The 54,810-nt window shown below is 68.6% G+C and carries 57 protein-coding genes and 2 tRNA genes (2 of these 59 cut by a window edge); 23 read left to right on the top strand and 36 right to left on the bottom strand.

The window, feature by feature from the left end; genetic code table 11:
- The 7 genes from arcS to SM754_RS06245 all read right to left on the bottom strand — a co-directional run.
- Positions 1 to 239: the start of an archaeosine synthase subunit alpha gene (arcS, locus tag SM754_RS06275; protein ID WP_323675372.1), read on the bottom strand. 1,543 nt of this gene lie to the left of the window's left edge; the window shows 239 of its 1,782 coding nt (coding positions 1–239); it begins with the start codon at positions 237 to 239; the stop codon falls past the left edge of the window.
- A 485-nt stretch (positions 240 to 724) separates the two neighbouring features.
- The gene (gene tgtA / locus SM754_RS06270) at positions 725 to 2,197 is read right to left on the bottom strand and encodes a tRNA guanosine(15) transglycosylase TgtA (protein ID WP_323675371.1); all 1,473 of its coding nucleotides are present in this window, start codon (positions 2,195 to 2,197) and stop codon (positions 725 to 727) included.
- A gap of 89 nt (positions 2,198 to 2,286) precedes the next feature.
- Entirely contained in the window at positions 2,287 to 3,240 is a 954-nt protein-coding gene (locus SM754_RS06265) for a CPBP family glutamic-type intramembrane protease (protein ID WP_323675370.1), read from the bottom strand.
- Entirely contained in the window at positions 3,237 to 3,896 is a 660-nt protein-coding gene (locus tag SM754_RS06260) for an NUDIX hydrolase (protein WP_323675369.1), read from the bottom strand. The genes SM754_RS06265 and SM754_RS06260 overlap by 4 nt, the downstream gene beginning before the upstream one ends.
- A 435-nt stretch (positions 3,897 to 4,331) precedes the next feature.
- The gene (locus SM754_RS06255) at positions 4,332 to 5,243 is read right to left on the bottom strand and encodes an alpha/beta fold hydrolase (RefSeq protein ID WP_323675368.1); all 912 of its coding nucleotides are present in this window, start codon (positions 5,241 to 5,243) and stop codon (positions 4,332 to 4,334) included.
- Between the two features lie 30 nt (positions 5,244 to 5,273).
- Complete coding sequence (locus tag SM754_RS06250; RefSeq protein WP_323675367.1) at positions 5,274 to 6,083, bottom strand: ABC transporter permease; 810 nt, start codon at positions 6,081 to 6,083, stop codon at positions 5,274 to 5,276.
- Positions 6,080 to 7,093, bottom strand: a complete 1,014-nt coding sequence (locus SM754_RS06245) for an ABC transporter ATP-binding protein (protein WP_323675366.1) — start codon at positions 7,091 to 7,093, stop codon at positions 6,080 to 6,082. The genes SM754_RS06250 and SM754_RS06245 overlap by 4 nt, the downstream gene beginning before the upstream one ends.
- Positions 7,094 to 7,384: 291 nt before the next feature.
- Between SM754_RS06245 and SM754_RS06240 the strand changes: the two genes are divergently transcribed.
- Positions 7,385 to 9,322: a PAS domain-containing sensor histidine kinase gene (locus SM754_RS06240; RefSeq protein ID WP_323675365.1), complete on the top strand. Its 1,938-nt coding sequence runs from the start codon at positions 7,385 to 7,387 to the stop codon at positions 9,320 to 9,322.
- Positions 9,323 to 9,360: 38 nt separating this feature from the next.
- On the opposite strand, the gene SM754_RS06235 is transcribed toward SM754_RS06240, so the two are convergent.
- Positions 9,361 to 9,969 (bottom strand): LysE family translocator, encoded by a 609-nt coding sequence (locus SM754_RS06235; RefSeq protein ID WP_323675364.1) that lies wholly within the window; start codon positions 9,967 to 9,969, stop codon positions 9,361 to 9,363.
- A gap of 168 nt (positions 9,970 to 10,137) precedes the next feature.
- Between SM754_RS06235 and SM754_RS06230 the strand changes: the two genes are divergently transcribed.
- Positions 10,138 to 10,851 carry a class I SAM-dependent methyltransferase gene (locus SM754_RS06230; RefSeq protein WP_323675363.1) on the top strand — a complete coding sequence of 238 codons (714 nt, stop codon included), beginning with the start codon at positions 10,138 to 10,140 and terminating at the stop codon, positions 10,849 to 10,851.
- Positions 10,852 to 10,953: 102 nt separating this feature from the next.
- Positions 10,954 to 11,244, top strand: a complete 291-nt coding sequence (locus SM754_RS06225; RefSeq protein WP_323675362.1) for a hypothetical protein — start codon at positions 10,954 to 10,956, stop codon at positions 11,242 to 11,244.
- A gap of 9 nt (positions 11,245 to 11,253) precedes the next feature.
- Here the strand turns inward: SM754_RS06225 and SM754_RS06220 are convergent, their stop codons facing one another.
- Positions 11,254 to 11,517, bottom strand: coding sequence for a hypothetical protein (locus tag SM754_RS06220; RefSeq protein ID WP_323675361.1), 264 nt, complete (start codon positions 11,515 to 11,517; stop codon positions 11,254 to 11,256).
- Between the two features lie 221 nt (positions 11,518 to 11,738).
- Here SM754_RS06220 and SM754_RS06215 point away from each other — a divergent pair, with 221 nt between their 5' ends.
- A complete protein-coding gene (locus SM754_RS06215) occupies positions 11,739 to 13,364 on the top strand; it encodes a gamma-glutamyltransferase family protein (RefSeq protein ID WP_323675360.1) in 1,626 nt (541 codons plus the stop codon).
- 92 nt (positions 13,365 to 13,456) lie between these two features.
- On the opposite strand, the gene SM754_RS06210 is transcribed toward SM754_RS06215, so the two are convergent.
- The gene (locus SM754_RS06210) at positions 13,457 to 13,726 is read right to left on the bottom strand and encodes a DUF7513 family protein (RefSeq protein WP_323675359.1); all 270 of its coding nucleotides are present in this window, start codon (positions 13,724 to 13,726) and stop codon (positions 13,457 to 13,459) included.
- Positions 13,723 to 15,318 carry a Na+/H+ antiporter NhaC family protein gene (locus tag SM754_RS06205; RefSeq protein ID WP_323675358.1) on the bottom strand — a complete coding sequence of 532 codons (1,596 nt, stop codon included), beginning with the start codon at positions 15,316 to 15,318 and terminating at the stop codon, positions 13,723 to 13,725. Before SM754_RS06205 ends, SM754_RS06210 begins: the two co-directional genes overlap by 4 nt.
- A gap of 140 nt (positions 15,319 to 15,458) precedes the next feature.
- Between SM754_RS06205 and SM754_RS06200 the strand changes: the two genes are divergently transcribed.
- From SM754_RS06200 to SM754_RS06190, 3 genes are all read left to right on the top strand, one after another.
- A complete protein-coding gene (locus SM754_RS06200) occupies positions 15,459 to 16,481 on the top strand; it encodes a VOC family protein (RefSeq protein ID WP_323675357.1) in 1,023 nt (340 codons plus the stop codon).
- Positions 16,482 to 16,487: 6 nt separating this feature from the next.
- Entirely contained in the window at positions 16,488 to 17,198 is a 711-nt protein-coding gene (locus SM754_RS06195; RefSeq protein WP_323675356.1) for an alpha/beta hydrolase, read from the top strand.
- Positions 17,199 to 17,324: 126 nt separating this feature from the next.
- Positions 17,325 to 17,786 (top strand): hypothetical protein, encoded by a 462-nt coding sequence (locus tag SM754_RS06190; RefSeq protein WP_323675355.1) that lies wholly within the window; start codon positions 17,325 to 17,327, stop codon positions 17,784 to 17,786.
- A 232-nt stretch (positions 17,787 to 18,018) separates the two neighbouring features.
- Here SM754_RS06190 and SM754_RS06185 read toward each other — a convergent pair.
- The 5 genes from SM754_RS06185 to SM754_RS06165 form a co-directional block, all read right to left on the bottom strand.
- Positions 18,019 to 18,091, bottom strand: a tRNA-Pro gene (locus SM754_RS06185).
- 76 nt (positions 18,092 to 18,167) lie between these two features.
- Positions 18,168 to 18,509, bottom strand: coding sequence for a hypothetical protein (locus tag SM754_RS06180; RefSeq protein ID WP_323675354.1), 342 nt, complete (start codon positions 18,507 to 18,509; stop codon positions 18,168 to 18,170).
- A gap of 132 nt (positions 18,510 to 18,641) precedes the next feature.
- The gene (trmY, locus tag SM754_RS06175; RefSeq protein WP_323675353.1) at positions 18,642 to 19,238 is read right to left on the bottom strand and encodes a tRNA (pseudouridine(54)-N(1))-methyltransferase TrmY; all 597 of its coding nucleotides are present in this window, start codon (positions 19,236 to 19,238) and stop codon (positions 18,642 to 18,644) included.
- A gap of 288 nt (positions 19,239 to 19,526) precedes the next feature.
- Complete coding sequence (locus SM754_RS06170) at positions 19,527 to 20,327, bottom strand: ABC transporter permease subunit (protein ID WP_323675352.1); 801 nt, start codon at positions 20,325 to 20,327, stop codon at positions 19,527 to 19,529.
- 4 nt (positions 20,328 to 20,331) lie between these two features.
- On the bottom strand, positions 20,332 to 21,288 hold the full coding sequence (locus SM754_RS06165) for an ABC transporter ATP-binding protein (RefSeq protein ID WP_323675351.1): 957 nt from the start codon (positions 21,286 to 21,288) through the stop codon (positions 20,332 to 20,334).
- A 123-nt stretch (positions 21,289 to 21,411) separates the two neighbouring features.
- Between SM754_RS06165 and SM754_RS06160 the strand changes: the two genes are divergently transcribed.
- Together SM754_RS06160 and SM754_RS06155 are read left to right on the top strand one after the other, a co-directional pair.
- Positions 21,412 to 22,725, top strand: coding sequence for a tRNA pseudouridine(54/55) synthase Pus10 (locus SM754_RS06160; protein WP_323675350.1), 1,314 nt, complete (start codon positions 21,412 to 21,414; stop codon positions 22,723 to 22,725).
- Between the two features lie 93 nt (positions 22,726 to 22,818).
- Positions 22,819 to 23,583 carry a hypothetical protein gene (locus SM754_RS06155; protein ID WP_323675349.1) on the top strand — a complete coding sequence of 255 codons (765 nt, stop codon included), beginning with the start codon at positions 22,819 to 22,821 and terminating at the stop codon, positions 23,581 to 23,583.
- Between the two features lie 29 nt (positions 23,584 to 23,612).
- On the opposite strand, the gene SM754_RS06150 is transcribed toward SM754_RS06155, so the two are convergent.
- On the bottom strand, positions 23,613 to 24,392 hold the full coding sequence (locus SM754_RS06150) for a helix-turn-helix transcriptional regulator (RefSeq protein WP_323675348.1): 780 nt from the start codon (positions 24,390 to 24,392) through the stop codon (positions 23,613 to 23,615).
- 105 nt (positions 24,393 to 24,497) lie between these two features.
- On the opposite strand from SM754_RS06150, the gene rnhB reads away from it, so the two are divergent.
- Positions 24,498 to 25,151: a ribonuclease HII gene (gene rnhB / locus SM754_RS06145; RefSeq protein WP_323675347.1), complete on the top strand. Its 654-nt coding sequence runs from the start codon at positions 24,498 to 24,500 to the stop codon at positions 25,149 to 25,151.
- A gap of 60 nt (positions 25,152 to 25,211) precedes the next feature.
- Here rnhB and SM754_RS06140 read toward each other — a convergent pair whose 3' ends face one another.
- Both SM754_RS06140 and secF read right to left on the bottom strand, forming a co-directional pair.
- Positions 25,212 to 26,804: a preprotein translocase subunit SecD gene (locus SM754_RS06140; protein WP_323675346.1), complete on the bottom strand. Its 1,593-nt coding sequence runs from the start codon at positions 26,802 to 26,804 to the stop codon at positions 25,212 to 25,214.
- A complete protein-coding gene (gene secF / locus SM754_RS06135; RefSeq protein ID WP_323675345.1) occupies positions 26,804 to 27,709 on the bottom strand; it encodes a protein translocase subunit SecF in 906 nt (301 codons plus the stop codon). The genes SM754_RS06140 and secF overlap by 1 nt, the downstream gene beginning before the upstream one ends.
- A 153-nt stretch (positions 27,710 to 27,862) precedes the next feature.
- Here secF and SM754_RS06130 point away from each other — a divergent pair, with 153 nt between their 5' ends.
- Positions 27,863 to 28,189: a DUF7968 family protein gene (locus tag SM754_RS06130; RefSeq protein WP_323675344.1), complete on the top strand. Its 327-nt coding sequence runs from the start codon at positions 27,863 to 27,865 to the stop codon at positions 28,187 to 28,189.
- A 49-nt stretch (positions 28,190 to 28,238) separates the two neighbouring features.
- On the opposite strand, the gene SM754_RS06125 is transcribed toward SM754_RS06130, so the two are convergent.
- A complete protein-coding gene (locus tag SM754_RS06125) occupies positions 28,239 to 28,715 on the bottom strand; it encodes a DUF5812 family protein (protein ID WP_323675343.1) in 477 nt (158 codons plus the stop codon).
- 37 nt (positions 28,716 to 28,752) lie between these two features.
- On the bottom strand, positions 28,753 to 29,358 hold the full coding sequence (locus tag SM754_RS06120) for a DUF8056 family protein (RefSeq protein ID WP_323675342.1): 606 nt from the start codon (positions 29,356 to 29,358) through the stop codon (positions 28,753 to 28,755).
- 143 nt (positions 29,359 to 29,501) lie between these two features.
- On the opposite strand from SM754_RS06120, the gene SM754_RS06115 reads away from it, so the two are divergent.
- Together SM754_RS06115 and SM754_RS06110 are read left to right on the top strand one after the other, a co-directional pair.
- Positions 29,502 to 30,800, top strand: a complete 1,299-nt coding sequence (locus SM754_RS06115) for a phosphoglucose isomerase-related protein (RefSeq protein WP_323675341.1) — start codon at positions 29,502 to 29,504, stop codon at positions 30,798 to 30,800.
- A gap of 65 nt (positions 30,801 to 30,865) precedes the next feature.
- Positions 30,866 to 31,642, top strand: coding sequence for a CPBP family intramembrane glutamic endopeptidase (locus SM754_RS06110; protein ID WP_323675340.1), 777 nt, complete (start codon positions 30,866 to 30,868; stop codon positions 31,640 to 31,642).
- Positions 31,643 to 31,708: 66 nt separating this feature from the next.
- Here SM754_RS06110 and SM754_RS06105 read toward each other — a convergent pair whose 3' ends face one another.
- Positions 31,709 to 32,167 carry an NOB1 family endonuclease gene (locus SM754_RS06105; RefSeq protein ID WP_323675339.1) on the bottom strand — a complete coding sequence of 153 codons (459 nt, stop codon included), beginning with the start codon at positions 32,165 to 32,167 and terminating at the stop codon, positions 31,709 to 31,711.
- Between the two features lie 5 nt (positions 32,168 to 32,172).
- On the bottom strand, positions 32,173 to 32,418 hold the full coding sequence (locus tag SM754_RS06100) for a PRC-barrel domain-containing protein (RefSeq protein ID WP_323675338.1): 246 nt from the start codon (positions 32,416 to 32,418) through the stop codon (positions 32,173 to 32,175).
- A 214-nt stretch (positions 32,419 to 32,632) separates the two neighbouring features.
- Here SM754_RS06100 and infB point away from each other — a divergent pair, with 214 nt between their 5' ends.
- Positions 32,633 to 34,441: a translation initiation factor IF-2 gene (gene infB, locus SM754_RS06095; RefSeq protein ID WP_323675337.1), complete on the top strand. Its 1,809-nt coding sequence runs from the start codon at positions 32,633 to 32,635 to the stop codon at positions 34,439 to 34,441.
- A 69-nt stretch (positions 34,442 to 34,510) separates the two neighbouring features.
- On the opposite strand, the gene SM754_RS06090 is transcribed toward infB, so the two are convergent.
- The gene (locus tag SM754_RS06090) at positions 34,511 to 34,984 is read right to left on the bottom strand and encodes a GNAT family N-acetyltransferase (protein WP_323675336.1); all 474 of its coding nucleotides are present in this window, start codon (positions 34,982 to 34,984) and stop codon (positions 34,511 to 34,513) included.
- A 119-nt stretch (positions 34,985 to 35,103) separates the two neighbouring features.
- On the opposite strand from SM754_RS06090, the gene SM754_RS06085 reads away from it, so the two are divergent.
- Both SM754_RS06085 and SM754_RS06080 read left to right on the top strand, forming a co-directional pair.
- Positions 35,104 to 35,772 (top strand): alpha/beta fold hydrolase, encoded by a 669-nt coding sequence (locus SM754_RS06085; protein ID WP_323675335.1) that lies wholly within the window; start codon positions 35,104 to 35,106, stop codon positions 35,770 to 35,772.
- 107 nt (positions 35,773 to 35,879) lie between these two features.
- A complete protein-coding gene (locus SM754_RS06080) occupies positions 35,880 to 36,005 on the top strand; it encodes a hypothetical protein (protein ID WP_323675334.1) in 126 nt (41 codons plus the stop codon).
- A gap of 74 nt (positions 36,006 to 36,079) precedes the next feature.
- On the opposite strand, the gene SM754_RS06075 is transcribed toward SM754_RS06080, so the two are convergent.
- Both SM754_RS06075 and SM754_RS06070 read right to left on the bottom strand, forming a co-directional pair.
- A complete protein-coding gene (locus SM754_RS06075) occupies positions 36,080 to 36,478 on the bottom strand; it encodes a DUF5811 family protein (protein ID WP_323675333.1) in 399 nt (132 codons plus the stop codon).
- A gap of 90 nt (positions 36,479 to 36,568) precedes the next feature.
- Positions 36,569 to 37,045, bottom strand: coding sequence for a pyruvoyl-dependent arginine decarboxylase (locus tag SM754_RS06070; RefSeq protein WP_323675332.1), 477 nt, complete (start codon positions 37,043 to 37,045; stop codon positions 36,569 to 36,571).
- Between the two features lie 236 nt (positions 37,046 to 37,281).
- Here SM754_RS06070 and SM754_RS06065 point away from each other — a divergent pair, with 236 nt between their 5' ends.
- A complete protein-coding gene (locus tag SM754_RS06065) occupies positions 37,282 to 38,457 on the top strand; it encodes an HD domain-containing protein (RefSeq protein ID WP_323675331.1) in 1,176 nt (391 codons plus the stop codon).
- A gap of 102 nt (positions 38,458 to 38,559) precedes the next feature.
- Here SM754_RS06065 and SM754_RS06060 read toward each other — a convergent pair whose 3' ends face one another.
- Complete coding sequence (locus tag SM754_RS06060) at positions 38,560 to 40,746, bottom strand: elongation factor EF-2 (RefSeq protein ID WP_323675330.1); 2,187 nt, start codon at positions 40,744 to 40,746, stop codon at positions 38,560 to 38,562.
- Between the two features lie 310 nt (positions 40,747 to 41,056).
- Here SM754_RS06060 and SM754_RS06055 point away from each other — a divergent pair, with 310 nt between their 5' ends.
- From SM754_RS06055 to SM754_RS06040, 4 genes are all read left to right on the top strand, one after another.
- Complete coding sequence (locus tag SM754_RS06055; RefSeq protein WP_323675329.1) at positions 41,057 to 41,374, top strand: hypothetical protein; 318 nt, start codon at positions 41,057 to 41,059, stop codon at positions 41,372 to 41,374.
- 87 nt (positions 41,375 to 41,461) lie between these two features.
- Positions 41,462 to 42,214, top strand: a complete 753-nt coding sequence (locus SM754_RS06050; protein WP_323675328.1) for a DUF5781 family protein — start codon at positions 41,462 to 41,464, stop codon at positions 42,212 to 42,214.
- Between the two features lie 107 nt (positions 42,215 to 42,321).
- Positions 42,322 to 43,494 carry a DUF7537 family lipoprotein gene (locus SM754_RS06045; protein WP_323675327.1) on the top strand — a complete coding sequence of 391 codons (1,173 nt, stop codon included), beginning with the start codon at positions 42,322 to 42,324 and terminating at the stop codon, positions 43,492 to 43,494.
- 290 nt (positions 43,495 to 43,784) lie between these two features.
- Positions 43,785 to 44,237, top strand: coding sequence for a hypothetical protein (locus SM754_RS06040; RefSeq protein WP_323675326.1), 453 nt, complete (start codon positions 43,785 to 43,787; stop codon positions 44,235 to 44,237).
- Positions 44,238 to 44,309: 72 nt separating this feature from the next.
- On the opposite strand, the gene SM754_RS06035 is transcribed toward SM754_RS06040, so the two are convergent.
- The 9 genes from SM754_RS06035 to SM754_RS05995 form a co-directional block, all read right to left on the bottom strand.
- Entirely contained in the window at positions 44,310 to 44,924 is a 615-nt protein-coding gene (locus SM754_RS06035; protein WP_323675325.1) for a 30S ribosomal protein S7, read from the bottom strand.
- 2 nt (positions 44,925 to 44,926) lie between these two features.
- Positions 44,927 to 45,355: a 30S ribosomal protein S12 gene (locus tag SM754_RS06030; protein ID WP_166038610.1), complete on the bottom strand. Its 429-nt coding sequence runs from the start codon at positions 45,353 to 45,355 to the stop codon at positions 44,927 to 44,929.
- Between the two features lie 221 nt (positions 45,356 to 45,576).
- Positions 45,577 to 45,720, bottom strand: a complete 144-nt coding sequence (locus SM754_RS06025) for a hypothetical protein (protein ID WP_323675324.1) — start codon at positions 45,718 to 45,720, stop codon at positions 45,577 to 45,579.
- 35 nt (positions 45,721 to 45,755) lie between these two features.
- On the bottom strand, positions 45,756 to 46,175 hold the full coding sequence (locus SM754_RS06020) for a NusA-like transcription termination signal-binding factor (protein ID WP_323675323.1): 420 nt from the start codon (positions 46,173 to 46,175) through the stop codon (positions 45,756 to 45,758).
- On the bottom strand, positions 46,175 to 47,395 hold the full coding sequence (gene rpoA2, locus SM754_RS06015; RefSeq protein WP_323675322.1) for a DNA-directed RNA polymerase subunit A'': 1,221 nt from the start codon (positions 47,393 to 47,395) through the stop codon (positions 46,175 to 46,177). Before rpoA2 ends, SM754_RS06020 begins: the two co-directional genes overlap by 1 nt.
- Positions 47,388 to 50,321, bottom strand: coding sequence for a DNA-directed RNA polymerase subunit A' (locus tag SM754_RS06010; protein WP_323675321.1), 2,934 nt, complete (start codon positions 50,319 to 50,321; stop codon positions 47,388 to 47,390). Before SM754_RS06010 ends, rpoA2 begins: the two co-directional genes overlap by 8 nt.
- A gap of 3 nt (positions 50,322 to 50,324) precedes the next feature.
- Positions 50,325 to 52,154 carry a DNA-directed RNA polymerase subunit B gene (gene rpoB, locus SM754_RS06005; RefSeq protein WP_323675320.1) on the bottom strand — a complete coding sequence of 610 codons (1,830 nt, stop codon included), beginning with the start codon at positions 52,152 to 52,154 and terminating at the stop codon, positions 50,325 to 50,327.
- Position 52,155: 1 nt separating this feature from the next.
- Positions 52,156 to 53,721 (bottom strand): DNA-directed RNA polymerase subunit B'', encoded by a 1,566-nt coding sequence (locus SM754_RS06000; RefSeq protein WP_323675319.1) that lies wholly within the window; start codon positions 53,719 to 53,721, stop codon positions 52,156 to 52,158.
- A gap of 4 nt (positions 53,722 to 53,725) precedes the next feature.
- Positions 53,726 to 53,953: a DNA-directed RNA polymerase subunit H gene (locus tag SM754_RS05995; RefSeq protein WP_323675318.1), complete on the bottom strand. Its 228-nt coding sequence runs from the start codon at positions 53,951 to 53,953 to the stop codon at positions 53,726 to 53,728.
- Between the two features lie 264 nt (positions 53,954 to 54,217).
- Here SM754_RS05995 and SM754_RS05990 point away from each other — a divergent pair.
- Both SM754_RS05990 and SM754_RS05985 read left to right on the top strand, forming a co-directional pair.
- Positions 54,218 to 54,290 (top strand) — tRNA-Asp (locus SM754_RS05990).
- 266 nt (positions 54,291 to 54,556) lie between these two features.
- Positions 54,557 to 54,810: the 5' portion of a group I intron-associated PD-(D/E)XK endonuclease gene (locus tag SM754_RS05985; RefSeq protein ID WP_323675317.1), read on the top strand. The gene runs 160 nt beyond the window's last position; only the first 254 of its 414 coding nucleotides appear in the window; the start codon lies at positions 54,557 to 54,559; the stop codon falls past the right edge of the window.

Raw genomic sequence — 54,810 nt, 5'->3', positions numbered from 1 at the left:
GCGGAGACGGCGAAGGAATCGGCGACCTCGTCGGCGGTCCCGGCGGGGAGGCCGCGGTGCGGGAGGACGGTGAGCGCGCTGTCGTCGCCGTCGGGGACGTCCCGGTGCTCGGGCCACATGCCGCCGGCGTTCTCGACGACGTCGTCGACGAGCGCCGGCGTCGCCACGGGGTCGGCGAGGCGGAGTTCGGCGGCTCTCGCGGCGCCGTCGCGCGAGAGCACCTCGAAGTACTCGGTCATGACGCGTCGTCGGGGCCGGGCGCCCCTGTATCTTCCCTTCTGACCGCCGGGGCTACGAGCGAGCGGTCGGTCCTCGGCCCCGCGAGTCGACCACCAGCGAAGACTGCGAGGTTCTCGTAAGACAATCGTGGTATTCTTCGGCGAATCGTTTGAGAGGGGTCGTGGTCCCGTCCGCGGGTGCGTGCCGGACGTCCGCCGCCCAAAAATTAATTACCCGGTACTACGTCTTCCGAGTTGGATGCCGAGGTGGGCATCCGTGTCAGAGGCACTCCCTCTTTCACTTCCCCCATTCCCCCCCTTTCGACGCTTCCACCAGCGACAGGTCCGGCGATTCTCGCGCTCGACGACGGCGAGCGGCGACCACGACCCCGGTCAGCGAACGGGCTGGCGTCGTTGACGTGCGAGACGCGGCGAGCGCGCCCGCGAGGGTCGTGCGGCTCGCCGACGCGCGGACGGGATAGTTCCGAGGTTCGCGAGGTGTTCTCTCAGTGCTCTCGGCCGTGGAGGTTCACGAGCGAGACGGCGTCGGGGACGCGCTCGAGCGCCCGCTCGGGCCAGTCGCGGTGCGCGAGCGTGAACGCCGCGTCGCTGCCCTCGGCGACCGCGGCGACGCCGTCGGCCGCCGCTGCGTACGCGTCCTCGTCGAGTCGGTCGGGGACCTCGGCGGTCAGCGGGTACGTGTTCCGGAGCGCGCGCGGGAACGGCCCGAACGGCGGTTCCACGGTCCACGAGGCGTCGAAGTCGTCGTCGTTGTCGCCCTCCGTGAGGAGCACGTCGCCCTCGGGCGCGAGGCGGTCGAGGCGCTCGTGGTGGCGGACGACTTCCGGACGGCGCGCGCTCTCCGCGGAGAGGTAGAAGAACGTGTCCTTCGACGCCGAATCCGTGCGTTCGAGCTGTGCGGCGTGGTCGAGCGCCGCGCGATAGCCGTCGAGCATCGCGGGGTGCGCGCGCGCTCTCGCCTCGACGAGCTCCATGAGCGACCCGGTGCGGATCGCCTGCCGGACCCGACGCATCTCCGCGAACGACACGTGGAGGTTGTGCGCCGCGAGCTCGTCCCCGCGCTCGCGGTCGTCGAGCGCGCGGAGTTCGTCGGGCGTGTGCTCGCTACACACCGGGCACGGGCACGGGAGGTGTTCGAGGTCGTCGAGGTGCTTCGTGCCCCGCACCGTCAGGTAGCGGTCGTCGCGAGCGTACAGCGCGTACGCCGCGGAGTCGAAGAGGTCGCAGCCCATCGCGGCGGCGAGCGCGAACATCATCGGGTGGCCGGCACCGAACAGGTGCACGGGGCAGTCCGCGTCGAGGCCGCGTTTCGCGGCGGCGACGACGTCCACCATGTCGCCGTACCGGTAGTCGTTCATCAGCGGGACGACCGCGCCCACGGGGAACACGTCCAGGTCCGTGCTCGCGGCCTGGCGACCCGCTCGCTCGCGGAGGTCCGGATGCGTCGACCCCTGCACGGGCGCGTTCACGAGCATGTCGCCGACGTCGACGTCCTCGGCGACCGCGAGGCGCTCCTGGGTGGTCGCGAGCTCGTCGCTCGCCTGCTCGCAGCTCGCGTCCGGCGGCGTCGGGATGTCGACGGGCGTCCCGACGTCGCTCCCGATGTCGTGCTGGAACTGGAGGATCTCCTCGGTCGTCACGTCGATGTCGCCGTACTCCGCGAGCTGGAAGCTCCCGGAGTCCGTCATGATGGCGCCGTCGAAGTCGAGCAGGTCGTGCAGCCCGTGCTCCAGGGCGTCCTCGCGGAGGCCGTCGGAGGTCTTGATGATGTAGCTGTTCGTGATGAGTATCTGCGCGCCGAACTCCTCGGACATCCGCCGCGGTTCGAGCGTCTGGATGTTCGGGTTCACGACCGGGAGGAGCGCCGGCGTCTCCACCGTGACGTCCGCTCGCGGGACGTCGAGTCGGCCGACGCGACCCGCGCCGTCGAAGTCGCGGGCCTCGAAGTGGTCTCTCATTGCTCCGCGCTTGGCCGGGCGCGTCGGTAAGGGTGTCGTCTTCGCCGTCGACCCGCGGTCGCGGGACTCGCGTGGTGCTCGAAGCGGCGTCAGAGCGCTATCGCGAGTGCGTCGAGGACGGCCGCGGCGCCCTCGGGCTGGGCGCTCTCCGGGGCGAAGCGGATGGCGACGTACGAGAGCGCCAGCAGCACCGAGTTGTAGAGTCCGTGGACGAGCGCGTTCACGACGATGTTCTTGCCGTACTCGTAGAGCGCGCCGAAGACGAGCGACGGGAAGAACAGGATGCCGATGGTCGTCGCGATCGCGGAGAGGTCGCCGACGAGCGCGATGAAGTGGATGCTCGCGAACAGCGCGCCGCCGGCGACGATGGCGACCGGCGCGGACGCTCGTTCGCGGATGCGCCGCTGGACGACTCCGCGGAACAGGAGCTCCTCGCAGGGGCCGACGACGAGCAGCATGACGGGGATGAGGAGCAGGAGCGACGTCGGGTCGCTGGAGGCCTGCGACGTGGTCGCGTTCTGCGCCGGCTGGAGGTCGAGGAGCGTGACGGCGACGCTCGCCGTGATGGACAGGGCGAGCGTGCCGATGAGGCCGGCGGCAACGAGTGCGAGGCCTCTGAGGTCGGGGATGGCGACGCCGAGGTTCGACGCGGGTTCGTTCCGCCATCGCAGGTACGCGTAGACGGCGACGGCGAACCCCGTCTGGGTGCCGGTGAGCGAGACGATGAGCGTCGGCGTGGACGTGACCTCGAAGCCGGCGAGGAGCATCGCGAACCCGGTGCCGAGCGCGAGCGCGAACGCGACGACGAGCGCGAAGACGATGACGCCGACCGCCTCGCCGAACGCCCGACCGAACCCGCCCTTGCCGACGCCGGTCTCCCACGGCGCGAGCGAGCTGTCGGCGCCGGCTTCGACGCGCCCGCCGGTGGCGTCGTCGCGGCCGGAGTCGTCCGCGTGGAGGCTCGCGGGGTCGTTCCACTCGTCGGCGTCGTCGCCCCAGCCGGCGTCATCAGCGGACTCGCGGTCGGTGCGGTCGTCGCTCACGCCGGGTCACCGCCTTGCGCCGGGGGTCGCTCGCTGTCGGCTGTCGGACTGTGGTCGTCGCCGAGCGCGCGTTCGAGCGCGTACCGCGTGACGGCGACGTGCGTCCGGCCGTCGCGGATCGAGCCGTCGCGGACGGCGGCGAGGAGGTCGTCGAACGTCGTGGTGTCGACGCGGATGCTCTCGTTGAAGTCCAGTTCCTGGTCGCCCGCGTGCTCGCAGTCGGTGGCGACGTAGACGTGATGGACGGAGTCGAGGAGGCCGTTCGCGGGTTCGACCGTGCAGAGGTGCGTCATCTCGCCGGCGACGTACCCGGTCTCCTCGCGGAGTTCCCGTCGGGCGGCGACCGCGAGGTCGTCGTCGTCGGGTTCCGTGGAGCCGGCGGGGAGGCCGCGGTTCACGCGCCCGACGGCCTGGCGCCACTCCTCGATGACGACGACCTCGTCGGAGGCGCCGTCGTCGGCGTCGTCGTCGACCCCGGTGTCGGTCGCGAGGAAGGGGAGGACGACGACCGCCTCGGGTTCGGTCAGGTAGTCGAAGTCCGTGTCGGTGCCGTCGGGGAGGCGGACGTCCTCGTGGCGGACGTCGAACCCGGGACACGTGTACGCGACGTCGCTGGCGTGGGTCTCCCACGCGAGCGGGTCGGCGTCGTCTGTCATGCCCGGGGGTTCGACCCGGTGGCCCTTACGAGTTGAGGTCTCACAACCTTTTTTCTGCGGAGGGTGCGCCGGGGCGCACTCCCGCTTGAAAAAACGTTGATGAAAAAGACCGGTCGCGCTCTGCGAGCGCTCGCGGTGAGTGCGCTGGAACCGACCGCCCCGCAACCGCACAGCGAACGCACCGCGACCGCTTCCGCACCGCGACCGCAGCGCGCCCTGCCCTCCCCCTGCTCGCAGCACGCGCCAGGCGCGCGCTGCTCTCGGCCCGGTTCGACTGTCGAATCTGAGCGTTCGAGGGCCAGCGGACGCACGGCCGTTCGCTCGCGCCGTCGTCGAGTGTCGGCGGCAAGGACCGCGTTCGAGGGACACCCACCACGAAGCCACACGGAGTTTGCATCTCACGTAAACCTCCGCGTGGGTGGTCTCGGCGCCGGGTCAGGCCGCGTCGAGGTGCGCGAGGAGGGCGTCGTTCACGCGGTCGGCGGCGTCGAGTTGCACCCAGTGGCCGGCGTCGGGAATCCGTTCGACGCGGAGGTCGGGGACCCACTCGTCGAGGCCGTCGGCGTTCGCGGGGACGAGCGCCTCGTCGTCGAGCCCCCAGCAGACGAGCGTCGGGGCGTCGACGCGACCGTCGGGGATCGGTGTCGACGCCGAGAGCAGTGGGAGTTCGTCCCTAGCGCCCTCGCGGATGAACGACCGGTAGTAGTTGATCGCGGCGGTCGCCGCGCCGGGTTGCAGGAACGCCTCGCGGTAGTGTCTGGTCTCCGCGGGCGGCATCGAGTCCGCGAACAGTTGCCCGATGGCGTCGGCGCCGTTGCGCCGCAGCCCCCACTCCGGCACCCGCGGGAGCTGGAACGTGAACATGTACCACGAGCGCTTGAGTTGCGCGGGCGTCCGCAGCAGCTCGCGGAACCGCTCGGGGTGGGGCGCGTTCAGGATGGCGAGCCGGTCGACGACGTCGGCGCGTCGGCTGGCGACCGACCACGCGACCGCGCCGCCCCAGTCGTGCCCGACGACGTGCGCGGTCCCCGACTCGGCGAACTCGTCGACGAGCCCGGCGACGTCTCCGACGAGCCGGTCGATGCGGTACGCGTCGCGCCCCCGGGGCTTCTCGCTCTCGTTGTACCCGCGCATGTCCGGGACGATCACTCGGAGACCGGCGTCGGCGAGCGCGGGAATCTGTTTCCGCCACGAGTACCAGAACTCCGGGAACCCGTGCAGGAGGACGACCACGTCACCGTCCGCGGGGCCGGCGGTGACGACGCTGAGTCTGACACCGTTCACCGCGACGTCCTCGCGTGCCAGGTCCGCGTCGACGTCGGCCGCGAGCGTCTCGAAGTCCGTCATACGTCGGCCTTCGAACTGGCGCGCCTTCTCTCACTCGGTGAGGCCGTACCCGCGCTTGACGAGTGCGACGTCGATCGTGAACACGATTGCGGTCGCGGCGGCGAGCACGCCGAGGGAGAGCCACGGGTCGATGACGTTCGCGTCGAGGAAGCCGTAGCGGACGGCGTCGACCGTGAACACCATCGGGTTCAGGAAGCTCAGGGTGTACGCGAGGCCGTCGAGCGACGAGAGGGGGTAGAAGACGCCGCCGAAGAAGACGAGCGGGCGGATGAGGAACTGGTTGAGGACGGTGAGGTAGTCGAAGTCGCGCGCCCAGAGGCCGCCGACGACGCCGAAGCACGCGAACAGCGCGGCGACGAGCGTGAGCGCCACCGCGAGGTACAGGGGGTGGGCGACGGAGACGAGGTCGTACGCGGGGTGCGCGACGGTGAACCCGACGCCGACGATGGCGATGATGACGCCGACGAGGACGCCCCGGAGCGTGCTCGCGGCGACGTACGCGAACGTCGTCTGGCCGTAGCTCAGCGGGCTGGTGAGGACCTCGTGGATGTACTCGTTCCAGCGGCCGTGGAAGATGCTGAAGGAGGCGTTCTCGAAGCCGTTCGAGACCGCGCCGAGGACGACGAGGCCGGGGAGGACGAACAGGATGTACGGGATGCCGTCGCCGTAGCTCCCGATGCGTTCGCCGAGGATGACGCCGAACACCGCGAAGTAGAGGACGTTGTTGATGAACGGCGGCAGGAACGTGTTCCGCGGCCGGCGGACGTACCGGAGTATCTCGCGGCGGACGAGCGTGACCGTGCCCGTGGAGACGCCAGGGACGCTGGCGAGCCACGTCACGACCCCGTCACCTCCGGAGCGTCGGCGGCGTCGTCGTCGCGAGCGGACGACCCGGCGGCGTCGTCGGCGTCCGAGCGCGTCGTGCTCGCGTCCTCGCCGGTCATCTGGACGAATATCTCCTCGAGGCTCGTCCGGGAGACGTCCAGGTCGACGACCTGGTGTCCGGCGGCCTGGAGCGCGGTGACGACGCCGGCGACCGCGCGCCCGCCGTCCTCGACGCGGACCGTGAGGCGGTCGCCCTCGACTTCCGCGTCGAGGACGCTGTCGAGGTCGAACGCGGGCACCTCGCGGGGCTGGTCGGCGAGCGTGATGGTGATGGTGTCCGTGCCGCGACTCATCAGGTCCTCGGGGGTGGCGACGTCGAGCACGGTCCCCTCGTCCATGACGGCGACGCGGTCGCAGAGACGCTCGGCCTCCTCGATGTAGTGCGTCGTCAGGAGGACCGTCGTCCCGTTCTCGTTGAGTTCGCGGACGACGTTCCAGAGGTCCCGGCGGAGCTGGACGTCCACGCCCGCGGTCGGCTCGTCGAGGATGAGGAGGTCCGGGTCGGTGACGAGCGCGCGAGCGAGCAGGAGCCGGCGCTTCATCCCGCCGGAGAGCCAGTCGAAGCGCTCGTCGCGCTTGTCGTAGATCCCGACGCGCTTCAGGGCCTCGTCCGCGCGCGCTCCGGCCTCCTCTGGCGGGATGCCGTGATAGCCGGCTTTGTGTTCGAGGACCTCGCGGATGGGGAAGAAGCGGTCGACGTTGAACTCCTGGGGCGCCAGCCCGATGGCGTCCCGCGCCGCCTGGTAGTCGTCGACGACGTCGTGCCCGAACACCTCGGCGCGCCCGCTCGTCTTCCGCGTCAACCCGACGAGTATCTCGATGAACGTCGTCTTCCCAGCGCCGTTCGGCCCGAGCAACCCGAAGAACTCGCCGTCCTCGACGCGGAGGTCGAGGCCGTCGAGCGCGCGGAGGTCGCCGTACTCCTTCACGAGGTCCGCGACCTCGATCGCGGCGGTATCGGTCATTGGCGGTTCCAGTCGCGTCGCGGCCTAAAGGCCCTCGGAACGAGTCGCGTCGACCGATCGACTGCTCCGAGACCGTCGTTCACCGAACCCATCGACTGCTCCGACCCCGTCGTTGGCGGAACCTGACGGCTGCCCGGAACGTGTCGTTCACGGAACTCGACGGGTTCATGTGTGACGTCTCCGACACACTCTCAAACGCATGCGTCTCCGCACCCCGCACGCCACCGTCCGGCGGCGTCCAGCCGTCGAGTGTCCCACCCGGTCAGGACCGTTCGACGCCGACGGTGCTCGATGACGGAATCGCTCGCGCCGGAGCGCTACGAAGCGCTCGTCGAAGCGTCCCCGGACGCCGTCCTCGTCGTCGACGCCGACGGCGTCATCACGTACGCGAACGCCCGCGTCGCGGACGTGTTCGGGTACGCGCCGGCGTCCCTCGTCGGCGAACCCATCGAGGTGCTCGTCCCCACCGAGGTGCGTCGCGAGCACGTCGCGTACCGCGACGCCTACCTCGACGACCCCGAGCGACGACCGATGGGCGCGTCGCTCGAACTCGCGGGCCGCCAGCGGGACGGGACGCGCATCCCCGTCGACGTGAGCCTCAGTCCGTTCGCCGACGCGGACGGGTCGCCGCTCGTGATGGCGTCGGTTCGCGACCGCCGCGACCGGGAGGCCCTGGAGAAGCAGTACCAGACCATCCTCGAAGCGATCCCCGACGCGGTCGTGGTCGCCGACGCGGCCACCGGCGAGCTCGTCGAGGCGAACGAGCAGGTCCGGTCGCTGTTCGGGTACGCACCGGCGGCCGTCCTCGGCGAGGACCAGACCGTCCTCCACCCCAGCGATGAGGCCGCGCGGTACCGCGCGCTCTTCGAGCGAAGCGTCGCGGCGTCCCCCGTTCGCGAGCGCACGTTCCCGGACGGCGACGACCTCGTCGTGGAGACGGCGTCCGGCGAGCGCGTCCCCGTCGAGATCCGAGCGCGAACGTTCGACCTCGCGGACCGGACGCTCGTCGCCGCCGTGTTCCGCGACGTCAGCGACCGCGAGGAGCGCGACCGCCAGCTCCGCGAGCTCAACGCGGCGACCCGAGAGCTGTTGCGGGCGGACACCCGCGAAGGTATCGCGCACCAGGTCGCGGACGCGGCGAGTTCGATACTCGGGTACGCGAGCACGGTCGTCCGGCTCGTCGCGGACGGCCGCGGGCTCGTCCCGGTCGCGGTCACCGAACAGGCGCGCCTCGACATGGGCGAGCGCCCGACGTACCCCGTGACGGGCGCCGCGCCGGCGAGTCGCGCGTACGCGACCGGTGACGTGCTGTCGTTCGCGGACGTCTCCGAGCGCGGCGACGCGTACGACCGTGGCCGGGCGTGCGCGTCGATGTACATCCCGATGGGCGACCACGGCGTGCTCAGTATCGTCGACACCGAACCCGGCGCGTTCGACGACGCCGACACCGAGCTCGCCGGCATCCTCGCGGCGAACGCGGAGGCGGCGCTCGACCGGCTCGCGGACGAACGCGAACTGGAGCGACAGAACGAGCGCCTCGACGAGTTCGTCGGGGTCGTCTCCCACGACCTCCGCAATCCCCTCGGCGTCGCGAAGGGCTACCTGGAGACCGCACGCGCGGAGTGCGACGCCGAGACACTCGACGACGTCGCGACCGCGCTCGACCGGATGGACGCGATCATCACCGACACGCTCACGCTCGCTCGCGAGGGGCAGTGCGTCGCGGACCTGGACGACCTCGACCTGGAACGACTCGCCCGCGGCTGCTGGGGGATGGTCGCGACCGACGGCGCCACCATCGACGTCGTCGACGACGTCCACATCAAGGGGGACCGCGACCGCGTGAAGCACGTCCTCGAGAACCTGTTCCGGAACTCGGTCGAACACGGTTCTCCCTGCTCCCAGGCAGAGCCTGGGAACTCGGTCGAGCACGGGTCCGCGAGCGACCGGGCGGCGTCGGGGGACGCGACCGGAGCGGGTGGCGTGACGGTGACCGTCGGCGCGCTCGACGACGAGGACGGGTTCTTCGTCGCGGACGACGGCCCCGGCATCCCGGAGAGCGAGCGCGAGACGGTGTTCCAGTCGGGGTACACGACGAACCCCGAAGGAACTGGGTTCGGGCTCCCGATCGTGAAGCAGCTCGCCGAAGCGCACGGCTGGCGCGTGCGGTTGACCGAGAGCGAGAGCGGCGGCGCGCGCTTCGAGTTCACGGGCGTCGAACGCAGCTGACGAGCGCTCGCGCGCGGGCGTCGAGCAGCGCTGGCGGGTCAGACGAGGTCGTCGCCGAGTGCGACGACCGCGCCGAGCGCGAGCATGGTGCCGCCGGACGCCCGGCGGAGCCACGTGCGGACGCCGGGGCGGTCGACGAGCGCGCGAGCGGTCCCGGAGGCGACCGCGAGCGCGCCGAGGTACGCGGCGGTGATGACCGCGTAGAGCGCGCCGAGCGGGAGCAGTTCGACGCCGGTCCCGAACTGCGGGAGGAACGCGAGGAAGAACAGCGCGACCTTCGGGTTCAGGACGTTCGTCACGAGCCCCTGCCGGAAGCTCTCGGTGGCGGTCGAGTCGTCGACCGACAGCCCGCCGTCGTGGTCTCGGAGGGTCGCCACGCCGAGGTAGACGAGGTACGCGGCGCCCGCGAGCCGGACGACGTCGTACGCGACCGCTGACACGCGGAAGAGCACGGAGAGCCCGGCGACCGCGGCGACGGTGTGCACGAGCACGCCAGCGGCGACCCCGAGCGCAGCACGGGCGCCCGCCCCTCGCCCGCCGCCGACGGATTGCGCGAGCACGAACGCCGTGTCCGGTCCCGGCGCGAGCACGAGGCCGACCGCCGCGACCGTGTACGCCGCGAGCGTCGAGACGTCCGGAACGAGCATCATCGAGGTCGACGGCGCCGACCCACTAAGACCTTCGCCGCGCGGCAACGCTTCGGCGGTCGCCGAGACCGGCCGGCGACGTCTCGTTGCCGGGGGCGACAGCCGGTGACGCCCGTCGTGCTCGCGGACCGAAACGGCTTTTCCGCCGTCGCCGCAGGTGTGTCATCCATGCCAGCCGACGACGACCCCATCGCGAGGGACGCGTACGACGAGCTCGCGGACTCGTACGCCGTGGACGTCCGGGAGAACGCGTACAACGCGCACATAGAGTTCCCCGCGACGTCGGCGATGATTCCGGACGTCGCCGGGAAGCGCGTGCTCGACGCGGGCTGTGGCACCGGCGCGTACTCGGCGTGGCTCGTCGACCAGGATGCGGCGGTCGTCGGCGTGGACGTCAGCGAGGCGATGCTCGCGCACGCTCGCGACGCCGTCCCCGCGGACGCGCCCGCCGAGTTCGTGCAGGCCGACCTCGGCGACCCGCTCTCGTTCCCCGCCGACGCGTTCGACGGGGTCGTGAGTGCGCTCGCACTCGGCTACGTGCGCGACTGGGACCACGTCTTCGCGGAGTTCCGGCGCGTCCTCCGCGACGGCGGGTTCCTCGTGTTCTCGACGGCGCACCCGCTCGACCAGTTCGGGGCCGACGCGCCCGACGCCGAGGACTACTTCGCGGTCGAACGGCTCTCGAAGGACTGGGCCGTCGAGGTCCCCTACTACCGCCGGCCGTTCGGCGAGCTGGTCCGTCCGCTGCTCGCGAACGGGTTCCGGCTCGACGACGTCGTCGAACCACAGCCGACCGAGGCGTTCCGCGAACAGCGACCCGAGCGCTACGAGAAGGAGTCCACGCACCCGGTCTTCCTCTGCGTTCGGGCGACCGCCGAGTGACCGGGCGCGGCGACGCCAGCCCGGACGACCGCGTCGTCGGCCGTCGCGACGACCGGCGCCGCGGCCGGGAGCTTCTTTACCATCACGGAGCGTCCACGAGGTATGTCGACGCTGAACGGAATCGTCTACGCGGTCTCGACGGTCGTCTTCCTCGGCCTCGTCGGTCGTGCCGTCGTCCGCCTCCTCGACGAGCCGGATGCGGCCGCCGCCGACCGGGTGCCGGCGTGGGAGCGACACGGCACGACCGCCCTCGGCGTCCCCGTCGCGCTGCTCGCGCTCTCCACGGCCGCCGAGGGCTGGCCGGACTTCGGGTTCGTCTCGGCGCCGTTCGTCCTCGCCGGCGCGTCGCTGCTCCTCTACCCCGACTTCGCACCGCGGCACGCGGGCGGCTGACCGGCCTCCCTACTCGAAGACGCGGCTCTCCTCGCGGAGTTCGTTCGCGTCCGCGAGCACGTCCGCGAACTGGTCGGCGAGCATCGCTATCTGGACCTCGTTGCCCGAGTCGTCGGTCGCGACGACCTTCACCTGGCTGTCGCCGAACTCGCGGACCTCGACGTCGTCGGGGTCGAACAGCTTCGCTTCCGCGGACTTCGTCGGTGCGCCGACGTTCTTGATGGAGCCGTCCTTCAGTTCGACCATGAAGTCGGAGACGTTGATGTTGAGCACGCGCCGAGGTACGGGCGGCGACACGTAAGCACGTGGGGTCCGCCGACGCGTGAGAGCGTGCGAGTGTGGACGCGAGCGCGAGTGTGGGTCCGAGTGCGAGTGTGGGTGGGGACGTGACGTGGAGGGGCCGGTCGTCGGGAGCTGCGGGTGCGTGGCGAGGACTCCCGGCAGCACCGTCCGTGTGCACCGTCATTATACCACACGGGCGGGTAGGCGGGGGCATGACAGCTCCGGACCTGGATTCGTTCTCGTCGCGGCGGTCGACGGTGTACGGGCAGTCGGGCGTGGTCGCGACCAGCCAGCCGCTCGCGGCGCAGGCGGGCGTGCAGACGCTCCGAGAGGGTGGGAACGCGTTCGACGCGGCGGTCGCGACAGCCGCGGCGCTGAACGTCGTCGAGCCGACGTCGACCGGCCTCGGCGGTGACGTGTTCGCGCTCTACCGGACCGCCGACGGCGACGTCGGCGCGATGCGAGCCTGTGGCGGCGCGCCACAGGGTGCGACGCGCGAACGCGTCCGGGAGGCGCTCGCGGCCGACGCCGACGACGACGTCGACCCGAGCGACGTGGAGATGCCGATGCACGGGCCCCACGCCGTGACGGTGCCCGGGACCGCACGCGGCTGGGAGACGACCACCGAGGCGCTCGGGCGGCGCTCCCTCGGCGCGAACCTCCAGCCCGCCATCCGGTACGCGACCGAGGGCTATCCCGTCACGGAGGTCGTCAGCGCGCAGTGGGCTCACGCCGAGCGACTGTTCACGGACGACCACGCTCGCGACGCGTACCTCCTGAACGGGCACGCGCCGGACGTCGGCGAGCAGGTCGCGTTGCCGAAGCTCGGGCGGTCGTTGGAGCGGATCGCCGAGGCGGGCGCGGACGTCGTCTACGAGGGCGCAATCGCGGAGGCTATCGCGAGCGAAGTCCAGTCCAAGGGCGGGTTCATGACGGTCGACGACCTCGCGGCGTTCGAACCCGAGTTCGTCGACCCCGTCAGTACGACGTACGACGGCGTCGAGGTGTACGAGCTCCCGCCGAACAACCAGGGCCTGATCGCGCTCGAAGCGCTCAACATCGCCGAGGAGATCGGCGCCGGCGAGCACCCGCGGGGCTCCGAGGAGCGCGTGCACGCGTTCGCGGAGGCGACCAAGCGCGCGTTCCACGACGGCCACCGGTACATCACCGACCCCGAGTACGAGGAGGTACCCGACCTCGCCTCGAAGGCGTGGGCCAGAGAGCGCGCCGCCGGCATCGACGACGAGCCGAGCGACGTCTCCTTCGGCGTCCCGGACTCGCACGCGGAGGACGCCGACACCGTCCTCCTCTGCGTCGCGGACGACGAGGGGAACGTCGTCTCGTACATCAACTCGCGGTTCGCCGGGTTCGGCTCCGGACTGGTCGCCGGCGACACCGGCATCGCGCTCCAGAACCGCGGCGCCTCGTTCTCCCTTTCCCCCGACCACCCGAACGCGCTCGAACCCGGGAAGCGCCCGTTCCACACGCTCGTCCCCGCCGTCGCGCGCCTCGACGAGGACGACTGGGCGGCGTTCGGCGTCATGGGCGGCTACATGCAACCACAGGGGCACGTCCAGCTCGTCTCCAACATCGTCGACGACGACATGCCCGTCCAGGCGGCGCTCGACGCGCCGCGCTGGCGGTACCGCGAGGACGGGTCGCTCGCGCTCGAACCACGGCTCGCCGCGTCGGTCGGCGCGGGACTGAACCGCCGCGGGCACGACACCGGCGTCCTCCACACCGGCATGTTCGGCGGCGCGCAACTCGTCCGCAACCAGGAAGGGACGCTCTCCGGCGCCACCGAACCGCGGAAGGACGGCGCCGTCGGCACGTACTGACCCCGGCGTCGGGACTTGGCGGACGAGCCCGTCAGAACGTGGAATCGACCGGCGCGAGCCCGTCAAAAGGCTGAATCGGCCGACGAAGCCCGTCAGAACGCGGACTCGCCGACCGTCTCCAGGTAGACGACCGTCCCGGTGGCCGCGTCCTCGTCGAACGCGGTGACGCGACAACGCACGCGCTTGTCGACGAGGCCCGGATCACCGTCCTCGAGATGGAGGACGGTGTCACCGACGCGGACGACGGGGGTGCCGTCGTCGTCGACGCCCGTGACGAACGCGGAGAGCTCCTCGTCGACGACGAACGACGGCGTCCTGGAACGGAAGCCCCAGCCATTCGTGTACTTCTCGAGGAGGCTCATACGCGCGCCACCTCCTCGGACTCGCGGTCGGTCGTGTACTCAAGCCCGAACCCGGTGAGCGCGGAGAGCAGGAACACGCCGACGAGCAGCCAGCCGTGGAAGACGTACGGGAACACGTCGGCCGGGTTGACGACCATCGCCTGCGTGAACCAGTCGTACTGGGTGGGGAGTTCAGTGAGCGTCGTGTATCCGACGAGTAGTCCGCCCGACCACGGGAAGATGTACCCGAGCGCGGACGTGTTCGCGTCGAGGATGTTCGCGCGCCGATAGCCGTTCACGTTGAAGCGCTCGCCGAGCCGCGCGATGTACGGCGCGATCGCGATCTCCGCCGCGGTGTTGATCGTGATCATCGCGTTCACTATCGCGGTCCCGAGCACCATCGTCGTCTCCGCGCGCCGCACCGAGGTCGCGACGGAGTCGAGGAGCCAGTCCTGGATCGCCTGGAACCCGCCGCCGCGGATCATGATCTGCGCGCCGGCGACGATCAGGAGGACGAGGACGATGAGCGGGAAGAACCCGGCAGCGCCCGAGTAGAGGCTGCCGGCGACGCTCGCGCTCACTCCCTGCTGGGAGGCGTCCACGAGCTCGACGAACGGGAGGAACTCGAGGGACTGCGCGGCCGCGAGGTCCTCCGAGGCGCGGAAGACGAGCATCTCGGAGACCGGTGCGAGCCCGAGTGCGACGTTGAACGTGGCCGCGACGGCGAGCCCCCACGAGATCGCTTCGACGATGTGCCGGCCGCTCACCGCGGTCCCGATGACCGCGAACATCGAGACGAGGTGGACGAGGCCGAGCGGGTCGCTGTTCTCGACGAACACCGACTGCGCCTGCCCGGACACCGCGATGCCCGTCATGACCTGGCCGGCGACGAGGTACGCGGCGAACGCGAACACGGCCGCGACGCCCGCGTACTTGAACCGGGAGGCGACGACGCCGCCGATGTCGGCGTCCTGCGTGACCGCGCTCACGATCGTCGTGTCGGACACGGGCGCGAGGTTGTCCCCGAAGACCGCGCCGGAGAGGATCGAGCCGAACAGGAGGACGGGGTTCGCGCCGAGGAGGACGCCCGCGGGGAAGAACAGCGCGCTGAACGCGACCGTGGCGCCGTACCCGGTCCCGATGCCGGTGGTGAGGAGCGCACAGAGGACGAACGTCGCCGCGGGGAACAGGCCGGCGGTGAGGCCGGCGGCGTCCGCGGCCCACACGAGCCCGCTGACGAACCCGCCGGTCTGGATGGTCGTGGCGAACATGCCCGCCCAGAGCCACGCGACGACCGCGGTCGCGGCGACGCGTCGCGTCATCCCCTGGAAGATCGTGTTCGCGTACGTCGTCCACGACCCCTTCACGAGGAACAGGCCGCCGATTAGGCCGAGGAGCATCCCCGCGACGAGCCCCGTCGTGTCTCCGATGCGGAGCACGCCGCTCTGGACGATCGCCCAGAGGACGAAGAACGCGAGTGGGAACGCGCTCAGCCACTTGCCCCCCCGGAACGCGATGTCCGGGTCGGTGGCGTCGTCGACGCTTCCGAGGTCCGCCCCGACGTCGTCGAGGGCGTCCGTCGCTTCGTCCGGTCGGTCGCGGTCGTCAGGCATCTGTATCCGGGAGCAACACCCCCCCGGGACTAATGCTTGCCCTTGCAGGGCCGTCACGCGTGAAGGAATTGGTCGGGTGCGGACGCCACGGCCCCTGAGACCGTGTATCTCTATGTTGCTGGCGGTCGTCCGTTCGACCGATGCTCCCGGACGCGACCGGTATCCACCACGTCACGGCGATGGTCGGGGACCCGCAGGTGAACGTCGACTTCTACGCGGACGTCCTCGGGCTCCGGCTCGTCAAGCGGACGGTGAACCACGAGGACGTCCTCCGCCACCACCTCTACTACGGGAACGGCACCGGCGACCTCGGGACGCTGTACACGTGCTTCCCGTACCCCGAGGAGCCACCGGGGCGGCGTGGACCGCCCCAGCTCACGGCGACCGCGTTCGCGATTCCGCCCGATGGCCTCGGGTACTGGCGCGACCGCCTCGTCGACCGCGGCGTCGACGTGGAGCGACGCGACCGGTTCGACGACGCCGTCCTCCGGTTCTCGGACCCCGCGGGGACGCGCCTCGAGCTCGTCGCCGCGGACTCGCCCGTCGCGCCGTACGGCGACGGGACGGTCCCCGAAGACGTCGCCGTCCGCGGGGTCCACGGCGTCACCGCCCTCCCCGTCGACCCGTTCCAGACCGCGAGCGTCCTCGAGACGCTCGGGTTCGAGAACCGCGGGCAGGACGGCCACCGCGTCAGGTACGCCGTCGACGGCTCGCACGCGACCGTCGTCGACGTCCTCGACCGCGGCCACGAGGGCGCCGAGGGCGAACGACCCGACGACGTCGGTGATGCGACCTCGACCGCCGACGAGGCGCCCGAGTTCGGCGGGTTCGGTCGGGAGGGCGTCGGCACCGTCCACCACGTCGCGGTGCGCGTCCCCGACGAGGACGCGCTGTTCGCGTACCACGACCTGTTCCGCGAACGCGACGTCTCGGTGTCCCGGGTCCGCGACCGACACTACTACCGGTCGCTGTACGTCCGCGAACCCGGCGGTATCCTGTTCGAGCTCGCGACGGAAGCGCCCGGTGTCACCGTCGACGAGCCCGCGAGCGCGCTCGGCCGCCAGCTCGTCCTACCGCCGTGGGCCGAGGAGGACCGCGAGATGATAGAATCCCAGCTCCCGCCGGTCTCGATACCGGACCAGCCGCTGCTGGGGGGCGAGTGAGCGCGGATGCCCGAATCACCGTCGCCGACCGCGAGCGCACCGCCACCGCACGGCGGCCGGCCGGTCGTCACCGCCGGCGCGCCGCGCGGCGCGACCGACGTCCTCGTGCTCGCGCTCCACGGCCGCGGCGCGACCGCCCAGGGCGTCGTGAACCTCCTGGACCCCGCGTACCGCCACGGCGTCACGTTCCTCGCTCCGGACGCCCACCGCAGTCGCTGGTATCCCTACGCCGCCACCGCCGGCCGCGACCGCAACGAACCGGACGTCTCCTCGGCAATCGCCGTCGTCGACGCGCTCGTCGCGCACGCCACGAGCACGCTCAGCGTCGACCGCGACCGGGTCGTCCTCACCGGGTTCTCGCAGGGCGCGACCGTCGCCGCCGAGTACGCGCTCGCGAACCCCACGCGGTACGGCGCCGTCGCGCTCCTCAGCGGCACCGCCATCGACCCCGGCGAGCGTCACGCCACCGCACCCGTCGACGAGACCGAGGACGCCGCCTCGCCCGGCGATGACTTCGCTGGCACGCCCGTGCTCCTCGCCGCCGGCGGCGACGACCCCCACGTCACCGCGGAGCGGGTCGACGCGACCGCGGGCGCGTTCCGAGACCGCGGCGCAGAGGTCGACGTCCGCGTCGCGGACGGCGTCGGACACGAGGTCACCGACGACGCGCTCGCCTGCGTCGGCGCGCTCGTCGACGCTGCCGGCGACCGCGCCTAGCGCTTCGTCGCCCCCGTTCAGTCGAATGCGGTCCCGGCTGCGGTCGTTGCCGGGAACCCGTGGAGTCGAGGGCGTCGACGGCGCGGAACGGCCACGTTTTTTCCGCCCCCACCAGTCCACTCCGGTATGCGCGCCCTCCCCGACGACGCAGACGTCCTCGCCCGCAGCTACGCCGCCTACGCGGGCAACCCCGGCGAACTCGTCGTCACCCCCGACCGGATCGTGTTCGAATACGACGACGCGAACGGGTTCGTCCACGTCGACGCCGACGCCGTCACCGCCGTCTCGCACGCCAGCGACCCGGCAAACCGCGTCGACGACTACGTCGGCTTCGGCGCGCTCGCCGCGACCGCCGCTCTCGCCGCGTTCACCTTCGCCAACCCCATCGCGATCGTCCCCGCCGCCATCGCCGGACTCGCCGCCCTCTACGTCGCCGGCAAGGCCTTCCTCTCCGACCCACAGGCCCTCCGAATCGACGCCGACGGCACCACGTACCCGTTCAACTACGTCAGCGTCGACGCCGCCCACGACGTCCGCACCGCCATCCACCACCAGCACGAAGCGACCGACTCGGGCCCAGCACAGTAGCTCCTCGAACACGCGCGACCCACCAGCGAGCGCGACGGCGCCGTGGCTCGTCCGTCGTGGAATGCGGGAGAGGTGGGCCGGCGCGGATTCGAAGACAGGCGAGACGTTCCGGGTCGCTCCCCTCGGTCGCTACCCGGGCGTGCGACTCGCCGTTTCCCGCTCGCTCCGCTCGCGGGAACGCGGTTACGGCCACCCGAGAACCGTCGCTAAGAGGTGTGAAATGCGGGAGAAGTGGGCCGGCGCGAATTCGAATCGCGGTTACGGCCACCCGAAGGCCGAAGGATACCAAGCTACCCCACCGGCCCGCACGTACAGATAGACGCCGGGGCGTCTTTAAGACTTCCGAAAGTTCGAGCGGCGGTGCGGGTGGGGCCGGTCGATTCAGTCGCCGTCGAGTCGGGTGACGACGCCGACGTACTCCTTCTCGTTGCCGGCGGTGAGGCGCGTGGCGCGGACCTGGCCGGTGGTGTAGGACTCGGCGAGCCGGTAGCGTTCGTCGTCGTCGGCGTCGACGAGCGCCTGGCTGGCGCCGAGCGCGTCGGTGGTTGCGCGGTCGACGACGCCGCCGAACTCGTAGCGTTCCCCGGCGCGCGGGCCCTCGTCGCCGAACTCGGTGCGGAACTGGACGGGTTGGTCGTCGGCGAGCGCGCCGAGGGCGTCCCTGACTGACTGCGGTGTGTCTGGCGTGGCGCCGTCGGCCTCGCCGGACGGGAGGTCTGACATGGTCGTGGGTTCGTCGACCCCGGACTTAATCTCTCGGCCTCGCGTCGCGAACGCTCATGACGCGTGACGCGGGTCGCGGTGCGCGTGACCTGTCGTGGTCGTCGTCTCGGTCTCGTGGTCGTCTCGGCGCGTTCAGAAGGACTGGTAGCCGTCGGTGTCGCAGTAGTGGTGCGCGACGGTGATCGAGTGGTCGGCGTGGAGGACCGTGGGGCCGAGGCGGAGGCGGACGTCGGCCGCGTCCTCGAGTACCGCGGCTTCCTCGTCGGTGAAATCGCGGTGGTCCGAGAGCACGAACACGGGACTGGCGGGCGGTTCGCGCTCGTTCGCGCGCTCGCCGTCCTCGTGGAGCGCGACGACGGTGCCGTCGCGCGCGAGGCGGTCGAGGGTCTCTTCGAGCCCCATCCGGTACACCTCGATGCCCGGGCTGGGTTCGGCCGGCTGATGGCCGATGGCGTCCTCGCGCGATTCGAGCGCCGACCGGACGAGCGCGGCGATGGAGCGCTCGTCCGGGTGGAGGTTCCGCACCGTCGCCCCGTCGACGCTCACGGTGTACGCGTCCCCGAGGACGAGGTGTACCGTCGCTTCCTCGCGGATGCCGTGACTCGCGAGGAGGCCGGCGTTCAGGCAGCGCGCGAGCAGGTCCATGCGGCCCGCGTCGCTCCCGAGCGCGGACAGCGAGAAGTCGGGCGTGGTCGGGGCTTCGTGCGCGACGACGACGAACTGGCGCATACCAGAGGTCGATTCGAGCGGGGCATAGGTGCGTCGGATGCGCGTCGCCGCGCGGTCGGGCGAGGTCGACGCGCTCGAACCGCCAGCGGCCGACGGCCGCGTCGAGACGGTCCGCACGGAGGCGACCACCGACGCCGACGCACGGCAGAGCTCCGGGTGCGGCCAGTACTGCGGTGACCAGCCCTGCTCCCTCGCCGGGAACCGTCGGCGAGAGATACCCCGCTGTGAAGTGCACTGTAACGTGGTCGGCGGCAGGGCGTCCTATCACGACGACTGCCAGTGCGGTCGTTACAGGTCGGTGCTGGCGAACGACCGGTACGCCACGAGGACGGGAACGAGCGTCCAGCACAGCAGGACGACGACCATGGTTGACGTCGACAGGAGCGGGTGGGTGACGGCGACGGCGTAGATGGCGCGCTCGGTCGTCGCCGCCTGACTGAACGCACCGAACGGACTGAGCGTACCGACGACGGAGGTCAGGGTCTCGGCCGCGGTCGGTTCGGCCGGCCCGAAGTCGCTCGTCGGGCCGAACGTCCGCACGAGGTGCGGCCAGAGAGCCGACGCGACGAAGAACCCGATCGCGGCGCCGATCGCTCGGACTCGCGTCGTCGCGAGAGCCGATATCGCGACGCCGACCGCGGTGTACGTGACGCTCGCGAGGAACAGGAACGCCACGGCTCGAACGACGTTGCCGAACGACGCGATGGGGAGCGCGACGACCGCGACGGCACCGATGGCCACGCCGACGGCGACGGCGACGAGCGTCGCGACCGTCCGCGAGAGGAGCGTTCCGGCGAAGACGTCGAGTCGAGTGATCGGCGTCCCGAAGAGGAGGCGGAGTCGCCCCGAGTCCCGCGCACTCGAGATGGAGACGGCTGCCGTGAGCGTCGCCACGAACGGGACGGCGATGCCCGGGACGAGCCAGATGGTGAACATGAGGAACTCGTCGGTCAACGGTCCGTTCGACATCGCGAGACCTGCACCGACGGCACCGAGGACGGACGCGACGGCGAGGCCGACCAGAAGCCGGCCGGTTCCACTCCGAGCGAGGACGGCGAGGTCGTGGCGTGCGAACTTGCGTATCGACATCCGTTCAGGCCTCCTCGAGACGGACGTGCCGGTTCCCGTCGGCCGCCGCGTCCTCGCCGAGGACGTCGTCGAACACGTGCTGGAGGGTCCGCTCGTCGACGCCGAAGTCCCGGACGCCACACGTTCGGTTGAGGCGTTCGACGACGTCCGCCTTCGCCGTCGACTCCCGGCAGTCGACCGAGACCGTCCGGTCGTCGACCTCGACGGCCGCCACGCCGGCGGTGTCGCGGAGTCGTTCGAGGACCGCGGGGTCGGGTGGTCGTTCCGTCGAGACGTGCAGTCGTTCCGGGGAATCGAGCCGTCCGAGGAGCGCGTCGACGTCGCCGACGGCCTCGAACCGGCCGTCGTGGAGGACGCCGACGCGGTCACAGACCGCTTGCACCTGCGTCAGTCGGTGGCTGGAGAAGAACACCGTCGTGCCTGCCGCCGTCCGGTCCGCGATGAGGTCCCGGACGAGCGAGATACCGGACGGGTCGAGCCCGGAGGTCGGCTCGTCGAGTATCAGGAGGTCCGGGTCGCCGGCGAGCGCCGTCGCCAGGCCGAGTCGTTGCCGCATCCCCTTCGAGTACGTCGCGACGGTGCGGTCGAACGCGTCGGGGTCCAGTTCGACCTGGGAGAGCAGGGCCGCTGGGTCCTCGGTGGCATCCTCGAGTCGGAGGAACGCCGCGAGGTTCTCGCGGCCGGTGAGTCCGTCGTAGAAGTCGAAGCGCTCCGGGAGCACGCCGAGATGCTCGCGGACGGAACGTGGTGCCGCGCGAACGTCGGTTCCGAAGACGCGGACGGTGCCGGTCGTGGGCGTGGCGAGCCCGAGCACGAGGTCGATGATGGTCGACTTCCCGGCACCGTTCGGGCCGAGGAGGCCGAACGCGTCGCCGGCGTCGACGGTGAAGTCGACGCCCTCGACCACGACGGTGTCACCGTACCGTTTCCGGAGTGAATCGACCGAGAGGGCGGCGGACATGTCCAGGAGTTCCCGACGAGTTTGTATATAATCTTGGACACGAGGCGAGCGGGTCGCGTGGCCCATCGTCGACGTGGACCGAGATGGCAAGGAACTAACGCCGTGAACACCTCGACGTTCCCAATGGACGTACTCGCTACCGCCCGCGACCTGCTCGCGACCGGGCCGCTGTGCGACGCCTGTCTCGGCCGGCCGTTCGCGGACCGGAGCTTCGGGTTGACGAACGACGAACGCGGGAAGAGCCTGCGCGTCGCCGCCGCGCTCGCCGACGACGACCCCCACGAGCCGCCCGAGCGCGACGCCTGCTGGGTGTGCGAAGGGCTCACCGGCCAGTACGGCGAGTACGCGGAACTCGCCGCGGAGTCCGTCGAGGGCGTCGAGTTCGCGACGTACCAGGTCGGGACGCGCGCACCGCCGCTCGTCGAGGAGAACGACCGCCTGCTCCGCGAGGACGCCGGCATGGAACCCGACGCGGGCGAGCTGTTCAAGTCCGAGTTCAACCGCGAGGTCGGGAAGCGCTTCGGGCGGCTCACCGACACCGAGGTGGACTTCGACCGGCCGGACGTGCTCGCCATCGTCGACCTGGACGCGGCCGACGTCGACCCGTCGACGCACGCCGTCGACGTCCAGGTCAACCCCGCGTTCGTCTACGGGCGCTACAAGAAACTGGAGCGCGACATCCCGCAGACGGAGTGGCCGTGCCGCGAGTGCGGTGCGAGCGGGAAGCAACTCGGCGACGACGGCGAGGAGCCCTGCGAGCACTGCGGCGGCAGCGGCTACCTCTACGACGACAGCGTCGAGGGGTACGTCGCACCGCACGTCCGGGAGACGATGGACGGCTCGGAGGCCGTGTTCCACGGGGCCGGCCGCGAGGACGTCGACGCGCTGATGCTCGGCGACGGCCGGCCGTTCGTCGTCGAGGTGAAACACCCCGGGGAGCGCGACGTCGACGTGGACGCCCTCCAGGAAGCGATCAACGACGACGCGGACGGCGCGGTCGCCGTCCAGGACCTCGCGCTCGCCGAGCACGACATGGTCGAGCGCGTCAAGGAACTCGACGCGTCGAAGACGTACCGCGCCGAGGTCGAGTTCGCCGAACCCGTCACTGACGACGCTCTCCAGACCGCACTCGACGATCTCGAGGGCGCGACCATCACGCAGCACACGCCTCAGCGCGTCGACCATCGCCGCGCGAGCATCGACCGGACGCGCCAGGTGTACGCCGCGAGCGGTGAGCTCGAGGACGAGACGCACGCGACCGTCGACGTCCACGGCGAGGGCGGCCTCTACATCAAGGAGCTCGTGAGCAGCGACGACGGCCGGACCGAACCGAGCCTCGCCGGCCTCCTCGGCGTGGACGCGGTCGTCACCGCGCTCGACGTCCTCAGCGTCGAGGGCGAGGACGAGGCGTTCGCGACCGACGACCACCTCAAGTAGCGCGTCGAGTTCTCCCTCGGATTGCAGCGCATCGACCCCGCTGTCGGCGTGCGATTCCGAACGTACGTGACCGCGGCCGTCGAACCGTCGTGCGTGACCTCGAACGACGGCGACCGCTCGAACGGTGACGACGACGGCCGACCGCACGGCGACCGGGCGGTGCTGGCGCTCGCCCGCGAGGACTGGCGGACGGCCGCGGACGCCTACGTGCAGGCGGCGTTCGCGACGTTCGCCGGCTACGAGGGGTTCGGGTACGGGGCGTTCGGCGACCGCACCGAGGTGGGCGTCGCGGTCGCACACCTCTGTCGCGCGAGCGTCTGTCATCGGCTCGCGGACGCGACCGGGCGAGCGCAGAACCGGGCCGCGCAGGGCGCGCTCGTCGCCGCGGACGCCCGCGAGCACGTCGCGACCGAGCGCGTCGACGAGGGCGCGTGCGAGGAACTCGTCGGCGTCTGTCGCGTCCTCGCCGACGACCCCGACGCCGCGACCGCCGCGTTCGACCGCGCCCGCGACGCCTACGCGGACGCCGACGTCGCCGACCCCGCGGGCGCGACGACGCGCCCCGTCCACCAGGCCGGCACCGACCTCCTCACGCACCTGTCGCGACCGGACGACGTCGCCTGGGACGACGTCCACGGCACCGGCGGCGACGCGCTCGCCCGTCGCGTGCGATTCCTGCGCTCGAAGCTCCCCGAGTTCGTCGACGCGCGCGTCCGCGACGGGAAACTTCACGCGGCACGCGCCTCCACCGAGTACAACACGGGCTACCGGTGTCCGGCCTGCGACGCGACCGACGTCAACTACCACTCCCCCGCGGTGCTCTGCCTGCGCTGTAGCGCCGTCGTCGAAGCGCGCTGACCGAGAGCTCGCTCAGTGCCGAGCGGTCGTCAGTGCCGGGCGGCCGGTTCCGGCTCGCCGAGCGGCGTCGCGGCCCGCCAGTACGCCTCGAACACGCGCTCGGCCCACTCGCGCGCGCGGTCCGTGTCCGCGAGGAGCATCGCCTCGAGGTCGTGCGTCCCGTCCTCTCGCGGGAGCGCGAGCAGCACCGACTCGTCAGTGACGAGCACGGTCACGCCGGGGTCTGCGACGCGCACATCGGGGTCGACCGCTCCCCAGTCCGCGTCCGCACGCTCCTCGACCTCGTCGAGGACCGACTGCGCGAGCACCAGCCGGACCTCGGCGTTCGACGCCGCGCGTTCGAGCGCCGCCGCGTACCGGTCGTGATAGACGGGGGTGGCGAGCGCCGCGCGGTCCGCGCGCTCGACGACGTCCACCACCCGACCGACGACGCGGAACGGTTCCGCGTCCGGCGAGTCGAGGCGTTCGGCGCCCGCGAGCGCACCCAGTGACGCGCGGAACGGCTCCGGGAGCGCCGTCCCGTCGTGCGTCGCCCAGAAGTCAGCGTGCGTCGACAGCACCTCGCCGGTGCGTTCGCGCGCCGCGACGTAGTCCGCGACGAGGTCGCCCAGCCCCGTCGTCTCCCAGCGCCGCGACCGACCCTCGCGGAGGAGGTCGCGGTCCCGGAGTTCGTTCAGCGCGTCGTACACCGCGGACTTGCTCGCGTCCACGTCGTCCAGGAGGTCGCGACGCTGCCGCGGGCGCTCGCCGAGTTCCGCGAGCACCGTCCGCCTGACCGACGACGTGAACACCGCATCGAAGACGCCCATGTATGTACGCCCATGAACGGCCGCGAAAGTAAGTTTATTCCATCAACTTATTTAGAGAATACTGAACGGGGAACGGTCAAGTGGGTCCCCCACCGAACCCGTTGTATGCGATTCGGCGCCGACGAAGCCGGCAAAGGACCCGTCCTCGGGTCGATGTTCGCGGCCGCGGTCGCCGTCGACGACCCGAGCGTCCTCCCCGACGACGTCGACGACTCGAAGCGACTCGACGTCGACACGCGCGACCGCATCGACGCCGCGCTCCGCGAAGACGACCGCGTTCGCGTCGCCGTCGCCGAGATACCACCCGCGCGCATCGACGACCCGAGCACCGACATGAACACGCTCACCGTCGACGCGCACGCCGACGCCGTCTCCGAGGTCGCCCGGGACGGCGACGCCGGAGTCGTCGACGCCGGCGACACCAGCGAAGCGCGGTTCGCGCGACGCGTCCGCGACCACGCGACCGTCGACGTCGACGTCACCGCCGAACACGGCGCAGATTCGACTCACAAGGTCGTATCGGCCGCCAGCGTCGTCGCAAAGATCGCCCGCGACGCCCACGTCGCCGCCCTCGCCGACGCGCACGGCCTCGGCGACGTCGACGTCGGCTCCGGCTACCCGAGCGACCCGACCACGCGCGAGTTCCTCGCCGACCACGTCGACGCCCACGGCGACCTCCCCGCGTTCGCCCGCCGCTCATGGAGCACCTGCGAGGACCTCCTCGCCGCCGCCGAACAGTCCGGACTCGACGACTTCTAGCCGACCGACCACCGAGAAACGAGACCCGACCGCGAGCCGATCGAAGAGCCGACCGCGAGCTTACTTGTCGCCCGTGACGAGCGCACGGAGGATGTCACCGTACGCCGGCCGCGTCACGAGCACGCCGATGAGGACACCGAGGATCGTGATGATCGCGAACCCGCGGAGGTCCCCGAGGCTCAGGACCGCGAGCGGACTCATCGCGACGATGGTCGTCGCCGCCGCCGCCCCGATCACCCAGAACGCCTTCCTGAAGCGCGACTGGAAGACGCGCTGACTGGAGACCTCCTCCGCCATCACCTCGTCGGCGATGATGATGAGGTCGTCCACCCCCGTCCCGATGACCGCGATGAACCCGGCGATGTGACTCAGGTCCAGCGGGAGGCCGACGATCGACGCGAACCCGAGGAGGAGCGCGACCTCCGAGAGCGCGGTGACGACCATCGGCGCAGCGACCGTCGCACTCCGATACCGGATGTACACCGTGAACGACACGGCGAGTACCGCGACGATCGCCGTGATGAGCGCGTTCACCTTGAACTGGTCGGCGAGCGCGCCCTCGAGCGTGAACGTCTGGCGCTCGCTGAGGTCGAGCGGCGCCGGCAGCGCACCCGCTTCGATGTTCGTCTGGATGCGCTGGGCTTCGCTCTGGTTCCCCGCGGTGAAGAAGAACCGCGGGTCGTTCGCGAACTGCTCGCTCCGGATCGTCTGCGCGAGCCGTCCGTCCATCGAGAACGCACCCTTCACGTCACCGTTCACGACCGTCAGCAGACAGTACCCGTCGTCGTTCCGGGTGCGGGTCGCCGACGCGTTCGCCGGACACGACTGGTAGTTCCGGTCGCTCGTGAACCCGACGCGGTTCAGGACGTTCTGGAATCGCTCCCCGCCCCGCTCGGTGAGCTTCACGGGGACCTCCCAGCCGGACCCGGCCTGCGCGCGCCGCGGCGGGTCGACCGTCCGGATGCCGTTCGCGTCCACGAGCACCTCCTCCTGCATCGACTCGTTCCCCGGATACCGGACCGCGAGCTGGACGAGCCCACGCTCGTCGAGGAGTTCGACGAGCGCCTCCGGCTCCCGGTTCGGCGCCTCGACGACGACGTACCGCTGACCGCTCGCCGCGGACGCCACCGTCGCCGTACCACCGGAGAGCCCGGTCGCGTCGAGCTTGCTCTGGATGCTCGACGCCATCCGCGCGTACGTCTCCGGCGACGGGTCGTCGCGCACGTGCTCGGTCGTCACCTGCGTCCCGTCGATACGCGTGATGCCTTCGGCGCGTAACGCCGACACGAACTGGTCCGCGCTCACCGAGTCGTTGAACACCTCGACGACGTGGCCCTCCTCGGTCCGACAGTCGACGTTCGACGCCGTACAGTCACGGACCGCGACGTCGAGCGACGGGACGCCGAGGCGTTCGGAGACGTTCCGCACGACGTCATCGTCCGCCCGCTGCACGTCCAACTGGGTCGCGCTCATCCCCGTCACCGGCGTCCGGATGCGCGTCCCACCGTTCAGTTCAAGGCCGTACTGGAGGTTCGTCGGCCCCGTCACCTCGCTCTCGCCGAGCGTCGCCGACGGCACGAACAGCACGATGGCGCTCATCGACAGCATCACGACGAGCAAGACCACGCGCCAGTTGCTACGGAGGTCAGCCATCAGTTGCTCACCTCACCGAGCTCGTACCAGCGAAGGAGACTCAAGTTCATCATGTACGTGTTCATCAGGTCGGTCGCGAGACCGAGGACGAGGACGATACCGATCGAGGCCATCAGGTCGATCCCGAAGAGGTACGCCGTCACCGCCATCACCGCCATCGCGGACAGCGACGTGAGCGTCATCGTCACACCGGTCCGCATCGCGCGAGCGGTGCTCTCGTAGAACCCGCCCTCGCGCCGGAGGATGTGGTTGTTCAGGAGGATGTCGGAGTCCACCGAGTACCCGATGAGCATCAGGAGTGCCGCGACCGTGCCCAGCGAGAGGTTGATTCCGACCAGTCCCATGATCGCGAGCGGGACCGCGATGTCGGAGAACGCCGAGATGACGATAGCGATCGAGGGCACGAACGACCGGAAGAGCGCGAACGCGAGCACGCTCATCCCGGCGAACGCGATGCCGAGGCCGACGAGCGCCGTCTGCTGCGCGGACGACGCGAACCGCGGCGTCGTCGACTGCCGGGACTGCACGACCGCGCACTCCTCGGCGTTCTCACAGGTCGGTTCCAGGTTCGCTCGCGCCTGATCGGCGAGGATGCTTCCGTTCGTGCTATTGCCAGTGTCGGCGAACGTCACGAGGTACTGCGGTTCGGCGGTCCCCGCGGCCGCCTGGATGTTCGCCGGTTCCACGTCGAACGCCGCCCCGATCTCGCCGCGTGGCGTGTCCGTCTGCACCGTCAACTCGGTCCCACCCGTGAAGTCGATACCCAGTGGCACCGGTGAACCAGTGGTGACGTACAGAGCGACGAGAACCACCAGCGCGACGGCCAACACGGCGAGAGGAATGGCCGCGAGCTGGCGGTTCGAGTACCGCTCGTAGTCGACCTCCGGTACCTCGAACTTGCTCATGCCGCCCGGTCCGCCGCGGGCGAAAGTAAGCCTTCTTATCTCTCCTCCGCTCCCGGCGACCCACGCAGCCGGTGCGTTGGGGTCGGGAGCGACTGCGCGAGCGTCGCGTCATCGCGACGCACGCTTTTGTCCGCCGACGCCGTACGCGTCGTCATGAGTACCGCGTCCCGCGTCGTGCTCTCGTACCCGATGGACCTCTCGGACTGGAGTCGGCAACAGGTGGACACGGATCACTTCCACGCGTGGCTGCGTCGCGTCCACGACGACGTCGAGCGCGGCGACACGTGGACCGAGTTCGTCGACATCGGCTGCTGTGGGAGCACGTACGACGTCCCGCTGCGCGTCGAGGAGGTAGAGGGCGGCGACCGCATGGGACCAGACACCGAGATCGAGTACACCGTCCGGGAGGCGTGCGACCTCGAAGGTGGATGGAAGGTGCAGAGCGCGGACGGCCCGGCACCGGAAGCGGCCGACCGATAGGGCCAGAGCGCGGACGGCCCCGACCGTACGCGAGCGATGCGTGCCGCGGTCAGTCGGGGAGGTAGCGGACGTTCAGGACGCCAGCGTCGGCGTCGCGACGCACCTCGACGCGGACGGCGCCGACGCGGCCGGCGCGAGCGACGGTCTCCGCGTCCGTGATGACGTCCTGGGCGGCCTGCTCGGTGTCCTCGGGCGGCACCGAGAGGACGTGGAGTTCGCCGGTGCCTTCGCGTTCGATGCGCTCTACCTCACCGACCGAAAGCGACTCCGCCGCTTCCATCGCCTGCTTCGTCGGCGACAGGTCCGTGTCGACGACGTCGACGTGACGCGCGTAGTCCACGTCGACGAGCTCGTAGACGACGTCCATCGGCGGCACCGGCTTCACGGTGGCGCCGACCACCATCTCCGGCTCGAACTCGCTGTCGTTGTCCGCGAGCGTGTACACCTGGCCGGCGTCCACGTCGCGTAACACGGCGCTGTCGGCGTCGGCCTCCGTCACGAGGAACGTCGCGGTCGTCTCAGTCATGCCCACGGGTAGCCCCTCGGTGCCCTTCGGGGTTTCGTCACGCGCTCGGCGTCTTGTGCCGGCGGTCGAGGAGGTACATCGCGACGCCGACGAGCGCGGGCGGGAGGATGCTCGTCAGCGGCGGCATCGCGTACAGGACGCGGACGACGGGCGCGAACAGGCCGCTGGGGTCGGGGCGCGTCGTGACCTCGCCGTCGAGCGTGAACTCGGGCGGCATCGAGATGACCGCCGCCGCGTAGAGCGCGAGGAAGTACACGAACCCCAGCAGCGCCATCCGGTGGTCGAACTGGGCGTCGCCGCGACCGCGGCGGTGCTCGCGCGCGACGAACAGGACCGGGGCGACGATGGGGGCGACGACGGCGAGCGCTACGAACACGTAGAACGACCGGACGAACGTGAACGTCCCACCGCCAGCGCCGAGCGTGTTCGAGACCGCGACCGTCACCGCCGCCGCGAAGAAGAACGCGAGCAGCGTCGCGAGCAGGCCGCTCAGGGTCGCGTAGAGCGTGAACAGCCGCGAATCGGTCTCGCGGAGCGCGTACGGGAACGCCGTCACGAGCCCGCCGTACGTGGAGCCGTCGCTCTCGTCGGCGTCGTCGCTGCTCCGAGCGCCCTCCGCGGCCGCGACGCCGTCCTCTGTCATCCCTCGACGGTTGGGGCGAGACGGTCAAAAGCGGCGTGGTTGCCGGGCGCGCACCGCGAGCGAGCGTCCGAGGACCTCTCGAACGTCGATGGCGGCTGGCGGTGATGGCAAGACCCTTGTCGCCGCCGGGCGCGCTTCCCCGCATGCACGTTGACATCGCGAACGCGCTCGCCGAGACCGCGTCTCCCGGCATCGGGCGGGACGCGCTCGACCGGCTGGACGACCAGGTCGCGGCGGCCCACGACCGCATCCGGCGCGGCATCGACGCCCGCGAGCACGGGTACGCCGCGCTCGCGCTCCCCGAGGACGTCGACGTGGACGCCATCCGGGAGACCACGGCGGCGTTCTCGGACACCGAGACGCTCCTGAGCGTCGGTATCGGCGGGAGCGCGCTCGGCGCCGCGACCATCACGGACGCGCTCGCCGACGGCTCCGACGTGGACGCGCACTACCTCGACAACGTCGACCCCGGGTGGGTCACGGGACTGCTCGACGCCGTCGACCTCGCGTCGACGACCGTGAACGTCGTCTCGCGCTCGGGGACCACGGCCGAGACGCTCGCGAACTTCCTCGTCGTCCGCGACGCGATGACGGACGCGGGCGTGGACTGGACCGAGCGCACGTTCGTCACCACGGGCGATCGCGGGCCGCTCCGGCGGCTCGCCGACCGCCACGACCTCCCGACGCTCCCCCAGCCCGAGGGCGTCCCCGGCCGGTTCTCGGCGCTGTCGACGGTCGGCCTCGCGGCGGCGAGCGTCTGCGGACACGACCTGGACGCGCTCGTCGCCGGCGCGAGCGAGCAACGCGAGAAGCTCGGCCCGAGCCTGCACTCGAATCCGGGGTACGCGTACGGCGCGGTGGCGTACGCGCTCGACCAGCGCGGCGCGAGCGTGAACGCGATGATGCCGTACGCTGAACGCCTGGAGACGTTCGCGGAGTGGTTCGCCCAGCTGTGGGCGGAGAGCCTCGGGAAGGACGGGCTCGGACAGACCCCGGCCAGAGCGCTCGGCGCGACCGACCAGCACTCCCAGCTCCAGCTCTACCGCGCCGGCCCCAGAGACAAGCTCGTGACGCTCGTCCGCCCCACCGAGCGCGACGACCACGCGATACCAGAGAGCGACGCCGAGGAGCTCGCGTACCTCGAAGGCACCGGCCTCGGCGAACTCATGGACGCGGAGTTCGACGCCACGGAAGCGAGCCTCGCGGCCGCCGGCCGCCCGAGCGTCCGCGTGGCGCTCGACCGCGTCGACGAGCGCGAACTCGGCGCGCTCCTCTACGCGATGGAAGCGGCGTGCGTCCTCGCCGGCGAGCTCTACGGCGTCGACACGTTCGTCCAGCCCGCCGTCGAATGGGGGAAGAACGCCGCGCGTGGCCTGCTCGGCGAAGGCGACTACGACGAAGCCGACGCCGTCGCCGCCAAGGACGAACTCGTGATCGAGTAGCTGGTCGTCCCGGTGGCGGTCGCGCAACGGAAGGGCCTATGTCGGCGGAGGCGTTACGGGCGAGCATGTCCGTCGAGTCGCGCGAAGGGTGGTCGCCGGGTCGGTTCGTGGCCGCGGCGCTCGCGATGGCGTTCGTCGGCGCGGTCGGTATCTTCGCCATCGCGGTCTGGCAGACGGTCGTCTACGGGCTCGTGACGGACGTCGTCTGGGAGCCGCCGTTGTCGGGAGCTCGCCAGCAGATACTGTCGACGGTCGCGCTCGGGTTGGCGACGACGATGACTGCAGGGATCTACCTCACGTACACGAACCGGTCGCTGTCGTTCCTCGACGTTCGGACGCCGACGCTCCGCGAGGTCGCGTGGGCGGTCGGCGGTATCGTCGCGCTGTTCGCGCTCCTCCAGGTCATCTCGGTCGCGTTCGAGGCGTTCGGTATCTCCACGAGCCAGCACTCGACGACGCAGGCCGCGGCGTCCGAACCGTCCCTGCTCCTCCCGCTCGTCCCCCTGAGTCTCCTCATCATCGGGCCTGGCGAGGAGCTCCTGTACCGGAACGTCGTCCAGAAGGCGCTCTACGAGCACGCGCCACGCTGGATGGCGGTCCTGACAGCGAGCGTCATCTTCTCGCTCGTCCACATCCCCGCGTACTCCACGGGCGGGACCACCGGCCAGCTCGTCGCCACGCTCACGGTCATCTTCACGCTCTCGCTCGTCCTCGGCACCGTCTACGAACGCACCGAGAACCTCCTCGTTCCCGCGTTCGTCCACGGGAGCTACAACGCCATCCTGTTCGGGTTCGAGTACGTCGAGCAGACCGCGGGACTCGTCGCGCCAACCCTCCTCTGAGCCCCCGCGACGACGGCCGCTGTCGGTCGACGCCGTCACCGGTCGACGCGTCGTCGCGACCGGACGTCAGCTCGGGTTCTTCCGCGTGAGGTCGCTCCCACAGATCGGGCAGCGGTCCTTGTTCTCGTCGAACTCGCGCCCGCAGCCCGCGCACTGGAACACCCAGTCGCGTTGCTCGCTGATGCCGTCGCGTGCGATGACCTCGACGCGCACGTCCAGTCGCTCGGCGACGTTCTGCATCGCGTAATCGTCCGTGACGAGGGTCCCGTCGAGCTCGAACGTCGTCGCGACAAGGCGGACGTCCGTATCGGAGAGCTCCGCGAGGTCACCGGTCTCGCGCGCGGCGCGCTCCACGCGCTCGACGGTGCCGGCGTCCGGGATGTGAATACGCATGCCCGCGCCCTCCATCGCGTCGAACCGATACCCGCTCTCGTCGGTCAGTTCCTCGCGAACGAGCGGTATCGTCGCGAGCTCGTCCTCGGAGTGATACTCGTTGATGAACGCAGAAGAGTCCAGGACCTTCATCCGAGCTAGCGGTCGACGACGATGTAGTCCTTCACGGCCTGCACGCGCGACACCGGCACGCGGAAGCGGCCCTGTTCGTCCCGGTCGTAATCGATGGTTCGCGTCGGCGTGTCCTCGTGGGGCTCCACGATGAGGTCGTGGAGTTCGCCGCTCTTCAGGTCCATCGTGACGTTGTACAGCGCGCCGAGTTCGGTGCCGTCAGACCCCATGACGGCCTTGTCCGAGATGTTCTCGGCAAGTATATCGGGCATACCCTCCCGTACCGAACGACGGCTAATAAACGCCACGGGGTCGTCAGCCGGCCTGACGTCGGCTACGAGTGCGAGCCCACAGAGCCGGCAGGCGGGACGCGAACTCGCGTGGCGGAGCGGTCGTCGACCGGGGTGATGGCGTCCGGACGGACGCATACGGCAATCTTAAATGCCGGCGCGAGAAGGTTCTGAGTATACCTTCTGGGTGGTCACCATGTCGGACTCATCGGACGCCGGCGACCCCGGCACAGACACGCTGCGCACGCCCATCGTCGCCGTCCTCGGTCACGTCGACCACGGCAAGACGAGCTTGCTCGACAAGGTCCGCGGGTCCGCGGTCATCGAGGGCGAAGCGGGCGCGATCACCCAACACATCGGCGCCACCGCGGTGCCACTCGACGTCATCTCCGACATCGCGGGGAGTCTCGTCGACCCGACCGACTTCGACCTCCCCGGACTGCTGTTCATCGACACCCCCGGCCACCACTCGTTCACGACGTTGCGCTCGCGCGGTGGTGCGCTCGCGGACATCGCCATCCTCGTCGTCGACGTGAACGACGGCTTCCAGCCGCAGACCATCGAGGCGCTCGACATCCTGAAGCGCACGCAGACGCCGTTCGTCGTCGCGGCGAACAAGGTCGACACCCTCCCGGGATGGAATCCCGTCGAGGACGCTCCCATCCAGCAGTCGATGGAGACCCAGTCCGATCGCGTCAAGCAGGAACTCAACCAGTCGCTGTACGAGATCGTCGGTGAACTCAGCGACCACGATTTCAGTGCGGACATGTACTGGCAGGTGCGGAACTTCCAGCAGAACGTCGGCGTCGTTCCCGTCTCCGCGATGACTGGCGAGGGCGTCCCGGACCTCCTCACCGTGATGATGGGGCTCGCGCAGCGCTACATGAAGGACGAGATGCAGGTCGACGTCGGTGGGCCCGGCGTCGGGACCGTCCTCGAGGTCAAGGACGAGAAGGGGTTCGGGACGACCATCGACATCGTCCTGTACGACGGCACCATCCGCGCGGACGACGTCATCGTCGTCGGCGGGGAGAACGACCCGATCGTGACGGAGGTCCGCGCGCTCCTGCAGCCGCGGCCGCTCGCGGAGATCCGCACGGAGAGCCGGTTCGAGCAGGTCGACGAGGTCGTCGCGGCGGCCGGTATCAAGGTCGCGGCGCCGGAGCTCGACGAGGCGATGTCCGGCGCGCCGATTCGAGTCGTCCGCGACCGGCCCGTCGAGGAGGTCGAGCGCGAGGTCCGGAGCGAGCTCGCGGAGATCGCGGTCGAGACCGCCGAGGAGGGCGTGGTCGTGAAGGCGGACACGCTCGGGAGTCTGGAGGCGATGGCGAACGCGCTCGAGGAGGCCGAGATCCCCATCGTGCGCGCCGAAGTGGGTGCGGTCGCGCCGCGTGACGTCTCCGTCGCCTCCACTGCGGACGAGGACACGAACAAGACGATCCTGGCGTTCAACGTGGACGTGCTCGACGACACGGAGCGTCGCGTCGAGGAGAGCGACGTCCGCATCTTCGAGAGCGACGTCATCTACCAGCTCGTCGAGGAGTACGATGAATACGTCGAGGAGATAGAGCGCGAGCAACAGGAGACGGTGCTCGACAACATCACGCGCCCCGCCAGGTTCCAGCTCCTCATGGACCACACGTTCCGGCAGAACGACCCGGCGGTCGTCGGCACGGAGATCCTCTCGGGGACGGTCAAGAACAACATGAACGTCGTGAAGTTCGAGGGGAACGAGCCGACGCGCGTCGGCCAACTGAAAGGCATCCAAGAGAACGGCGAGGACGTCGACGAGGCCCGCGCCGGAAGCCGCGTCAGCCTCGCCATCGACGGCCCGACCGTCGGCCGGCAGATCGAGGAAGGCGACGAACTCTGGATCGAGATCCCCGAGAAGCACGCGAAAATCCTCGAACAAGAGTTGAAGGAAGAGATTCCGATGGACGAACGAGAGGCGCTGAATCAATACCTGGAGAAGCAGCGCAAGCGCGACCCGTTCTGGGGGAAGTGAACTGACTCATCTGGCATACGGCCGCCGCCAGGCGGCCGTTTCGGCGTTCGAACGACGGGTTTTCGGCCGTCAGTCGAGTGGTTTCGCGAACGTCACCTGCTTGGGTTCGTAGTCGCGGTGCTCGTAGAATTCGCGTGCGGGTTCGTTCTGCCATTCGGCGCTGACTTTGAGGAAGTCGCAGTCTTCGGCGTCGGCCAGCGTTTCGGCGTGTTCGAGGAGTGCGGTGCCGTGGCCGTCGCCACGGTGTGGTTCTTTGACGTAGAGGTCGACGATCTTGAGGTAGTCGCCGCGTTCGCGGGAGGGATGTTCGCCGAACTCGAGGTGGCTGAACGCGATGGGGTCAGGTTCGTCGTCGACCTCGCGGAGGAAGGTGCGGTGGTCGTCGCTGTCGAGGAGGCGTTCGAAGCCGCCGACGGCCTGCTCGGCGGCGCCGTCGTGGAGTTCGTTCAGGTCGGAGTACTGCTCCATCTGTTTCGCGAGGGGATACCAGAACTCGGTGGCTAGCAGGGGTGCGTCGTCGAGGGTGGCTTCGCGGATGTCCATGTCGGGAGTGGCGGCGTCGGCGGCGTAAACGTTCCCGTGCAGTGAGGCTTGGTATCGTCGGTCGTGGTCTCGTCGCCGCGACGAGGGTTTATGTCTCTCGTGCTACTCGTTCTGAGTCCATGCCGCTAGAGCAACTCGACTTCGAGGTCGGCGGAGAGACGTACGAAGGTCGGTTCGTGACGCCGCCGGCTGGTGATGCGGAGGCGTGCGTGGTCGTGGTTCCCGGCGCGGGCCACGGGCCGTTCGGCGATATCTTCGACATCACGATGTACGAGTTAGCGAACGCTGGCGTCGCCTCGTTCCGCTACGAGTCCTGGACGAGCAGCGACGAGCTCGACGCGAAGACGCTCGCGGCGTTGCAGGCGGAACTCCAGGCCGCGGTCGACCAGACCGCGGACCGCGGGTACGAGCACGTCTCGCTGCTCGTCAAGAGCTTCGGCGGCCGCATCGCGTTCACCGACCTCCCCGAGCGCGTCGAGCGCGTGCTCGGGTGGGCGCCGGCGGTCGTGTTCGCCGACGACTCCGGGCTCGACGAGCAACGCGACGTTCCGCTGGACGACCTCGACGATGGCCTCGACATCGCGCCGACGGACGTCGCTGGCGTCGACGTCCCGGTGACGCTCCTGTACGGCGACGAGGACCACTTCTATCCGGAGCACGCCGAGGCGCTCGCGGACGCGCTCTCGGACGCCGAGTTGCGCGTGCTCCCGGGGGAGAACCACTCGTTCAACGCGCGGCGGCGGGTGGTCGTCGCGGAGACCGTCGCGGCGCTCGCCGGCGAGCACTGACCGCGGCCGGGGCGGGAACGGCCACGACCCGGCGCCTCACTCGGTGGCCGACGGGAACGCCGAAGTGGTATTGTAGTAGCACCACATACATACGTTCAGTGATAGGTATGGGGCGGGACGAGGAGAGAGAGCACCCGCGCGACCGAGCCGCCGACGCCGCCGGGCTCGCGTGGTGGGAGTACGACGTCGAGACCGGCGCGTTCGACGCGGTCGCCGACGGCGACACCGCCTGACGCCGCGACGCCGGCCCCCGTCGACGGCTCTCACTCGTCGCGACGAAGACCCGCGAGAACGAGAACCGTCGCGTCTAGCGCGCCGTCGGCGTCACCGACCCCTGCAACGCCTGCTTCACCTGGAACGCCGCACTCGCCGCGAGTCCGCGAGCGACCTCCGCCTGCTCGTCCGCGTCGATGAACGGCTCGTCGAGATTCAGGTCCTCGGCCTCCGGCGTGAACCCCGCACTCACCGGGTCGCCGACCGGCGGCTGGACCGCGATACGCGCCTGCGGTCCCGCCACGCCCTGATGGACGTCGCCGTCGACGATGTACTCCTTCGGGAGGAACTCGCGCGTCTGCGCCGCGATAGCCGACACGTCCCGCCGGAGCGCACTCTTCTCGGCTGTCGACAGCTCCGGCACGTCCTCGACGTTTCGCTTCCCGGCCTGCGTGATCCCCGGCAGTCCAGCGTACGGCGTGTTTCCATTCATCGCAGAGCTACCACTCCTACGCGCCAGCCGACTGAAAAAGGTTCGGTCGAGGTAGCTCCGACGACAGCCCGCGCGGCTCTCCTTCTCACGTCACACGAGCGCGTCAGCAGTCCCGTACACCGCGAGCACGACAGCCGTCGTGTGCGTCCCCGGCTCCACCTCCGCGGACTGCACGCGCACCCGCGGGTCGTCGAACGCCCACGCCGAACGCAACTCCTGCCCGGCCGCGACACCGCGACGGACGCGCTCCTCCACGTCCGCCGCGTCCGTCGGCCCCGCCGCCTCGTAGAACAACCCGCCATCGGGCGACTGCACCCACGCCAACCCCGCCGAGACGTGCCCCGGCTCGCTCGCCGTCGCCCGCGCCTCCACGACCGTCAACCGCCCACCGACCTCGCCCAACGCCGGCGCCGTCCCGACCGGCTCCACGTCCGCATCCGGCGGCATCATCGACGACACCGACACCAGGTTGTAGTTGTGGACGCCGGCGTCCGCGAGCGCCGCGTCGTAACTCGCCATCTCCGTCGGGCCCGTCCCCGACCCCCAGACGACGCGAATCGTATCCATACCACCCCTCGACGCGGCGTGCCGTTGGGCGTTGCGATTCCGTCGGCACCGTCGAACTCCGTGAGAGGGAACGCCTTTCGCAGAGCGCGAAACGATGCGGCGCTCGACTCGAGGGAGAAGACGGTGCGTTCGTCCGTTCACGACGCTGGTGGCAGCAGTTCCGAGTACCACGTTCGATACCGGACCTCGGTGGGGTTCCGGTATCGTTTACACGAATACTGACATAGACCAGGCCTGTGAAAAATATCCGCGACCCGCTCTACGGGTTCATCACGGTCAACGAGATGGAGCTGCGCGTGATAAGCGCGCCAGTGGTTCAACGACTTCGCCGAATCGCCCACCTCGGGTTGTCGGACGCGGTGTATCCGAGCGCCACGCACTCCCGGTTCGAACATTCGCTGGGAGTCATGCATCTCGCCGGCGAACTGGCCACGTCGTTGGGTCTTCCCGATGACACGGTCCAGGCGTACAGGATTGCGGGCCTCCTACACGACGTCGGTCACTCGCCGTTCTCTCATGCCCTGGAGGGCGTTATCGAGGAGAGATTGGGGTTCGAGCACGAACGGCAGTCCGAGCGGATCATCCGCGAGCTCGAAGCCCTGTACGAGCCGGACCCGGAGTACGTCATCGACATCATCCACGGGAACACGAGGTACGATATCGTCGCCGGAGACATCGACGCGGACCGGCTCGACTACCTCCAGCGGGATTCGCGTCGGACCGGGTTCCGGAACAGCAGCGTCGACGTCCGGACCATCGTCAAGTTCGCGCAGCGACGCGACGACCAGATAGTGTTCGACAAGAAAGCGGTGCAAGCGATCGAGGACATGTTCTCGGCGCGGCTCAGGATGATGAAGACCATCGCCGGGCACCACGCCACGCGCATCGCCGAGGCGATGCTTCGACGGGCAGTGGACGACTTCCTCGACAACACCGCATACACGGCCGAGGACGTTCTGACGTGGGACGACTACCAGCTCCACACGCGTCTCCTGGAACACGAGGGCCACGAGAGCATCCCGGCGAAGGCAGACGAGGGGTTGTACACGCGGATCGCGAACCGGAACCTGTACAAACGAGCGCTCTACGTCAACGAGAACGCCATCGGGCGCGACAGGCTCTCGGAGATCGCGACCGAGTACGACGACCCGACGCGTATCGAAGCGCAGATCGCGGCCCAGGCTGGCATCAGTCCGCAACGCGTCATCGTAGACCTCCCGTCGCTCCCTGCCGGTGAGAGCACGCGCGTCCGCATCTCGATGCCCGACGGGGTACAGGACTTCTCGGACATCTCGCCGACGCCGTCGCACCTCGTCGACGTACAGTGGCGGAACACGGTTCTCGGAGTGTATGCCCCACAGGGCGACGTCGACACCGTGCAAGCAGCGGCACGAGACCACTTCGAGCTCTGAGCGACCCGTCCTATCGACGTCACCGACACGAGAACGACCGCGAACGCTACCGCTCCACGACGTCGAGAACGAAGAGAGAGAGAACCGCCTGGGGTCGGAGCGTTAGATGTAGTCGACCTGCTCGTACAGCTCGAGCTTCATTCCCTTGCGCTCGCGGATCTCCATGATCTGCTCGCGCTGGAGGTTGTCAGCCATGAACTGGAACCCGGAGTTCTCCGTGTTCCAGGACGCGCGACCCTCGGTCGCGGAACGGATGTCGGAGGAGAACCCGATCATCTCCTCGACGGGCGCCTCGCCCTCGACGACCATGAGGTCGCCCTCCTGGTACATGTCGTCGACGCGGCCACGGCGACCCTGAATCTCGCCGGAGGCCGCACCCATGTGCTCGTTCGGCACGTCGATACGGACGTCCTGCATCGGCTCCTTGAGTCGGACCTTCCCCTTGACGAGCGCGTTGTGGACCGCGTTCCGGACGGCCGGGATGACCTGCGCCGGACCGCGGTGGATGGTGTCCTCGTGGAGACGCGCGTCGTGCAGACGGATGAGTGCACCCTCGACGGGTTCCGCGGCGAGCGGGCCGTCGTCGAGCGCCTCCTCCATCCCCTCGACGACGAGTTCCATCGTCTCGTTGAGGTGCTGGATACCCTTCGTCTCGTCGACGAGGATGTTCGTCCGGTGGATAGTCTCCACGTCCTGGCTCGTGTCCTTGTCCATGCCGGCCTCCTGGAGTGCCTCGCGGCGCTCCAGTTCGGGCATGTCCATCGAGATGTTCCCGTGCTTGATGCTCTCGACGATGTCCTCGCTGAGCGGCTCGATCTCGAGGTAGAAGCGGTTGTGGCGGTTCGGGGAGATGCCCTCGACCTCGCCACTGTCCTGCTGGATGGCCTCGCGGAACACGACGATCGGCTCACCGGTGTTCACGGGGATGCCCTGGTTGCGCTCGATACGCTGGGTCTGGACCTCCAGGTGGAGTTCACCCTGGCCGCTGATGAGGTGCTCGCCCGTGTCCTCGTTGATCTCGATCTGGATCGTCGGGTCCTCCTTGGACACCTGACGGAGCGTCTCGATGAGCTTCGGCAGGTCGTCCATGTTCTTCGCCTCGATGGACTTCGTGATGACGGGCTCGCTGATGTGGTCGATGGACTCGAACGGCGTCATCTCGACGCTGGAGACCGTCGACCCGGCGATCGCGTCCTTCAGGCCGGTGACGGCGGCGATGTTCCCCGCGGGAACGTGCTCCACTTCCTCGCGCTCGCCACCCATGTAGATCCCGACGGACTGGACGCGGTTCTTCCCGGCCGTCCCGGACACGTACAGCTCTTGGCCCTTCTCGAGCGTCCCCGAGAACACGCGGCCCGCGGCGATCTCGCCGGCGTGCGGGTCGATACCGATGTCGGTGACCATGAGGACGACCTCGCCGTCCTCGTCGACCATCCGCATCGTGTCCGCGAGTTCGCTCTCGGCGTCACCGCGCCAGATGCGCGGGATACGCATCGGCTGCGCGTCGACGGGGTTCGGGAAGTGCTCGCAGACCATGTCGAGCACGACGTTCGACAGCGGCGTCTTCTCGTGGAGTTCCTGGCGCTTGTCCGCGCGCTCCATCTCCATGATGTCGCCGAAGTCCATGCCGGTGCGCTGCATCGACGGCATCGAGACGCCCCACTTGTAGAGCGCGGACCCGAAGCCGACGGTGCCTTCCTCGACGCTGACCGTCCAGTCGTCGACGTCGTCCATCTCCTCGGTCATCCCGGCGATGAGCTCGTTGACGTCGCTGATGACGGAGAGGAGGCGGTTCTGCATCTCCTCGGGGCCCTCCTGGAGCTCGGAGATGAGGCGGTCGACCTTGTTGATGAACAGCGCCGGCTTCACGCCCTCGCGGAGCGCCTGCCGGAGCACCGTCTCCGTCTGGGGCATCGCGCCCTCGACGGCGTCGACGACGACGAGCGCGCCGTCGACGGCGCGCATCGCTCGCGTCACGTCGCCACCGAAGTCGACGTGGCCGGGCGTGTCGATGAGGTTGATGAGGTGGTTGGTGTCCTCGTACTCGTGGGTCATCGAGACGTTCGCCGCGTCGATGGTGATGCCGCGTTCCTGCTCGTCCTCCTCGGTGTCCATCGCGAGCTGCTGGCCCGCGGTGTCGTCCGAGATCATCCCGGCGCCGGCGAGGAGGTTGTCGGTGAGTGTCGTCTTGCCGTGGTCGACGTGCGCGGCGATGGCGATGTTCCGGATGTTCTCCGGTTTGTCCATCAGCCGTTCGCACTGTTCGACGATCTTCTTACGTCGGCCCATTGGTGTTGGATACCGTCACGCCGTGTAAAAGTATGCTGTTTTCGATTCGCACCGAGGGCGCGAAACAGCGGTTTTCGCGGGTCTCAGAACCCCTCAGTGCGTCAATGGTACGCACGGTGCTGGCGTCCCGAGCGACGTCACGAGAACGGGAGCAGTCGGGCGGACGGGCCCGTCAGCAGCGGGTCGCGTCGAGGAGTCCGCATCGCTCGCGGCCGTCCCAACCGGTCGCGGCTCGAAACGGCGAGAAGCGTTATCCCGGTGACTACGGTACGACATCACGATAAATGACGAGGACACGACGCGTCGACGGGTGCTCGCCGCCGGAACGGTGGCGAGCGCGTTCGGTCTGTCGGGGTGCCTGCGGCTGAGTCAGGCGGAACCGACCGGAACGACCACGACCGGCGACGACGGGGGCGCGACGACCGTCGACGAGGCGACGACCGAACGGTCCACGACCGAGGAATCGACCGACACCGACACCGAGACGACCGAGTACGGGAGCCCGAAGCTCGGTATCTCGAAGGGTACCGAACCGTCGACGGACCCGGTCGAGACGTGGTCCTCAGACACGGGTGTGAACCTGCACGCGGGCGAGCTTCGAATCATCGACACCCGCGACGTCGCGTGAGCGCGGTCGCGTTTTCGGGACTCGAGCCACGGGTCCCTGCCGGGGCCGCAACCCTCATACGCGCACGAACCATTGGGAACTTGTAACATGGACGTTCGTGTCCAGGGTCGTGTGCCACCCGCTCCGTTCCTCGGCGCGCAGGACCGCTTCGAGACCGAGTACGACGTCTCCCTCCCCGTGCACGTGCACGTCCGCGACGACCCCGACGAACGCACGTGGACCGGGCACTACGACGACAAGCACGTCCTCAACATCTCCCAGCAAGCAGCGACCTCGGCGATGGCGCGCGAGCTCGCCCTCCACGAGTACGCGCACATGACGCGCTACGAGGAGGAACACCCCTCGCACCTCCAGAGCACCGACGAGGCGCTCTACCTCGGGCTCGCCGGGAACAGCGTCGAACGCCGGAAGGTCGCGCACTGCTATCAGATCGCGAACCACATGAAGGACATCTACGCCGACGACATCACGCTCTCGCTCGGCGACAGCGACAAGCTCGTCTCGTTCTTCGAAGCGAGCCTCGCCGCCGCCGTCAGCGACCACGGTACCCCACCCAGAGCCGGACTGACGCCCGTCACCGCGGACGCCGACCCCGACATCACCGCCGTGAACGCCGCGTTCGCGCTCGCACTCTGCGAACGCCACGACCTCGTCGCCGACGACCACCGCCTCTACGACCTCGCGCACGCCGCCGGCGAGGACGCCCCCGGCGTCAGCGTCGACTCCTTCAGACGCCACTTCCTCGACCTCGGCGACGACCCCACCGAGAGCGAGTACCGCAAAGCCCTCGTCGACGTCACCCGCGAGTACGCGCTCGGCGGACAGCAAGCAGCGGATTAAGAAGTGCGGACCATTAAATTGTCAAAAGAGTGAATATCTCGCCAGAGCACGGCGGAATAGTAAGTTCGACAACAACAGTTATGACAGCAGGAGCGTAGTTCGAGACGATGGAAGATGATGACTCGATGTGTCGCCGTTTCGTCATGGCAGGAGGACTGACAGGCCTACTGGGACTCGGGGGCTGTCTGCGGCTGTCAGAAACAGGACAAACTGCGGAGACGGGGCAGACCGCTGCCGCCAGCGCAACGAACGACCCAGCCACCGGTACCGACGTCGAGGGTACCTGGGACTTCGACGGACCGGAGTATCCGCCGGGGGTCAGCGAGCACGGCGTGACAGATGCTCTGGTTCTCGCTCACAGCAAAGAGACGCGTGGCACGGCCCGGAGCGTCGAGACGCAGCACACGGAATTCCTTCATCGGACAACGAAGTTCGACGGTCGCGGCCGGATGCTCGTAGAGGCGTCGAATCAGAGCGGGACGTCGAGTCGACGCGAGACGTTCGTCGAGGACGGGGAGATATATCAACGAGAGACGATCGGCGAGGAGCGGATCTACGCTCACGATACGGATCTGAGGTTCAGATACGACCCGAAGGTACTCACCGGCGAGAACCTTCTGAACGCACTGTTCTTGGGTGGGGACTTCGTACCGACGGGGACCCAGACCGTCGACGGAGAGCGATTGTTCGTCCTCGAAGCGAGCAGCGTCTGGGATACGGAAACGCTCAAGCAGACAAAGGGTGTGAACCGTTTCGTTCAACGGTCTCAGTTCCCGCTCGAGTCATTCTCGGGGACGGCGCTCGTAACGCCAGAAGGAATCGTTCGAGAGATAGAGGCGTCTCTTCAGGGACGCGACGACGGCGGCACGTTCACCGTGAACACACGCGAGATAGGGTCGACGTCGATGTCCGAGCCGTCGTGGAAATCGAAAGCGAAACGAGAGGAGTCGAGTTTCAGCGCGTCGCTATCCACGGATTCGAGATACATCGAGCTAGAGCAGACGGGCGGGCAGACCATCGGCGAGAGCGAAAGCGTCCCCCTCAAGCTGTTCGCGATGGACCAGGACTTCTTCACCGGGTTCTTTTACGGGTCGACGAGTGTCGGGACGACGTTCTACCTCTACAAGACTGGCGAACGCACCGACGCCGACGAGAAAGAGCTCGGCATCTCCAAAGGCTCGCCGCCGACAGAGCCAGTCGACTCGACGTGGGGAGAGAACGCAGGCGTCGGACTCTACGTCGGTAGTCTCCGCGTAGTCGAAGGGGAGACCGTCGGGTGACGGGGCGAGCGTCCGAAGAACGAACACCGGATCGTGACCTGTCTCCCGGTCCGCAGCAAGTGCACGGGTCTCCCGAACCGCACGCCGAGTGGCACGGTTGCACGTAGTGGCGGGAGTATCGCGATTTCTCAACGCTACTGGCGGACGCGTGCTCAGTGGCTGACCAACGACTCACTGACGACCGGTCGGTGGCTAACGTTTGGCGTGCCGGACCGGGTGGTTCACGGGGCGTATCCGACAGCGGCGACGAATTCTAGAGAGAGTGGGGCGGCAGTTCGGCGAAGCCTCTTGTGTCGACCGCACCGAGTCCAACCTGGGTCGCAGCGGTCCGTACGCGCGTTCGAGCGACCCAGCCAACCCGGTTCGGCCACGGAGCAATCGAGGTCGACACCTTCCCCGCTGGCGGCGTCGACTTCAGCCACTCCCCTCGGCGAACGTTCCCGGGTCCCTGGCGGTGCGAGACGCCCCTAGTCGCTTCGCGGGGCGAGACCGCCGGCGCGACGTTCGGCGTCGGCATCGTCACCATCCTCTTCATGCTCCCCGTCGCCATCCTCGCCGCCGACATCGTCGTCCTCGGCGGCCTCGGCGGCGCCCTCCTCGTCGCCGCGTCGCTCCTCTTCGTCGCGTACCTCTTCACCACGACCCTCGGCTCCATCGCACGCCTCGCACTCTACGTGTACGCTACCGACGGCCAGCGTCCCAGCGCGTTCGAAGACGTCGACCTCGGCCGCGGCCCCGAGTGACGGCGTACAGACTCGCGGATTGTCGAACCGGTCGCTCTCCACCCGTCGAGAACGAAGAGAGAAAGACCGAAATTAGCGTGCTGCCGCCGCGACGCGCTCGGACTCTTCCTTCTGGTTGATCGCGTACGTCTGGACGTCGTAGTCCGCAGCTCCCGTGAGCTGCTGGGCGAGCGCCTCCGCCGCGGTCGTCGTCGTCTTGAACGACGACCCCTGAACGCCCTCCGCGAGGAACATCAGGGACTGGTCGACACGTCGCTGCGGCGCGACGTCGACCGCCTTCGGAACCGAGATACCACCGTACTTCAGGCGGACCGTCTCCTCGCGCGGCGCCGCGTTCTCGACGGCCTCGACGAGCACCTGCACCGGGTTCTCCTCCGTCCGCTCGTGGACGATGTCGAACGCCTCACGCACGATCTGGAGCGCCTGCTGCTTCTTCCCCGTGTTCTCCTCGGTCTGCATCAGGCGGTTCGCGAGACGCTCCACGATGGAGAGCTCGCTCTTCTTGAACTGCTTGCCCGCGTGACGGCCCATCGTGTGCGCGATCGGCGTGACCGTGATGTAGCGCTCCGTGGACGGATCGCTGTACTCGATACCGGTGATGTCCCACTGGTCGAAGAGCTGGGCGCGCGCGCCCTCCTCGTCGGTTCCGGCGGGCTTCTCGGGTTCGGGTGTGTCTTCTTCCGACATGATTATCGAACCGGTTTCTCCGCGTTCCCGCGAACGAGCTCGATCATCGACACGCCGTTGACCTTCTCGACCTTGTAGTTGACACCCGAGAGGTCGCCCATCGCACGACCCTTGGCCCCACCGATACCGGCGATGGTGACCTCGTCGTGCTCGTCGATGAACGAGATGGCGCCGTCACCGGGACAGAACGCGGTGACCTGCTTCCCGTTCTTGATGAGCTGGACCCGGACGCACTTCCGGATCGCGGAGTTCGGCTGTTTCGCTTCGATACCTACCTTCTCGAGGACGATGCCGCGACCCTGCGGCGCGCCCTCGAGCGGGTCGGACTTCTTGCGAAGTCCACGCTCGCGTCGCGCGTAGTCCGAGTCGGACCACCGCTGCTGCTGGCGGTCCTTCTTGAGCTTGCGCGCGGCGTACTTGCCGTTCGCCATAGTACCAGCCGCTACCTGTCGGAGGCACTTAAGCCCACCCCTTTCGAGACGGTGTGACGGCCTGAGGTCGCTCTAGCGACCCCGATAACGCCCTCTCAGTCCGTTTCGGTTCGTGCGTTGACGCGTTCTGCGCGCGCCGTAGCCCCGCAGCCGTCGTCAGCCCGCGCGAGAGCACCCCCCACAGAGCAGCGGCCGCGGGGTCCTCGCCGCCCCGTGAGCGGTCAGAACAGCGGCGGCAGCTCCTCGTCGTCAGTCACCGGGAGCGCGTCGAAGTTCGCGTCGCTCCGCTCGCGGAGGTCGTCGATGTTGTCCATCGCCTCCAGGGCGACCGCCTGCAGGTGCTTGACGCGCGGGACGTTCGTCATCGCGGACGCTCGCTGTCGGTCGCGTCCGGCCTCGACTACGTCAACTCGATGTCGTCGACGTCAACGTGCCGTCTCGCGAGCTCCCGGGCCGCCTCGATGTTCCGACCGTCCACGCCGATCGCGACGCCCGTATCCGCCTCGTCGACCTCCACGTACGCGACCGTGTCACCGTTCTCGCTGATCGTGACGTTGTACACCGCCGCCGGCGCGAGCGCGTTCGCGACGAGGTCACCGGGCGCGTTCGCGTCCTCGACGAGCTTCACGTCGCTCCCGAGACGCTCCTCGAACTCGCCCACGTGCTCGCCACCCGGCCCGATCGCCTCGCCCATGTCGCCGCGCGCGACCAAGACCACGACGCGGTCGTCGTACACCAGGCAATCCAGCCCGGTCGCGCCCGTGACGTCCTCGAACAATCCGAGGACGCGGCGCGCCTCGTCCGACAGCGTCCGTGCCATCAGTCCGCTTGCTCGCTCGACTTCGGCAGCGACCCCATCCGGAGGTCGACGTCACCCGTCCCGAGCTTGATCGGCTTCCCGACGATGACGTTCTCCGTCACGCCGTTCAGGTCGTCGACCTCGCCGTGGATGGCTGCGTCAAGCAGGTGATTGACCGTGACCTCGAACGCCGCACGCGCCAACACGGACTCCTTGGACCCACTGATACCGTGCCGGCCGATGGACTCGATCTCGCCGCGGTTCGTCATCATGTCAGCGACCAGCATCAGGTGCCGGACGTTCACGTTGTCCAGGCCCTGCTCTCGCAGCGTGTCGTTGGTCTCCTCGATGATGATCTCGCGAGCCGCCTCGATACCGAGCGTCCGATGAATCTCGTGGATGTTGTTACACGACGACCGCGAGGCGTCCACGCCCTCGATCTCCAGGGCGTCACCGAACGACGACCCCTCCGTGTACAGCACGAACTCCTCGCGCTCCTCGCCGTCGACGGTCTCCACGTCCTCCTTCCGGATGACGACGCGCGAGATCTCCTCGATGCCCTTGAACGTGATCTCGCGGAGCTCCTCGACGAGCTGGAGGAGATCGCGGTAACTCGGCTCCTCGGGCCCGAACTGGACGTTCGTCCCCTTCTGGATCGTCGTCACGCCGAGCGAATCCTCGATGATACCAGCGATCTCACCGGCGATCTCGCCGGTGTCGGCCACCGTCGGCCAGCGCTCCTGGAGCGTCTCCGGGTTCAGGTCGATGGAGACGTTCATGTCCGCGACGTTCGTCGACACGTCACCGAGCGCGAGGATCTTCGTCGCCTCGAGCTGCCAGACGACCTCGTGAGCGCGCTCGCGGCTCTCCGCGTACTCGTCTTCGAGGTAGATCGTCATCATCGGCGTGTCCGGCGTCTTCCGCGCGTCCACGAGCTCGATGAGCCTGGGCAGCCCCTGCGTGACGTCGATCTCCGCGACGCCCGCGTAGTGGAACGTGTTCATCGTCAGCTGCGTCCCCGGCTCACCGATCGACTGCGCGGACACTGTCCCGACCGGGTCCAGCGGCTCCACGCGCGTCTCCCGGTAGCGGTTCTCGACCGCCTTCGCGATCTCGTCGGCCGCCTCGACGCTCAGACTCCGGTCCTCGACGACCTGATACACGTCCGCGCGGAGCTCCTCGGGGATGTCCCGGTCCTCGACGACCGCTTCCACGTCGGCGGAGACGTCGAACTCAGTCATCCGACTCCACCTCCGTGAGGAGGTCCGGGTTACGACGCGCTTCCGCGTGCTCGCTGAGGTTCGTCGGCCGCGCCTCGTCGCCGAGGAACTCGGCCTTGGACTGGTCGTCCGCGAACTCGTTGTCGAGGATGCGGTCCGCGATCTGCTCGACGTCCACGCCGCTCTCGGCGTCGTGCGCGACCTGAACCGGGCTCGTCGAGTCCTCGCCGAACTCGAACTGGACGATCGTGTCCGAGGTGTCCCGGACCGTGCCGTCGTACTGCGTCTCCAGCTCCGACAGCGCGTTGATGAGACGACGCTGGAGGTACCCGGACTTCGACGTCCGGACCGCCGTGTCCACGAGACCCTCGCGGCCACCCATCGCGTGGAAGAAGAACTCCCGCGGCGTCAACCCGCCCGTGTAGGAGTGCTCGACGAACCCGTGCGCGTCAGCGCTCAGGTCGTCCTTCTTGTAGTGGCTCAGAGTGCGGTCCTCGTACCCGCGATTGATGCGGTTCCCGCGAACCGCCTGCTGGCCGACGGCACCGGCCATCTGCGTGAGGTTCAGCATCGACCCACGCGCCCCCGAGTTCGCCATGACGACCGCCGGGTTGTCCTCGTCGAAGTCCTCCTCGGCGATGTCGCCCGCGTTGTCACGGGCCTTCCCGAGCGTCTGCATGATCTTCATCTCCAGGGTCTCGTCGACCGTCCGACCCGGCAGACTCTCCAGTTCACCGTTCTCGTACGTCTCGATGAGTTCCTCGGTGCGATCGTACGCGTCGTCGATCGTCTCGTTGATGCGCTCCTGGCCCTCCTCCGAGATCGTCTCGTCGTCGATCCCGATCGAGAACCCGAAGTGCATGATCGAGCGCATCGCGAGCGCCGCGACCTCGTTGATGAAGACGCGGGCGCGCGTCGTCCCGTACACCTTCACGATCGTGTCGACGATCTCCCCGCCGAACTCGCCGACCTCGTCCTCCGCGATGGTGCCCTCGACGAGCGTCCCGTCGTCGACGATGACGTCGTCGCCGACGGTCCCACGGAACTGGAGGTTCAGGTCGTCCGGCAGGAGCTCCGAGAAGATGTCCCGGCCCGTCCAGTACGGCTCGCCCTCGTCCTCGCCGCTCGGCGCCGGCAGTTCGTCGATACGCGTCGCACGCAGCAGGTCGAGCGCCTGCGTCTCGTTGAACCGCGGGTTCTGGTTCGTGAGGAGGTACGTCCCACTGATGTGGTCCTGGATGGCGCCGATGATGTTCTCGCCGAAGCGCGGCGACAGGATCTGCTCCTGGACGCGCATCAGGACGCGCGCCTCCGCCCGCGCCTCCTCGTTCTGGAGGGCGTGCATGTTCATCTCGTCACCGTCGAAGTCAGCGTTGTACGGCGGACAGACGACCGTGTTCAGGCGGAACGTCTTCGACGGCATCACCACGACCTCGTGGGCCATGATGGACATCCGGTGCAGCGACGGCTGTCGGTTGAACACGACGATGTCGCCGTCCACGAGATGCCGGTTGACCTCCCAGCCGGACTCGACCTTCTCCGAGAGTTCCTCGCAGTTCTTCTCCGTGACCTTCAGGCGCCGCCCGTCGGGGCGCTTCACGTAGTTCGCGCCCGGATGCCCCTCCGGACCGTTGGAGACGTACCGGCGCGCGTCCGAGAGATTGCGCTCCGTGACGTTCATCGTCTGCGTCATCTCCTTGGCCACGCGGTCAGGCACGCCGACCTCGTTCAGGCTGAGCGTCGGGTCCGGACTGATGACAGTACGAGCCGAGAAGTTCACGCGCTTCCCGGACAGCGACCCGCGGAACCGACCCTCCTTGCCCTTCAGGCGCTGCGAGAGCGTCTTCAGCGGCCGCCCCGAGCGGTGTCGCGCCGGCGGCGTCCCACTGATCTCGTTGTCCATGAACGTCGTCACGTGGTACTGGAGGAGCTCCCAGAGGTCCTCGATGATGAGCTGGGGCGCCCCCGCCTCGCGGTTCTCCATGAACCGCTGGTTGATGCGGATGATGTCCACGAGCTTGTGCGTCAGGTCGTCCTCGCTACGCTGCCCGTTGTCGAGCGTGATGGAGGGACGCGCCGTCACCGGCGGCACCGGCAGCACAGTGAGGATCATCCACTCCGGACGACTCCGGTCGGGGTTGATACCGAGCACCTCCAGGTCCTCGTCCGAGATGTCCTCGAACCAGTCCCGGATGTCGCTCGGCATCAGCTTGTTCATGTCCTCCTCCGTCAGGTCCACGTCCAGGGCCTTCTCGATGGCTTTCCGGTCGCTCTCGCGCGGCCGGAACTCACCGGAGAGGATCTCGTTGATCCGCGACAGGTCTATCTCGGTGGCCTCCGCGAGCTCCTCGCGCCCCATCGGGGCCACGTCCGCCTCCTCGTCACCCTGCATCGCGCTCGCGATTACCTGCGAGTACTCCGACGTGAGGACCTGCTGGACCTCGTAGTACGTCGTCGGCTTCTCGTGCTGGATGTCGAACTGGACCTCGCCACAGAACGGACAGCGGTCCTTCTTCCGCGCCTGCCTGATCGCCGCCTTCGTCACGTCGTTCAGGTCGTTCCCGAGCTTCCGTGCGTTGTTCAGGTCTCGCGCGAAGTCCTCGCGCTCGTCCTCCGTGAGACAGAGCCGCGCGCACTCGCGGCACGTCCCGCGCAGCAGCCGTCGGATGAGCTTCGTGAACCCGACGTGGATGACGGGCGCAGCCAGCTCGATGTGCCCGAAGTGCCCGTTACACGACCCGCTGTGCTTCCCGCAGGTCTTGCACTCCAGTCCCGGGTCGATGACGCCGAGACGCGGGTCCATGAGCCCCATGTCGATGGGGAACCCGTCGTCGTCGTACGTGTCGGCCGTGATGACCTTCGTCGCACTCATCTCGCGGTACTCCTCCGGGTCCATCAGCCCGAAGCTGATCTCCCCGATCTCCTTGGGTGATTGTCCTGTCGACATGGTTCAGACTGCGTCCTCCAGTTCGAGTCGCGGCGCGATACCAAGCGCCTTCATCTCGTCGAGCAGGAGCTTGAAGGCGTAACTCATCTCTATCTCGTGGATGTCCGTCTCCTCGCCGCAGTTCGGACAGTAGACACGCCGCTGGTCGACGTTCTCCACCGCGCTCATCCCGCACTCCCCGCAGACGTTGATGAACTCGCGGTCGGACTCGTCGAGCAGGCGCTCCTTGAGCGCCATCGCCGCACCGTGCCCGATGAGCACGTCGCGCTCCATCTCCCCGACGCGCAGACCGCCCTCGCGAGCACGTCCTTCCGTGGGCTGGCGCGTGAGCACCTGCACCGGACCGCGCGAGCGCGCGTGGAGCTTGTTCGACACCATGTGGTAGAGCTTCTGGTAGAAGATGACGCCGACGAAGATCTCCGCCTCGATCTTCTCGCCGGAGACGCCCGAGTAGAGGATCTCTTTCCCGGAGGAGTGGAAGCCGCGGTCCTCGAGGCCACCGCGGATTTCGTCCTCGTTCTCGCCCGTGAACGGCGTCCCGTCGACGCGGCGCCCTTCGAGCGCACCCGTCTTGCCGCCGAGCATCTCCAGAACGTGCCCGACCGTCATCCGCGACGGGAGCGCGTGCGGGTTCAGGACGAGGTCCGGAACGACTCCTTCCTGCGTGAACGGCATGTCCTCCTGGGGCGCGATGTGACCGACGACGCCCTTCTGGCCGTGCCGGCTCGCGAACTTGTCCCCGAGCTCGGGGATGCGCTCGTCGCGCACGCTGACCTTCGAGAGCTTCGACCCGTCCTCGCCCTCCATCAGCGTCACCGTGTCCACGACCCCGGACTCGCCCGAACGCATCGTCACCGACGTCTCACGGCGCTTCTGCGGACTGAGGCCGCCCATGTCGTCGGGTTCCTCGAGGAACCGCGGCGGACTCGTCTTCCCGAGCAGCACGTCGTTCTCGCCGACGCGCGTCTCCGGGTTCACGAGCCCGTCCTCGTCGAGGTGCGTGTACGCCTCCTCACCGCGCGCACCGCGCACGTCTTGGCTCGGGATCTCGAACCGGTCCTCCTGCCCGCCCGGATACCGGCGTTCCTCGCCCTCGTACGTCCGGAAGAAGTGCGAGCGAGCGAGCGCCCGGTCGACCGACCCCTGGTTCATCACGAGCGCGTCCTCGATGTTGAACCCCTCGTAGGACATCACCGCGACCACGAAGTTCTGTGCCGCCGGCCGGTCGTCGTACCCGATCTGCTCCGTCGTCTGCGTCTTCACCATCGACAGCTGCGGGTAATGCAGGAGGTGCTGGCGCGTGTCCGGCCGGATCCGGTAGTTCGCGCTCGGCAGCCCCAGACTCTGCTTGATCATCCCCGCACCCATCGTGATGCGCGGACTCGCGTTGTGCTCGGGATACGGAATCATGCCCGCACCGATACCGAAGATGAGCTGCGGGTCGACCTCGAGGTGCGTGTGGTCCGACGTCACGTCCTCGCGGTCGACGGCGACGAGGATGTCCTCCTCCTCCTCCGCGTCGATGAACTCGATACGGCCGTTGTCCACGAGGTCCTGGAACTCGAGCTCGCCGTCCTCGAGCGCCTCGATCTCCGTCTCGTCGATGAGCGGCTCGCCGTCCTCGACGACGATGAGCGGCCGGCGGGCACGCCCCGCGTCCGCGTTGATGATGACTTCGCGCGTCCGATCCTTCACGGACACGTTCACCATCTCCGAGATGTCGCCGAACCGGCGTTCCTCGCGGATCTGGTCGGCGAGCTGATGCGGTTCGGGATGTGTCCCGACGAGACTACCGTTCACGTACACCTTCGCTTCGCGTTGCTGTTTACTCATGTTAGTCGTCAGCGGGCTGATCGTGCCCCTGGCCCTGCAGCCCCGGGATTCCCTCCACGCCCATGGAGTCGAGTTGTCGCTTCAGTCCCTGTTCGTCCTCGATGTTCTGTGAGAGCTCCATCGCTTGCGCGAAGTTCTTCACGAGCCCACAGTTCGGTCCCTCCGGCGTCTCCGACGGACAGATGCGACCCCACTGGGTCGCGTGCAGGTCCCGCGCCTCGAAGTGCGGCTGCGACCGCGACAGCGGACTGCGGAGACGACGCAGGTGACTGAGGACACCCATGAAGTCCGTGCGGTCGACGAGCTGGGAGACCCCAGACCGCCCGCCGACCCAGTTCCCCGTCGCAATCGGGTGCTCCAGACGCTCCGTGAGCACGTCCGACCGAACGACCGTGTTCACGGACAGCTGCCGGTTCCGCATGTTCGCACGCTCCAGCTGGTACTTCACGTCGCGCGCCAGCTTGTTCAACGCCGTCCGGAACAGGTCCTTCATCAGGTCCCCGCTCACCTTCAGGCGCTTGTTCGCGTAGTGGTCCTTGTCGTCGGACTCGCGCCGACCGAGCGCCAGCTCGAAGCACGCTTCGGCCATCCGACAGAGATAGTACGCCTTGTTGATGCGCGTCTCCTCCTCCTCGACGCCCTCCTCGTGGAGGTGCGGGAGCAGGTACCGGTCGATGACGTAGTTCGCGCGCTTGAGCTGGTAGTTCTTCCCCTGCCCGCTCGCCACGCGCTTCCCGAGCGCCTCGATGGCCTCCTCCTCGGTCTGGACCTCCGCGGCCTCGAGGTTCTCGAGCATGTACTTCACGACCTCCGGGTCGTCACTGACCCGGTGAACGATCTCCTCGTCGGACTCGAGACCGAGTGCCCGAACGAGCGTCACGAAGTTGATCGACCCCGACACGGACGGGAACGAGACCTCCAGCAGGCCGTCACGCGTCCGCTCGGTGAGCACGAGCGCCCGGTAGCCACGACGCTGACTGAACGTCTTCGCCACCTGGATCTCGTCGCCGTACTTCGTGTCGTACTCCGCGAGGATCTTGTTCGGCGCCAGGTCCTCGCTCGTCATCAGCACGCGCTCGCTGCCGTTCACGATGAAGTACCCACCGGGGTCCGCGGGGTCCTCACCGATCTCGATGAGTTCCTCGTCCGAGAACCCAGCGATGTTACACTTGTCGGAGCCGACCATAATCGGCATCCGACCGACCTTCGTCTCCGTCTTGTCGACCACGCGCTCCTCGCCCTCCTCGCCCTTCACGATGGACATCTCCATGAAGACGGGAGCGGAGTACGTGATGTTCCGGAGACGCGCCTCCTGCGGGTACAAGAGCTCCTCCGAACCGTCCGCCTCACGCACACGCGGCGTGACGACGCGAACGTCGCTCAGTTCCACGAACACCGGCTCCTCACCCTCCTTGTCGCCGATGTCCGTCTCGATCGTCTCCTTCTCGTCGACGACCTGCTGCATCCCCCGGTTCAGGAACGAGTTGAACGACCGGAAGTGATGTTCGGCGAGGCGATCCTTCCCGAAATACTCCTTCGAGATGACGCGTCTGTTTGCTCTATCCATTATTTTACTCTACCACGAGTCGGTACACGACAGCCGTGTCTGTTGTTCGCGAATCTCGAACGATCTTCACGACGTCACCGACGCTCGCCTCGTCCGGCAGCGCCGGGTCCTTCCGCTTGATCTTCGGTAAGTCGGTACGGTCGATATCGTACTCTTCGAGCACCGGCTCGAGTTCGTCCTCCTCGAGGAGCGTGTGCTCTGGCACGAGTTCGTGTTGGCTTACATCTACCATGAGTGTGTCTGGCGGGCGGGAGAAACTGCTGTCACGAGATACTACAGGCTCATACAGACGGGAGGCATTTAACACTTGCCAAGTACGCGCGCGGCGTAGCCACTCTCGCGACCCGCCGGGAGACAGAGGGCGGCAACGGCGGGTCGCCGACCTTACCCTACCTAAGAACACTACCAGTATAAATCGTTTGTGCCACGATGAACACACCCACACCCGTCTCGAGTAGAAAGCCTTAATCGTCTAACCGCGATACGTGAGAGTGCAGCCCGGGTGGTGTAGTGGCCCATCATACAACCCTGTCACGGTTGTGACGCGGGTTCAAATCCCGCCTCGGGCGCTTCTTCGAACACAGAACCCACGAGCGTCGAGTTTTCTCGCCGCGAACGAACCGTTCAGAGTCCGAGAACGGAATCAGAACCCTGCCGGTCGCGCACCGCGAACGTGAGAGCACGTCTGGCTTCGATTCAGGTTCCGCCTCGGGAGTTCTCTACTTCCAACGACGCACGAGAATTGGAGCGGCGAGCACGAGTTTGAGGGAGGATGCTGTATGCAAAAGAGCGTTGAGAAGCAGCCATTTAGTCGTGTAGTGACCCAGTGGAAGGTATGGGAAATGTCGAGAACTCGAAGTCCGTTGGGGACGAAACGGAGGTGGCGGTCCTTCACGAGTTGCTCGTGGCTGGGTGGAGCGTCTCGATCCCGTTCGGTGACAACGATAAGTACGACCTCGTCATCGACGATGGCGAGGAATTGTTCAGGATTCAGTGCAAGACGGCGTGGCGGAACAAACCGGAGACGATCCGGTTCAACACGCATTCTCAGACGACCAAAGGCGGAGACTATCATGAGTCGACGTACGA

This window comes from Halorubellus amylolyticus, from assembly GCF_034808145.1.
Lineage (GTDB): Archaea > Halobacteriota > Halobacteria > Halobacteriales > Natrialbaceae > Halorubellus.
The sequence above is the reverse complement of the archived record's forward strand: the minus strand, read 5'-3'. Positions and strand labels throughout refer to the sequence as shown.

What these genes read in the sequence shown, in the direction of transcription:
- tgtA (WP_323675371.1), bottom strand. Translation starts at nt 2,197, where the DNA reads ATGAGAGACCACTTCGAGGCCCGCGACTTCGACGGCGCGGGTCGCGTC.
- SM754_RS06260 (WP_323675369.1), bottom strand. Translation starts at nt 3,896, where the DNA reads ATGACAGACGACGCCGACCCGCTCGCGTGGGAGACCCACGCCAGCGAC.
- SM754_RS06255 (WP_323675368.1), bottom strand. Translation starts at nt 5,243, where the DNA reads ATGACGGACTTCGAGACGCTCGCGGCCGACGTCGACGCGGACCTGGCA.
- SM754_RS06245 (WP_323675366.1), bottom strand. Translation starts at nt 7,093, where the DNA reads ATGACCGATACCGCCGCGATCGAGGTCGCGGACCTCGTGAAGGAGTAC.
- SM754_RS06240 (WP_323675365.1), top strand. Translation starts at nt 7,385, where the DNA reads ATGACGGAATCGCTCGCGCCGGAGCGCTACGAAGCGCTCGTCGAAGCG.
- SM754_RS06235 (WP_323675364.1), bottom strand. Translation starts at nt 9,969, where the DNA reads ATGCTCGTTCCGGACGTCTCGACGCTCGCGGCGTACACGGTCGCGGCG.
- SM754_RS06230 (WP_323675363.1), top strand. Translation starts at nt 10,138, where the DNA reads ATGCCAGCCGACGACGACCCCATCGCGAGGGACGCGTACGACGAGCTC.
- SM754_RS06225 (WP_323675362.1), top strand. Translation starts at nt 10,954, where the DNA reads ATGTCGACGCTGAACGGAATCGTCTACGCGGTCTCGACGGTCGTCTTC.
- SM754_RS06215 (WP_323675360.1), top strand. Translation starts at nt 11,739, where the DNA reads ATGACAGCTCCGGACCTGGATTCGTTCTCGTCGCGGCGGTCGACGGTG.
- SM754_RS06210 (WP_323675359.1), bottom strand. Translation starts at nt 13,726, where the DNA reads ATGAGCCTCCTCGAGAAGTACACGAATGGCTGGGGCTTCCGTTCCAGG.
- SM754_RS06205 (WP_323675358.1), bottom strand. Translation starts at nt 15,318, where the DNA reads ATGCCTGACGACCGCGACCGACCGGACGAAGCGACGGACGCCCTCGAC.
- SM754_RS06200 (WP_323675357.1), top strand. Translation starts at nt 15,459, where the DNA reads ATGCTCCCGGACGCGACCGGTATCCACCACGTCACGGCGATGGTCGGG.
- SM754_RS06195 (WP_323675356.1), top strand. Translation starts at nt 16,488, where the DNA reads ATGCCCGAATCACCGTCGCCGACCGCGAGCGCACCGCCACCGCACGGC.
- SM754_RS06190 (WP_323675355.1), top strand. Translation starts at nt 17,325, where the DNA reads ATGCGCGCCCTCCCCGACGACGCAGACGTCCTCGCCCGCAGCTACGCC.
- SM754_RS06180 (WP_323675354.1), bottom strand. Translation starts at nt 18,509, where the DNA reads ATGTCAGACCTCCCGTCCGGCGAGGCCGACGGCGCCACGCCAGACACA.
- trmY (WP_323675353.1), bottom strand. Translation starts at nt 19,238, where the DNA reads ATGCGCCAGTTCGTCGTCGTCGCGCACGAAGCCCCGACCACGCCCGAC.
- SM754_RS06170 (WP_323675352.1), bottom strand. Translation starts at nt 20,327, where the DNA reads ATGTCGATACGCAAGTTCGCACGCCACGACCTCGCCGTCCTCGCTCGG.
- SM754_RS06165 (WP_323675351.1), bottom strand. Translation starts at nt 21,288, where the DNA reads ATGTCCGCCGCCCTCTCGGTCGATTCACTCCGGAAACGGTACGGTGAC.
- SM754_RS06160 (WP_323675350.1), top strand. Translation starts at nt 21,412, where the DNA reads ATGGACGTACTCGCTACCGCCCGCGACCTGCTCGCGACCGGGCCGCTG.
- SM754_RS06150 (WP_323675348.1), bottom strand. Translation starts at nt 24,392, where the DNA reads ATGGGCGTCTTCGATGCGGTGTTCACGTCGTCGGTCAGGCGGACGGTG.
- rnhB (WP_323675347.1), top strand. Translation starts at nt 24,498, where the DNA reads ATGCGATTCGGCGCCGACGAAGCCGGCAAAGGACCCGTCCTCGGGTCG.
- SM754_RS06140 (WP_323675346.1), bottom strand. Translation starts at nt 26,804, where the DNA reads ATGGCTGACCTCCGTAGCAACTGGCGCGTGGTCTTGCTCGTCGTGATG.
- secF (WP_323675345.1), bottom strand. Translation starts at nt 27,709, where the DNA reads ATGAGCAAGTTCGAGGTACCGGAGGTCGACTACGAGCGGTACTCGAAC.
- SM754_RS06130 (WP_323675344.1), top strand. Translation starts at nt 27,863, where the DNA reads ATGAGTACCGCGTCCCGCGTCGTGCTCTCGTACCCGATGGACCTCTCG.
- SM754_RS06125 (WP_323675343.1), bottom strand. Translation starts at nt 28,715, where the DNA reads ATGACTGAGACGACCGCGACGTTCCTCGTGACGGAGGCCGACGCCGAC.
- SM754_RS06120 (WP_323675342.1), bottom strand. Translation starts at nt 29,358, where the DNA reads ATGACAGAGGACGGCGTCGCGGCCGCGGAGGGCGCTCGGAGCAGCGAC.
- SM754_RS06115 (WP_323675341.1), top strand. Translation starts at nt 29,502, where the DNA reads ATGCACGTTGACATCGCGAACGCGCTCGCCGAGACCGCGTCTCCCGGC.
- SM754_RS06110 (WP_323675340.1), top strand. Translation starts at nt 30,866, where the DNA reads ATGTCCGTCGAGTCGCGCGAAGGGTGGTCGCCGGGTCGGTTCGTGGCC.
- SM754_RS06105 (WP_323675339.1), bottom strand. Translation starts at nt 32,167, where the DNA reads ATGAAGGTCCTGGACTCTTCTGCGTTCATCAACGAGTATCACTCCGAG.
- SM754_RS06100 (WP_323675338.1), bottom strand. Translation starts at nt 32,418, where the DNA reads ATGCCCGATATACTTGCCGAGAACATCTCGGACAAGGCCGTCATGGGG.
- infB (WP_323675337.1), top strand. Translation starts at nt 32,633, where the DNA reads ATGTCGGACTCATCGGACGCCGGCGACCCCGGCACAGACACGCTGCGC.
- SM754_RS06090 (WP_323675336.1), bottom strand. Translation starts at nt 34,984, where the DNA reads ATGGACATCCGCGAAGCCACCCTCGACGACGCACCCCTGCTAGCCACC.
- SM754_RS06085 (WP_323675335.1), top strand. Translation starts at nt 35,104, where the DNA reads ATGCCGCTAGAGCAACTCGACTTCGAGGTCGGCGGAGAGACGTACGAA.
- SM754_RS06080 (WP_323675334.1), top strand. Translation starts at nt 35,880, where the DNA reads ATGGGGCGGGACGAGGAGAGAGAGCACCCGCGCGACCGAGCCGCCGAC.
- SM754_RS06075 (WP_323675333.1), bottom strand. Translation starts at nt 36,478, where the DNA reads ATGAATGGAAACACGCCGTACGCTGGACTGCCGGGGATCACGCAGGCC.
- SM754_RS06070 (WP_323675332.1), bottom strand. Translation starts at nt 37,045, where the DNA reads ATGGATACGATTCGCGTCGTCTGGGGGTCGGGGACGGGCCCGACGGAG.
- SM754_RS06060 (WP_323675330.1), bottom strand. Translation starts at nt 40,746, where the DNA reads ATGGGCCGACGTAAGAAGATCGTCGAACAGTGCGAACGGCTGATGGAC.
- SM754_RS06050 (WP_323675328.1), top strand. Translation starts at nt 41,462, where the DNA reads ATGGACGTTCGTGTCCAGGGTCGTGTGCCACCCGCTCCGTTCCTCGGC.
- SM754_RS06045 (WP_323675327.1), top strand. Translation starts at nt 42,322, where the DNA reads ATGGAAGATGATGACTCGATGTGTCGCCGTTTCGTCATGGCAGGAGGA.
- SM754_RS06035 (WP_323675325.1), bottom strand. Translation starts at nt 44,924, where the DNA reads ATGTCGGAAGAAGACACACCCGAACCCGAGAAGCCCGCCGGAACCGAC.
- SM754_RS06030 (WP_166038610.1), bottom strand. Translation starts at nt 45,355, where the DNA reads ATGGCGAACGGCAAGTACGCCGCGCGCAAGCTCAAGAAGGACCGCCAG.
- SM754_RS06025 (WP_323675324.1), bottom strand. Translation starts at nt 45,720, where the DNA reads ATGACGAACGTCCCGCGCGTCAAGCACCTGCAGGCGGTCGCCCTGGAG.
- SM754_RS06020 (WP_323675323.1), bottom strand. Translation starts at nt 46,175, where the DNA reads ATGGCACGGACGCTGTCGGACGAGGCGCGCCGCGTCCTCGGATTGTTC.
- rpoA2 (WP_323675322.1), bottom strand. Translation starts at nt 47,395, where the DNA reads ATGACTGAGTTCGACGTCTCCGCCGACGTGGAAGCGGTCGTCGAGGAC.
- SM754_RS06010 (WP_323675321.1), bottom strand. Translation starts at nt 50,321, where the DNA reads ATGTCGACAGGACAATCACCCAAGGAGATCGGGGAGATCAGCTTCGGG.
- rpoB (WP_323675320.1), bottom strand. Translation starts at nt 52,154, where the DNA reads ATGAGTAAACAGCAACGCGAAGCGAAGGTGTACGTGAACGGTAGTCTC.
- SM754_RS06000 (WP_323675319.1), bottom strand. Translation starts at nt 53,721, where the DNA reads ATGGATAGAGCAAACAGACGCGTCATCTCGAAGGAGTATTTCGGGAAG.
- SM754_RS05995 (WP_323675318.1), bottom strand. Translation starts at nt 53,953, where the DNA reads ATGGTAGATGTAAGCCAACACGAACTCGTGCCAGAGCACACGCTCCTC.